Source organism: Variovorax sp. YR266, from assembly GCF_900107295.1.
In the GTDB taxonomy this organism is placed as follows: domain Bacteria; phylum Pseudomonadota; class Gammaproteobacteria; order Burkholderiales; family Burkholderiaceae_C; genus Variovorax.
The window spans coordinates 226,917-283,681 of record NZ_FNPM01000006.1 but is presented as its reverse complement, the minus strand read 5'-3'; the positions used below and the strand labels follow the sequence as shown (position 1 = coordinate 283,681).

49 protein-coding genes and 1 tRNA gene (2 of these 50 cut by a window edge) are annotated in these 56,765 nt (G+C 65.7%); 11 read left to right on the top strand and 39 right to left on the bottom strand.

The annotated features are described in order from the left end of the window. From hflK to BLW48_RS17780, 15 genes are all read right to left on the bottom strand, one after another. Window positions 1–1,206: the 5' portion of an FtsH protease activity modulator HflK gene (gene hflK, locus BLW48_RS17850; RefSeq protein ID WP_093052194.1), read on the bottom strand. It extends 174 nt beyond the left edge of the window; 1,206 of the gene's 1,380 nt are visible here — the first part of the coding sequence; its start codon is at window positions 1,204–1,206; its stop codon lies beyond the left edge, outside the window. A 74-nt stretch (window positions 1,207–1,280) separates the two neighbouring features. After that, on the bottom strand, window positions 1,281–2,462 hold the full coding sequence (gene hflX / locus BLW48_RS17845; protein ID WP_093078099.1) for a GTPase HflX: 1,182 nt from the start codon (window positions 2,460–2,462) through the stop codon (window positions 1,281–1,283). A 55-nt stretch (window positions 2,463–2,517) separates the two neighbouring features. Next, on the bottom strand, window positions 2,518–2,763 hold the full coding sequence (gene hfq / locus BLW48_RS17840; protein ID WP_012747311.1) for an RNA chaperone Hfq: 246 nt from the start codon (window positions 2,761–2,763) through the stop codon (window positions 2,518–2,520). A 164-nt stretch (window positions 2,764–2,927) separates the two neighbouring features. Next, window positions 2,928–4,271, bottom strand: coding sequence for a ribosome biogenesis GTPase Der (der, locus tag BLW48_RS17835; RefSeq protein WP_056598124.1), 1,344 nt, complete (start codon window positions 4,269–4,271; stop codon window positions 2,928–2,930). A gap of 57 nt (window positions 4,272–4,328) precedes the next feature. After that, complete coding sequence (bamB, locus tag BLW48_RS17830) at window positions 4,329–5,471, bottom strand: outer membrane protein assembly factor BamB (protein ID WP_093052200.1); 1,143 nt, start codon at window positions 5,469–5,471, stop codon at window positions 4,329–4,331. A gap of 7 nt (window positions 5,472–5,478) precedes the next feature. Beyond that, a complete protein-coding gene (locus BLW48_RS17825) occupies window positions 5,479–6,171 on the bottom strand; it encodes a YfgM family protein (RefSeq protein ID WP_093176657.1) in 693 nt (230 codons plus the stop codon). 6 nt (window positions 6,172–6,177) lie between these two features. Beyond that, window positions 6,178–7,488: a histidine--tRNA ligase gene (gene hisS, locus BLW48_RS17820; RefSeq protein ID WP_093052206.1), complete on the bottom strand. Its 1,311-nt coding sequence runs from the start codon at window positions 7,486–7,488 to the stop codon at window positions 6,178–6,180. Between the two features lie 15 nt (window positions 7,489–7,503). Next, window positions 7,504–8,781, bottom strand: a complete 1,278-nt coding sequence (ispG, locus tag BLW48_RS17815) for a flavodoxin-dependent (E)-4-hydroxy-3-methylbut-2-enyl-diphosphate synthase (protein WP_093176655.1) — start codon at window positions 8,779–8,781, stop codon at window positions 7,504–7,506. After that, entirely contained in the window at window positions 8,778–9,737 is a 960-nt protein-coding gene (locus BLW48_RS17810) for a helix-turn-helix domain-containing protein (protein WP_093176654.1), read from the bottom strand. Before BLW48_RS17810 ends, ispG begins: the two co-directional genes overlap by 4 nt. After that, window positions 9,730–10,584, bottom strand: coding sequence for a type IV pilus biogenesis/stability protein PilW (pilW, locus tag BLW48_RS17805; RefSeq protein WP_093052215.1), 855 nt, complete (start codon window positions 10,582–10,584; stop codon window positions 9,730–9,732). The genes BLW48_RS17810 and pilW overlap by 8 nt, the downstream gene beginning before the upstream one ends. Window positions 10,585–10,588: 4 nt before the next feature. Beyond that, complete coding sequence (rlmN, locus tag BLW48_RS17800; RefSeq protein ID WP_093052217.1) at window positions 10,589–11,737, bottom strand: dual-specificity RNA methyltransferase RlmN; 1,149 nt, start codon at window positions 11,735–11,737, stop codon at window positions 10,589–10,591. A 21-nt stretch (window positions 11,738–11,758) separates the two neighbouring features. Beyond that, complete coding sequence (ndk, locus tag BLW48_RS17795; protein ID WP_093052220.1) at window positions 11,759–12,184, bottom strand: nucleoside-diphosphate kinase; 426 nt, start codon at window positions 12,182–12,184, stop codon at window positions 11,759–11,761. 153 nt (window positions 12,185–12,337) lie between these two features. Continuing rightward, window positions 12,338–14,191 carry a pseudouridine synthase gene (locus BLW48_RS17790; protein WP_093176652.1) on the bottom strand — a complete coding sequence of 618 codons (1,854 nt, stop codon included), beginning with the start codon at window positions 14,189–14,191 and terminating at the stop codon, window positions 12,338–12,340. Then, the gene (gene scpB / locus BLW48_RS17785) at window positions 14,188–15,105 is read right to left on the bottom strand and encodes an SMC-Scp complex subunit ScpB (RefSeq protein ID WP_093176650.1); all 918 of its coding nucleotides are present in this window, start codon (window positions 15,103–15,105) and stop codon (window positions 14,188–14,190) included. The genes BLW48_RS17790 and scpB overlap by 4 nt, the downstream gene beginning before the upstream one ends. Before the next feature lie 129 nt (window positions 15,106–15,234). Beyond that, complete coding sequence (locus BLW48_RS17780) at window positions 15,235–16,260, bottom strand: RluA family pseudouridine synthase (protein ID WP_371127556.1); 1,026 nt, start codon at window positions 16,258–16,260, stop codon at window positions 15,235–15,237. Between the two features lie 23 nt (window positions 16,261–16,283). Here BLW48_RS17780 and BLW48_RS17775 point away from each other — a divergent pair, with 23 nt between their 5' ends. Further along, the gene (locus tag BLW48_RS17775) at window positions 16,284–17,090 is read left to right on the top strand and encodes an outer membrane protein assembly factor BamD (RefSeq protein WP_093052233.1); all 807 of its coding nucleotides are present in this window, start codon (window positions 16,284–16,286) and stop codon (window positions 17,088–17,090) included. 33 nt (window positions 17,091–17,123) lie between these two features. On the opposite strand, the gene BLW48_RS17770 is transcribed toward BLW48_RS17775, so the two are convergent. Beyond that, window positions 17,124–19,211, bottom strand: coding sequence for an ATP-dependent DNA helicase (locus tag BLW48_RS17770; protein WP_093176646.1), 2,088 nt, complete (start codon window positions 19,209–19,211; stop codon window positions 17,124–17,126). Further along, window positions 19,208–19,411 carry a YdcH family protein gene (locus tag BLW48_RS17765; protein ID WP_093052238.1) on the bottom strand — a complete coding sequence of 68 codons (204 nt, stop codon included), beginning with the start codon at window positions 19,409–19,411 and terminating at the stop codon, window positions 19,208–19,210. Before BLW48_RS17765 ends, BLW48_RS17770 begins: the two co-directional genes overlap by 4 nt. 107 nt (window positions 19,412–19,518) lie before the next feature. Between BLW48_RS17765 and BLW48_RS17760 the strand changes: the two genes are divergently transcribed. Beyond that, window positions 19,519–20,289, top strand: a complete 771-nt coding sequence (locus BLW48_RS17760; protein WP_093052241.1) for a PP2C family protein-serine/threonine phosphatase — start codon at window positions 19,519–19,521, stop codon at window positions 20,287–20,289. Window positions 20,290–20,300: 11 nt separating this feature from the next. On the opposite strand, the gene BLW48_RS17755 is transcribed toward BLW48_RS17760, so the two are convergent. From BLW48_RS17755 to BLW48_RS17720, 8 genes are all read right to left on the bottom strand, one after another. Then, window positions 20,301–20,963 carry a hypothetical protein gene (locus BLW48_RS17755; protein ID WP_093176644.1) on the bottom strand — a complete coding sequence of 221 codons (663 nt, stop codon included), beginning with the start codon at window positions 20,961–20,963 and terminating at the stop codon, window positions 20,301–20,303. After that, the gene (gene zapE / locus BLW48_RS17750; RefSeq protein ID WP_093078086.1) at window positions 20,960–22,060 is read right to left on the bottom strand and encodes a cell division protein ZapE; all 1,101 of its coding nucleotides are present in this window, start codon (window positions 22,058–22,060) and stop codon (window positions 20,960–20,962) included. The genes BLW48_RS17755 and zapE overlap by 4 nt, the downstream gene beginning before the upstream one ends. A 16-nt stretch (window positions 22,061–22,076) precedes the next feature. Next, on the bottom strand, window positions 22,077–23,507 hold the full coding sequence (lpdA, locus tag BLW48_RS17745) for a dihydrolipoyl dehydrogenase (RefSeq protein WP_093052249.1): 1,431 nt from the start codon (window positions 23,505–23,507) through the stop codon (window positions 22,077–22,079). A gap of 14 nt (window positions 23,508–23,521) precedes the next feature. Next, window positions 23,522–24,793, bottom strand: coding sequence for a 2-oxoglutarate dehydrogenase complex dihydrolipoyllysine-residue succinyltransferase (gene odhB / locus BLW48_RS17740; protein ID WP_093176643.1), 1,272 nt, complete (start codon window positions 24,791–24,793; stop codon window positions 23,522–23,524). Window positions 24,794–24,847: 54 nt separating this feature from the next. Further along, complete coding sequence (locus BLW48_RS17735; RefSeq protein WP_093052255.1) at window positions 24,848–27,724, bottom strand: 2-oxoglutarate dehydrogenase E1 component; 2,877 nt, start codon at window positions 27,722–27,724, stop codon at window positions 24,848–24,850. Window positions 27,725–27,903: 179 nt separating this feature from the next. Further along, on the bottom strand, window positions 27,904–29,871 hold the full coding sequence (locus BLW48_RS17730) for a propionate--CoA ligase (protein WP_256330820.1): 1,968 nt from the start codon (window positions 29,869–29,871) through the stop codon (window positions 27,904–27,906). A gap of 91 nt (window positions 29,872–29,962) precedes the next feature. Beyond that, window positions 29,963–30,565 (bottom strand): isochorismatase family protein, encoded by a 603-nt coding sequence (locus BLW48_RS17725; RefSeq protein ID WP_093176640.1) that lies wholly within the window; start codon window positions 30,563–30,565, stop codon window positions 29,963–29,965. A gap of 12 nt (window positions 30,566–30,577) precedes the next feature. Continuing rightward, window positions 30,578–31,249 carry a TetR/AcrR family transcriptional regulator gene (locus BLW48_RS17720; RefSeq protein WP_093176638.1) on the bottom strand — a complete coding sequence of 224 codons (672 nt, stop codon included), beginning with the start codon at window positions 31,247–31,249 and terminating at the stop codon, window positions 30,578–30,580. A 106-nt stretch (window positions 31,250–31,355) separates the two neighbouring features. On the opposite strand from BLW48_RS17720, the gene BLW48_RS17715 reads away from it, so the two are divergent. Together BLW48_RS17715 and BLW48_RS17710 are read left to right on the top strand one after the other, a co-directional pair. Beyond that, window positions 31,356–32,978, top strand: coding sequence for a 4-hydroxyphenylacetate 3-hydroxylase family protein (locus tag BLW48_RS17715; RefSeq protein ID WP_093176637.1), 1,623 nt, complete (start codon window positions 31,356–31,358; stop codon window positions 32,976–32,978). 10 nt (window positions 32,979–32,988) lie between these two features. Next, window positions 32,989–33,786: an alpha/beta fold hydrolase gene (locus BLW48_RS17710; RefSeq protein WP_093176635.1), complete on the top strand. Its 798-nt coding sequence runs from the start codon at window positions 32,989–32,991 to the stop codon at window positions 33,784–33,786. A 12-nt stretch (window positions 33,787–33,798) separates the two neighbouring features. Here the strand turns inward: BLW48_RS17710 and BLW48_RS17705 are convergent, their stop codons facing one another. Then, window positions 33,799–34,929, bottom strand: a complete 1,131-nt coding sequence (locus tag BLW48_RS17705; RefSeq protein ID WP_093176633.1) for a PQQ-dependent sugar dehydrogenase — start codon at window positions 34,927–34,929, stop codon at window positions 33,799–33,801. Between the two features lie 241 nt (window positions 34,930–35,170). On the opposite strand from BLW48_RS17705, the gene BLW48_RS17700 reads away from it, so the two are divergent. Continuing rightward, window positions 35,171–35,746: a C40 family peptidase gene (locus BLW48_RS17700; protein WP_093052277.1), complete on the top strand. Its 576-nt coding sequence runs from the start codon at window positions 35,171–35,173 to the stop codon at window positions 35,744–35,746. Window positions 35,747–35,831: 85 nt separating this feature from the next. On the opposite strand, the gene lpdA (BLW48_RS17695) is transcribed toward BLW48_RS17700, so the two are convergent. Genes lpdA (BLW48_RS17695) through aceE form a run of 4 tightly spaced genes read right to left on the bottom strand, consistent with a single transcriptional unit; the run spans window position 35,832 to window position 42,664 of the window. Next, window positions 35,832–37,649 (bottom strand): dihydrolipoyl dehydrogenase, encoded by a 1,818-nt coding sequence (lpdA, locus tag BLW48_RS17695; RefSeq protein ID WP_093176632.1) that lies wholly within the window; start codon window positions 37,647–37,649, stop codon window positions 35,832–35,834. Then, a complete protein-coding gene (locus BLW48_RS17690) occupies window positions 37,646–38,239 on the bottom strand; it encodes an Ntn hydrolase family protein (RefSeq protein WP_093176630.1) in 594 nt (197 codons plus the stop codon). Before BLW48_RS17690 ends, lpdA (BLW48_RS17695) begins: the two co-directional genes overlap by 4 nt. Beyond that, window positions 38,236–39,900 carry a dihydrolipoyllysine-residue acetyltransferase gene (gene aceF, locus BLW48_RS17685; RefSeq protein WP_093176629.1) on the bottom strand — a complete coding sequence of 555 codons (1,665 nt, stop codon included), beginning with the start codon at window positions 39,898–39,900 and terminating at the stop codon, window positions 38,236–38,238. The genes BLW48_RS17690 and aceF overlap by 4 nt, the downstream gene beginning before the upstream one ends. 49 nt (window positions 39,901–39,949) lie before the next feature. Continuing rightward, entirely contained in the window at window positions 39,950–42,664 is a 2,715-nt protein-coding gene (gene aceE, locus BLW48_RS17680) for a pyruvate dehydrogenase (acetyl-transferring), homodimeric type (protein ID WP_093052289.1), read from the bottom strand. A 227-nt stretch (window positions 42,665–42,891) separates the two neighbouring features. On the opposite strand from aceE, the gene BLW48_RS17675 reads away from it, so the two are divergent. From BLW48_RS17675 to BLW48_RS17655, 5 genes are all read left to right on the top strand, one after another. After that, entirely contained in the window at window positions 42,892–45,423 is a 2,532-nt protein-coding gene (locus BLW48_RS17675) for a PAS domain-containing sensor histidine kinase (RefSeq protein WP_093052292.1), read from the top strand. Continuing rightward, window positions 45,420–46,052 (top strand): response regulator transcription factor, encoded by a 633-nt coding sequence (locus tag BLW48_RS17670; RefSeq protein WP_012747279.1) that lies wholly within the window; start codon window positions 45,420–45,422, stop codon window positions 46,050–46,052. The genes BLW48_RS17675 and BLW48_RS17670 overlap by 4 nt, the downstream gene beginning before the upstream one ends. Window positions 46,053–46,128: 76 nt before the next feature. Beyond that, on the top strand, window positions 46,129–46,980 hold the full coding sequence (gene folD / locus BLW48_RS17665; RefSeq protein WP_093176627.1) for a bifunctional methylenetetrahydrofolate dehydrogenase/methenyltetrahydrofolate cyclohydrolase FolD: 852 nt from the start codon (window positions 46,129–46,131) through the stop codon (window positions 46,978–46,980). Between the two features lie 5 nt (window positions 46,981–46,985). Then, window positions 46,986–49,043 (top strand): M3 family metallopeptidase, encoded by a 2,058-nt coding sequence (locus tag BLW48_RS17660; protein ID WP_093176626.1) that lies wholly within the window; start codon window positions 46,986–46,988, stop codon window positions 49,041–49,043. Between the two features lie 30 nt (window positions 49,044–49,073). Then, window positions 49,074–49,715, top strand: a complete 642-nt coding sequence (locus tag BLW48_RS17655; RefSeq protein WP_093176624.1) for a glutaredoxin family protein — start codon at window positions 49,074–49,076, stop codon at window positions 49,713–49,715. A gap of 28 nt (window positions 49,716–49,743) precedes the next feature. Here the strand turns inward: BLW48_RS17655 and rpiA are convergent, their stop codons facing one another. Beyond that, on the bottom strand, window positions 49,744–50,448 hold the full coding sequence (rpiA, locus tag BLW48_RS17650) for a ribose-5-phosphate isomerase RpiA (protein WP_093176623.1): 705 nt from the start codon (window positions 50,446–50,448) through the stop codon (window positions 49,744–49,746). Window positions 50,449–50,488: 40 nt separating this feature from the next. Here rpiA and BLW48_RS17645 point away from each other — a divergent pair, with 40 nt between their 5' ends. Beyond that, the gene (locus BLW48_RS17645; RefSeq protein WP_093176621.1) at window positions 50,489–51,568 is read left to right on the top strand and encodes a quinone-dependent dihydroorotate dehydrogenase; all 1,080 of its coding nucleotides are present in this window, start codon (window positions 50,489–50,491) and stop codon (window positions 51,566–51,568) included. 22 nt (window positions 51,569–51,590) lie between these two features. Here BLW48_RS17645 and BLW48_RS17640 read toward each other — a convergent pair whose 3' ends face one another. The 8 genes from BLW48_RS17640 to hscA all read right to left on the bottom strand — a co-directional run. Further along, window positions 51,591–52,310 carry a phage holin family protein gene (locus BLW48_RS17640; RefSeq protein ID WP_093176620.1) on the bottom strand — a complete coding sequence of 240 codons (720 nt, stop codon included), beginning with the start codon at window positions 52,308–52,310 and terminating at the stop codon, window positions 51,591–51,593. A gap of 54 nt (window positions 52,311–52,364) precedes the next feature. Further along, window positions 52,365–52,661, bottom strand: a complete 297-nt coding sequence (locus BLW48_RS17635) for a glycine zipper domain-containing protein (RefSeq protein WP_093052316.1) — start codon at window positions 52,659–52,661, stop codon at window positions 52,365–52,367. Between the two features lie 154 nt (window positions 52,662–52,815). Further along, the gene (locus tag BLW48_RS17630; RefSeq protein WP_093176618.1) at window positions 52,816–53,919 is read right to left on the bottom strand and encodes an NAD(P)/FAD-dependent oxidoreductase; all 1,104 of its coding nucleotides are present in this window, start codon (window positions 53,917–53,919) and stop codon (window positions 52,816–52,818) included. Window positions 53,920–53,954: 35 nt separating this feature from the next. After that, on the bottom strand, window positions 53,955–54,077 hold the full coding sequence (locus tag BLW48_RS17625; protein ID WP_093052323.1) for a stereocilin: 123 nt from the start codon (window positions 54,075–54,077) through the stop codon (window positions 53,955–53,957). A 161-nt stretch (window positions 54,078–54,238) separates the two neighbouring features. Continuing rightward, window positions 54,239–54,313, bottom strand: a tRNA-Val gene (locus BLW48_RS17620). Window positions 54,314–54,388: 75 nt separating this feature from the next. After that, window positions 54,389–55,096, bottom strand: a complete 708-nt coding sequence (dnaQ, locus tag BLW48_RS17615) for a DNA polymerase III subunit epsilon (protein WP_093052326.1) — start codon at window positions 55,094–55,096, stop codon at window positions 54,389–54,391. Then, on the bottom strand, window positions 55,096–55,434 hold the full coding sequence (gene fdx, locus BLW48_RS17610; protein ID WP_093176617.1) for an ISC system 2Fe-2S type ferredoxin: 339 nt from the start codon (window positions 55,432–55,434) through the stop codon (window positions 55,096–55,098). Before fdx ends, dnaQ begins: the two co-directional genes overlap by 1 nt. Before the next feature lie 9 nt (window positions 55,435–55,443). Next, window positions 55,444–56,765, bottom strand: partial view of a Fe-S protein assembly chaperone HscA gene (gene hscA, locus BLW48_RS17605; protein ID WP_093176615.1) — the 3' portion only. The gene runs 541 nt beyond the window's last position; only the last 1,322 of its 1,863 coding nucleotides appear in the window; the start codon falls outside the window, past its right edge; it ends in the stop codon at window positions 55,444–55,446.

Here is a 56,765-nt window from a genome sequence, read left to right as displayed (position 1 = left end):
GTCGAGCGGCAGGTACAGCAGGTTCGAGCCCTGCTTGCTGTCGACCAGCACCTTGGTCGTGCTGGCGTAGATCTGCTGCATGGCGTCGGTGTACATGCGGTCGCGCGTCACCTGCGGGGCTTTCTGGTATTCAGCCAGCACCGCGCTGAAGCGGCCTGCATCACCCTGGGCCTGCGCCACGATCCGCGCCTTGTAGGCTTCGGACTCTTCCTTCAGGCGCGAAGCCGTACCAGTGGCGAGCGGTACCACGTTGTTGGCATAGGCCTGCGCATCGTTCTTGGTGCGCTCGCGCTCCTGGCCGGCCTTGAGCACGTCGTCGAACGCGGCCTGCACCTGCTCGGGCGGACGCACGCCGCCCTGCTGCAGGTTGATGCCGACGACTTCGACGCCGATCTTGTAGCGGTCGAGGATGGTCTGCATCAGCGCACGCACGCGCGGTGCGATCTGGTCGCGCTCTTCGGCCAGCGCGGCGTCCATCTTCATCTTGCCTACCACCTCGCGCACGGAGGTTTCGGCCACCTGCACGACGGTGTCGGCGGGCGACTTGCTCTCGTAGAGCCATGCGCGCGGGTCGCTCAGGCGGTACTGCACGGCGAACTTGATTTCGACGATGTTCTCGTCTTCGGTCAGCATGGCCGATTCGCGCAGGCCGGTGGAGCGCACGATGGCATCGCGGCCCACGTCGGCGGAGCGGATCTGCGTGGTCACCACCACTTCGTGGCGCTGAATGGGGTACGGCAGGCGCCAGTTGAAGCCTGCACCCACGGTGCTCTTGTAGCTGCCGAACTGCGTGACGACGGCCTGCTGGCCTTCGTTCACGATGAAGAAGCCGGTGCCGAGCCAGATCAGGACGGCCACTGCGGCCACGAGGCCGAGGCCGAATCCTGCGTTTTTCATGTCGGGCCTGTAGCCGTTGCCACCACCGCCGCTGCTGCCGCCGTTGGGACGGTTGCCGCCACCCTTGCCGCCGAAGAAGCCACCGAGCTTGCGATTGAGGTCGCGCCAGAGTTCGTCGAGGTCAGGCGGGCCCTGGTTGGGGCCTTGTCCGCGGGGACGGTTGTCGTTGCTGTTGTTGTTGCCCGGAGGCGGGGGCGTCGGTGCGCCGGGGGGATTGGCATCGGGGGGGCGGTTGCCGGCCGGGCGGTCGCCGTTGGAGGACGACGGCTCGTCGCCGCGCCCCCATCGGCCATCGTTCAGGTTGAACATGCCCAGAAACCCTCTCCGCGCTGGCTTTGAATTCATTCGCTTCGTTCTCTTGTCAGTGGCGGGATTGTGCCCAATCAATCGGCTGCATCGTGCAATTCAGCGTTTGCCCCAGGGGTCATCGTATCGGCTACGGAACCCGACTGCCGGGCGAGCTCGGCGCGCAGCAGCGGCACGCCCTCGCCGCTCTTGGCGCTGAGGAAGATGCGGGGGACCTGCACGCCGTCGATTTCCATCTCGTCCTGCAGATGCAGCGGATGTTGCGCGCTTTCAAGGGCGTCGAGCTTGTTGAATACCAAAAGCTGCGGAACGGTGTCGGCACCGATCTCGCGCAGCACCGCCTGCACCTCGGCCATCTGCTCGGGGTAATGCGGGTTGGAGGCGTCGATCACGTGCAGCAGCAGGTCGGCGTCGACCGCCTCCTGCAGCGTGGCCTTGAAGGCATCGACCAGGCCGTGCGGCAGGTCGCGGATGAAGCCCACGGTGTCGGAGATCGATACCTGCCGCCTCCGTCCATCTTCGGTATTGCCCAGGTAGAGGTTGCGCGTGGTGGTATCGAGCGTGGCGAACAGCTGGTCGGCCGCATAGGCGCGGGCCTTGACCAGCGCATTGAACAGCGACGACTTGCCCGCGTTGGTGTAGCCCACCAGGGAGATGTTGAAGGTCTCGCGGCGCTCGCGCTGGCGGCGCTGCGTGCCGCGCTGCTTCTGCACCTTGGCGAGACGCTCGCGTGTGCGCTTGATCGACTCGCTGATCATCCGGCGGTCGAGCTCGATCTGCTTTTCACCCGGGCCGCCGCGCACCCCGGCGCCGCCGGTCTGGCGCTCCAGGTGGGACCAGCGGCGGACCAACCGCGTGCTCAGGTACTGCAGGCGAGCCAGCTCGACCTGCAGCTTGCCTTCGTGCGAACGCGCGCGCTGGGCGAAGATCTCGAGGATGAGGAAGGTCCGGTCGTAGACGGCAACGTCGAGCTGGCGCTCGAGGTTGCGCTGCTGCGCGGGGCTCAGGGCCTGGTCGAAGATGACCTCGCTCGCCCTGTACAGGGCAGCCAGCTCCTTGATTTCTTCGGCCTTGCCGCTGCCAACGAACAATGCCGCATCGGGCGCCTTGCGCTTGCACGCAAGACGGGCGACGGGCGTCAGGCCCGCGGTCTGCGCAAGCAGGCCGAGTTCCTCGAGTTCGCTGTCGAAATGGGGCAGCCCGAAATCGACGCCGACGAGAACGGCGGCGCCTTCCTGGCGGGGGATCAGTTCAGACAAGCGGGATCAGAAATTGGGAAAAAGCGCGGCAGCAGAGCTGCCGCGCTCCGCGCGATCAGGCTGCGGCGTCGTCGTTCTCGGCAGCCGAGAAGTTGACGGCACGACCCGGCACGATGGTGGAAATGGCGTGCTTGTAGACCATTTGCGTCACCGTATTGCGAAGCAACACGACGTACTGGTCAAAAGACTCGATCTGGCCCTGCAGCTTGATACCGTTCACCAAATAAATGGAAACCGGCACGTGCTCACGACGCAGGGTGTTCAGAAACGGGTCTTGCAGAAGTTGCCCTTTATTGCTCACGATATTCTCCGTGTTCAAGAGTAGTTGTTGGAGAGATGACCTTAACACAGGGTTTCTGCGCTGCAGCAATCGGGGTCAAAAGCCTTGAGAAAATAACGGTTCTCAAAAGGCGGAACTTCCACTCCTGCTGCAACTCATTGGCCGCCATCGGCGGCCAAGCTCCCTCAATCGTCCTTGTCGGCAAATGGATTGTGCGAGCTCTTGAACTCGATGCGCAAGGGGGTACCCACAAGGTCGAATTCCTTGCGGAAGCGCCCCTCGAGGAAGCGCTTGTAAGCGTCGGTGACATGCTCCAGCGAATTCCCGTGGATCACGATCACCGGCGGGTTCATACCCCCCTGATGCGCATAGCGCAGCTTGGGGCGGTACATGCCGCCACGCTTGGGCGCCTGGAACTGCACCGCCTCCAGCAGCAGGCGTGTCAGCACCGGGGTCGACATCTTGCGCGTGGCCGACTTGTGGGCCTGCGCAATCGCCTGCCACACCGGGCCCAGGCCCTGGCGCTTGATGGCCGAGATGAAATGCAGCGCCGCGAACTTCAGGAACGGCAGCCGGGTCTCGATCTGCCGCTGGATCTGCTCGCGCTGGTAGCTGTCGACCGCGTCCCACTTGTTGATGGCGATCACCACCGCGCGGCCACTCTCGAGGATGTAGCCGGCAATGTGCGCATCCTGGTCGGTCACGCCCTGCGTGGCGTCGAGCAGCAGCAGCACGACATTGGCCGACTCGATGGCCTGCAGCGTCTTGACCACCGAGAACTTCTCGATCGCCTCGAACACCCTGCCCTTGCGGCGCAGGCCGGCCGTGTCGATCAGCTCGAAGCGCTGGCCGTTTCGCTCAAAAGGCACGGAGATGGCGTCGCGCGTGGTGCCCGGCATGTCGAAGGCCACCAGGCGCTCTTCACCCAGCCAGGTGTTGATCAGCGTGGACTTGCCCACATTGGGCCGGCCGGCCACGGCCAGCTTGATCGGCTTGTTGACCTCGTCCTCGTCCGTCTCGTCGTCGGGATCAGGCAGGTTCAGCGGCTCCAGCGCAAGCTCGACAAGGTCGCGCATGCCCTGCCCGTGCGCAGCCGACACGCCATGCACGTCGCCGAAGCCGAGTTCGTAGAAGTCGACCAGCTTGGTGCCGTCGTGCATGCCCTCGGCCTTGTTGGCCGCCAGCACACAGGGCTTGCCAAGGCGGCGCAGTTCGTTGGCAATGTCGTGGTCTTGAGCCGAGAGGCCCTCACGAGCGTCGACCACGAAGATCACCACGTCGGCCTCGGCCACGGCCTGCCGAGTCTGCTTGGCCATTTCCTTGTAGATACCGCTGCCCGCGTCAGGCTCGAAGCCGCCGGTGTCAATCACGATGAACTCGTGCTTGCCCAAGCGGCCGTTGCCGTAGTGACGGTCGCGCGTGAGTCCGGCGAAGTCGGCGACGATGGCGTCGCGCGTCTGGGTCAGGCGGTTGAAGAGGGTCGATTTGCCAACGTTGGGCCGCCCGACCAGGGCCACGACCGGCTTCATGGCCGGCCTTTCGATGGCTCGGTATTCATGGTCGGGCCTTGGAAAAAGAAAGAAAAGTTATTCAGGGCGATAGCCAAAAACGCCACCCTTGGCAGTCACCACCACGACCGTGTTGCCGGCCAGTACCGGCGTGACGGTGATGGCCGAGCCATCGGGCGTGATGCGATTGAGCAGCGCACCGTCTTCGCGCGAGACGAAATGCAGCGTGCCGGTGTCTTCGCCGACGATCAGCGAACGGCCCACGGCCAGCGGTGCGGTGAGGTTGCGACTCTTGAAGCGGCTCATCTGCCAGGCGCGTTCACCATCGGCACGACGCCAGGCCACGACGCTGCCGTCGGACTCTGTGCCATAGACAAAACCACTGTCGCCGCTGACGCCGTCCGCGCCCGAAGCCGGCTTGCTCCAGACCAGCGAACCGCGTACGGTTTCAACACAGCCGACGCTGGCGTAATAAGCGCGGGCGCAAACCGTGTCGCCAAAGCGGCTCACGCTGCCGGTCAGGTCGACCAGGCGCTCCACGTCATTGGTGCCGCGCGGAGCCGCAATGGGCGACTCCCAGCGCGAGGTGCCGTTGGCGGGGTTGATGCCGACCAGACGGCCGCCGATGCCGGCCACCAGCGTGTCGCCCACGGCGATGAGCACGCCCGACTTGCGCAGCACCAGGTTTTCTCCGGCGCGCTGCTGGATCCAGAGGCGACGGCCGCTCTGGCCGTCCCAAGCGCTGATGCTGCGGTCGGCGGTCTGCACGAACACGCGGCGGCCTGCCACCAGCGGTGCGGTGAAAGCCTGGGCCGAGAGCTTCTGCTTCCACAGGACCTTGCCGTTCTCGATGGCGACCAGCTCGTTGCTGGTGGTGACGACCGCGGCCATCGACCCGTCGCTGCCAACACCTGCAGCCAGCGGAGCACCGGCGCTGACGCGCCAGGTTTCGCGGCCAGCACGGGCGTCGATGGCGACCACCGTGCCGTCGCTGCCAGCCACGGTAACCGTGTCGCCGCTGACGTCGGTGCTGAGCGGGAACTGGACATCGGGGATGCGCACAGTCCAGGCCTGGCGCACGCCCATCAGGGCCGGGTTGGCAGGCAGCTCGGCCGGCTTCGGCTTGCTGGTGCCAGAACAGGCGGCGAGAAACGCGACCAAAACAAGAGCTGATCCCGCACGCAGGGCGGTCGATTCAGGCATGAAACGCTTGAAATTCATGATGCGGTCAGGGAGTTTTGGGGGCTGCGGGGGTAACGGTGACGACGGGCGCCAGGCTCTTGGGATCGACACCGACCGCGTTGAGCTTGATTTCAACCAGACGGCGATAGTCCGAGGTGGCGCCAAGGCCGGTCCACGCCTTGCGGTATTCGGTCTGTGCTTCAGCGCGCTTGCCTTGAGCCAGGTAGATGTCGCCCTTGCGGTCGGCTACCAGCGGTTCGAATTCCTTGGGCACGCTGCCGTCGAGCTGCTTGAGAGCATCGTCGTAAGACTTGCTGTCGAGCAGTTCAGCTGCCAGCCGCAGCCGGGCGATGGCCTTGTAGCCGGGGTCGATGGCATTCTGCGCGACCCATTCGAGCTCGGCGCTCGAGCCTGCGGCATTGCCCTTCTCGTACAGCGTCTTGGCGACCAGCAGGCCGGCCTGTTGCGCGTAGGCGGTGCCGGCGAAGCGCTTCTTCATGTCGTCGAGCACGAGAGCGATGCGTGCCGGGTCGCCCGCCTGCGCCGTCTTCTCGATCTCGTCGTAGAGCGACGAGGCCTGCGCCGCCTTGTTGCGGCCATACCATTGCCAGCCGTTCCAGGCCACGAAGGCGCCAGCGACGAGCAGCACGACCGAAGTGATCAGGGTGCCGTATGTATTCCAGAAATGCTTGAGCTGGTCGAGCTGTTCCTGTTCTTCGAGATCGAGATGGGTTGCCATGCGCTGTCAGTTGTTGGGAGCCGGCGATTGTAGGGTGGCGGCCCAGGCGGCCACTTCAGCAAGTGGCCGGGAGGTTTGCGCGCCGCTTCCGTCGCGCAGCGCCTTGAGAGTCACTTCGCCGCGTGCAAGTTCATCGGCGCCGAAGATCAGGGCGTAGGTGGCGCCGCTGTTGTCGGCCCGCTTGAACTGCGACTTGAAGCTGCCGAGGCCATCCGCCGTGGCGGCGTGCATCTGCACACGCACGCCGGCGTCACGCAACTGCTGCAGCGTGCGCAGCGCCACCGGCATGGCGGAAGCATCGGGCACGACGGCATAGACATCGGGGGCCCGTACCGGGATCTGGGTGCCCTGCTCCTTCATGAGGTCGAGCACGCGCTCCACGCCGATCGCCCATCCCACTGCAGGCGCAGGCTTGCCGCCGAGTTGCTCGAACAGGCCGTCATAGCGGCCGCCGGCGCACACCGTGCCCTGCGAGCCGAGCCGGTCGGTCACGAACTCGAACACGCTGAGGTTGTAGTAGTCGAGGCCGCGCACGAGGCGCGGGTTGATGGTGTAGGCAACGCCGTTGGCATCGAGGATGGCCTTCAACCCCTCGAAGTGCGCCAGCGATTCGGCACCGAGGAAATCCATCAGTCTCGGCGCCGACTCGACCACGTCCTTCATCGCCGGATTCTTGGTGTCGAGGATGCGCAGCGGGTTGCTGTGCAGGCGGCGCTTGCCGTCCTCGTCTAGCTTGTCGGCATGTGCCTCGAAGTGCGCGATGAGCTGGGCACGGTGCTGCGCCCGCTCTGCCGGTTGGCCAAGGCTGTTGAGTTCCAGCCGCACGTCGGTCAGGCCGATCGCCTTCCAGAGCGCGCTCGCGAGCAGGATCAATTCAGCGTCGACGTCGGGACCGGCAAAGCCCAGCGCCTCGACGTCGATCTGGTGAAACTGCCGGAAACGCCCGCGCTGCGGCTTCTCGCGCCGGAACATCGGCCCGATGGCCCACAGGCGCTTGCCGCCGTCGTAGAGCATGTTGTGCTCGATCGCGGCCCGCACGATGCCGGCGGTGTTCTCGGGGCGCAGCGTCAGGTGGTCGTTGTCGCCGTATTTGTCCGAACGGTCGTGGAAGGAGTACATCTCCTTCTCGACGATGTCCGTCACTTCGCCGATGCCGCGCACGAACAGCGCCGTGTGCTCGAGGATCGGCGTGCGGACGTTACGGTACGCATAGCGCCCCATCAGATCGCGCACGGTGGCCTCGAGCCATTCCCAGCGCGCCGATTCGGGCGGCAATATGTCGTTCATGCCTTTGACGGCATTCAATTTTTCAGCCATGAGTCTGCGGAGGTGTCAGGCCGCGACAGCGTGTTCGCCGCCGAAGCGCTTTTCGATGTAGGTTTCGACGAGCTGGTGAAACTCGTTGGCGATATTGTCGCCGCGCAGCGTGAGTGCCTTTTCGCCGTCGATGAAGACCGGCGCGGCGGGCGCCTCGCCGGTGCCGGGCAGGCTGATGCCGATGTCGGCATGCTTGCTCTCGCCAGGGCCGTTGACGATGCAGCCCATGACGGCCACCTTCATCGTCTCGACGCCCGGATATTTCTTGCGCCAGACCGGCATCTGCATGCGCAGATAGTCGTCGATCTGCTTGGCCAACTCTTGGAAAGTAGTGCTGGTGGTGCGGCCGCAGCCCGGGCAGGCCGTAACGCTGGGCACGAACACGCGCAGCCCCAATGCCTGGAGGATTTCGGAGGCGATCACCACCTCCTGCGTACGCGACTCGCCCGGCTGCGGCGTGAGCGACACGCGAATGGTGTCGCCGATGCCCTCCTGCAGCAGGATCGACAGCGCCGTGGCCGATGCCACCGTGCCCTTGGTGCCCATGCCGGCCTCGGTGAGGCCCAGGTGCAGCGCATAGTCGCAGCGGCGGGCCAGCTCGCGGTAAACCGAGATCAGGTCCTGCACACCGCTCACCTTGCACGACAGGATGACCTGGTTGCCGGCCATGCCCATCGATTCGGCGAGCTTCGCGGACTCGATGGCCGAGGTGATCAGCGCCTCGTACATCACCTGCTTGGCGTCCCACGGCTCAGCGCGCTGGCTGTTGGTGTCCATCAGGCTGGCGAGCAGTTCCTGGTCGAGGCTGCCCCAGTTGACGCCGATGCGCACCGGCTTGTTCCAGCGCATGGCCGCGTCGATCATCTGGCCGAACTGGCGGTCGCGCTTGTCGCCCTTGCCCACGTTGCCGGGGTTGATGCGGTACTTGCTCAGCGCTTCGGCGCAGGCCGGATAGTCGGTGAGCAGACGGTGGCCGTTGTAGTGGAAGTCGCCGATCAGCGGCACGTCGATGCCCATGCGATCGAGCTGATCGCGGATGTAGGGCACCTGCGCCGCGGCTTCGGGCGTGTTGACTGTGATACGGACCATTTCCGAGCCGGCGATGGCCAGCTCCTTCACCTGGATCGCGGTGCCGATGGCATCCACGGTGTCGGTGTTGGTCATGGACTGCACGCGCACGGGGGCGTCGCCGCCCACCGTGACCACACGCGAGCCCCAGGTCACGCTGGACTGGCGCGAGCGGCGCGCCTTGGGCGCCGCCGATGGAATGGGATCGGGATAGCAGTCGGTCACGATTTCACCTCGAAGCGCGCCACGCCACCGCCGCGCGTGACAGGCGTCAGATCGTAAGGCTTGCCGCTTACCTGCACATCGACCGCCGACGCACGGCCCACCACCACCGACAGTGGCAGCGCGCCCGACAGGCCGACCGTTTCGCCGGCCTGCAGGCTGCGACGCAGCAACTGCTTGCCGCCGGCTTCGGTTACGGTGATCCAGCACTCTTCACGTGCCACGAAAACGAGTTGCTGGCTGCTTGCGCTTGCGGCAGTCGCCATGGGAGCGGCGGGGGCAACCGCAACCGCCGCGGGGGCAGATGGCGCATTGGCAGCGACTGCGGCGGGCGCTTGGCCCACCGGAGCGCTCGGTGCCACAGCCTGCGAGGGCACCGTTTCGGCCACGGCGCCAGTTGCGCTGGCCGAAGCCGGTCCGTTCGCGGGCGCCGATTCCGCATCGGCCTCGCTGCGCGCCGTCAGGCGCGACACGGAAGCACTGATCTGGTCGAACACCGATTGCGGCAACCAGAACAACGCAGCCGCGCCAACCAGCAGCACCAGCACCACGATCAGCAACCCGCGCGAAGGCAGTCCGCTGGAGCGTCCGCTGCTGTTCCAGCGCGGCGTGCCCGAGGTGATGTTCGTCCGAAGGGTCCGGTCGGCCTCGGCCAGCGACACCCTTTGCGTGCTGGGCAGCTTCGCAAGCACGGGCGCCGGGTCGATGCGCAAAGCACGGCAGACACTGCTCGCCAGGGCGCGAGCGAAGACCGGGTCCGGCAGCGAGGCAATGTCGTCTGCTTCAAGCGCCATGAGCTTCTGCGGCGGCACCTTGAGGGCGGCCGCCACCATCTCGATGTGCAGGCCATGGGCCTCGCGCGCTTCGCGCAGCAGGTCGCCGGCGGTCTTGTGCGTGATGTCGCCTTCTTCCAGCGGCAGCGCTGCGGAAGTGCCGAACTCCGAAACCCGATCAGTCATTGAAATTCCCGCGCTCGTACGCTGTTGCCTCCCGCGACTGGGGGAAGCGTCGTTGCAGTTGGCCTCCCAACTGCGCGACTGCCTCGCGGTTGTTCAGCTTTCGTTCGATCTTGATGCCGAGCCAGAGCGTCTCGGCGCTGGCCGAGGCACTGTTGTTGACGCGGCGAATGTAGAACTGCGCGCGCGACCATTCTTCGCGCTGCGCCAGCACCGAAGCAAGGTTGAAGCCAACAACCGGATTGCCGGCGTCGATCTCGTAGGCCTGCATGAGGCTGCGCTCGGCTTGCACGCGCTGCCCGGCCTTGAGCTCGCACACGCCCTGCGTCATGAGCGTCTTGGCGCGGTCGGCATAGCTCGGCACTGCCAGTGCCTCGGTGAACTGCGCAGCCGCATCGCCATAGCGGTTCTGCTGGCACAGCAGCCAGCCGTAGTTGTGGCGTGCGTTGGGGTCGCGCGGATTGATGGCGATGGCACGGCGGAAGCTGTCTTCGGCCATGCCGGCGTCGTCGAGCCGCATGTAGACCAGGCCGCGCAGGTTGTAGGCGTCGGCGTTATTGGGGTCGGCGACCAGCGCCTGCTTGATCTCGTCGAGCGCGACGGTGGTCTGGCCATGCTCGAAATAGCCGGCGGCCAGTTCCATGCGCAGGCGCGCGCGGCGCTGCCGGCTGGACTCGTCGGATTCGGTGACCACCTCGGTCCCCTTGCCCGAACTGGTGTCGGCCAGGCTGGTGGTGGTGGTGCGCGTGTTCACGCAGCCCGCAAGCAGCAATGCCACGGCGACACCCGCGAAACCTGTAGTCAGCATCCGCTGCACATTCGCGGTCGTCGTCGGAATGACCATGCTCATCAGTTCAATGCTCCTGGGGGGCGGCCTTGCGGACCGGATGCAAAACAACGGGGCGCTCGGTTGCACGGCGCTGGGCCATGCGCTCGGCCGCGCGGGTGCGGTCCTTGACGTCGCCGGCGAGCTGGCCGCAGGCGGCGTCGATGTCGTCGCCGCGCGTCTTGCGCACGGTGGTCACGAGACCAGCTTCGCTCAGCGTCCTGGCGAATGCCAGCACGCGCGGCTGCGGCGAACGCAGCAGACCCGAGGCCGGAAACGGGTTGAAAGGAATCAGGTTGAACTTGCACGAGATGCCGTGCGTGCGCACCAGTTCGACGAGCTGCCGCGCATGCTCGGGCTGGTCGTTCACGCCATCCAGCATGCAGTATTCGAAGGTAATGAAATCGCGCGGCGCATGCGCCAGATAGCGCTTGCAGGCCTCGATCAGTTCGGCGATCGGGTATTTGCGATTGAGCGGCACGAGGTCGTCGCGCAGCGCGTCGTTCGGCGCATGCAGCGAAACGGCCATGGCCACCGGGCAATCGGCGCCCAGGCGGTCGATCATCGGCACCACGCCGGAGGTCGACACCGTCACGCGGCGGCGCGACAGCCCGTAGGCGTTGTCGTCGAGCATGGTGCGCAGCGCGGGCACCAGCGCGGAATAGTTCTGCAGCGGCTCGCCCATGCCCATCATCACCACGTTGGAGATGACCCGCTCGTCGCGCTTCAGGTGCTTGCGCAGGAAGTGTTCGGCAAACCAGAGCTGGGCGACGATTTCGCCCGTGCTCAGGTTGCGGCTGAAGCCCTGATGCCCGGTCGAGCAAAAGCGGCAACCGACCGCACAGCCGGCCTGGGACGACACGCACAAGGTGCCACGGTCGTCCTCGGGAATGAATACGGCTTCGACGGCATTGCCGTCACCGACATCGAACAGCCACTTGATCGTGCCGTCCTTGGATTCGTGCTGCGTGATGACCGGCAGGGCCTCCACGCGCGCAGTGGTCGCGAGTTTCTCGCGCAGCGACTTCGCCAGATCGGTCATCTGGGTGAAGTCGCTGGCGCCACGCTGGTGAATCCAGCGGAACAGCTGCGTGGCGCGGAATTTTTTCTCGCCGAGTTTTTCGCAGAACGCAGCCAACCCCTCGAGATCGAAGTCGAGCAGATTGGCCGTGGTCATGGAATCGGTCGAGATGCGGCTTCAGCGTGCGTAGACGTTGAGGCCGGCGAAGAAGAAAGCGACTTCGTTCGCTGCGGTTTCGGCAGCGTCCGAACCGTGCACGGCGTTGGCGTCGATGCTGTCAGCGAAGTCGGCGCGGATGGTGCCGGCGGCTGCCTTCTTGGGGTCGGTGGCGCCCATCAGATCACGGTTCTTGGCGATGGCGTTTTCGCCTTCGAGCACTTGCACGAACACGGGGCCCGAGATCATGAACTCGACGAGGTCCTTGAAGAAAGGACGCTCCTTGTGCACGGCGTAGAACTGTTCGGCTTCGTTGCGCGACAGGTGCACCAGCTTGGCGGCAACGATCTTGAGGCCAGCAGCTTCAAAACGGGAAACGATCTTGCCGATGACGTTCTTGGCAACTGCGTCGGGCTTGATGATGGAGAGGGTACGTTCGATAGCCATTGAAATGCTTCCTGGAGCTTTGATTTTGAAGTGTTTTGTCACAACTGCAACGAATTTGTTGCGTCACATGTCGACAAAGCCTCTGATTTTAACCGGCGCAGCCTTGCGGATTGGTGAAAACCCCGCGAAAGGCCGCGCTCCGACGGCTGGCTTTCAGCGCCCGCGACGGCGTCCGCCGCCGCCTTGGCCGCCCTGACCGCCGAAGCCGCCACCACCGCCCCCGCCTCCACCACGACGCGGGCCTCCGCGCTGCTCCTTGCGCTGGCGCGAGAAGCTGTCGGCACCGATGTACCCCAACGAGGTCTTCATCGGATCGGGCTGATTGGCGCCGCTCGGTTGACGGTCGTCGCCCTGCTGGCGATTGCCGCCGCCCTGGCGGTTGCCGCTGTTGCCACGGCGTCCTTGCCCCTGGGGCGGGCCGCCATTGCCACCGCCACGATTGGGGCGGGCACCCCGGTCGCCGCGCGGCGGACGGCCATCGCCCAACGGATTCGGAATCGGCGCTTCGCGTCCGCCCTCGTCGCGTGCATCGCGCATGTCGCGCGGCGGCTGGCCACCACCGCCACCATTGCGGTTGCCCCGGCGCTTCTTGTTGCGCCCGTTGCGGCCATTGCCGCCACCGCCCTCTTGCCCGGGGCCGCGCTGCTGCTGCGGACCGGGCCGGGCAGCCGCGCCACCGGAGGCCTGGAACAGCGCTCGGATGTCGCGCTCGTCGAGCTCCATCCAGGCACCGCGCTTCAGGCCGCGCGGCAGCACCATGGCACCGTAGCGGATGCGGATCAGCCGGCTGACCGCATGGCCCACCGACTCGAACAGGCGGCGCACTTCGCGGTTGCGGCCTTCGGAAATGGTCACGCGGTACCAGCAATTCGAGCCCTCGCCGCCACCGTCTTCGATGGTGCCGAACTGCGCCATACCGTCGTCGAGGCGCACGCCGTCGAGCAGCTTCTGCTTTTCTTCGCTGGTGAGCGCACCCAGCACACGCACCGCGTACTCGCGCTCCAGGCCAAAGCGCGGGTGCATGAGCTGATTGGCCAAGTCGCCGGAACTGCTGAACAGCAGCAGGCCTTCAGTGTTCAGGTCGAGACGGCCGACCGACTGCCACTTGCCCTGCTGCAGGCGTGGCAGCTTGCGGAACACGGTCGGGCGGTTCTGCGGATCGTCATGCGTGACCACTTCGCCCACGGGCTTGTGGTACGCGATCACGCGGGGCGGCGGAGGCGCGATGCGGTAGCGGATCGGCTTGCCGTTGATCTTGACCTGGTCGCCGAACTGGATGCGCTGGCCGATGTGGGCCGGCTCGTTGTTGACGGAAATGCGGCCCTGGAGAATCAGCTGCTCCATTTCGAGCCGCGAGCCGAGGCCGGCCTGCGCCAGCACCTTGTGCAGTTTGGGCGAATCGGCCTCGGGCAGCAGCACGCGCTTGAGCGGCGGGACTTCGGGGCTTTCTTCGTCGGCATCGAACTGGCCGGAGATGACGTCCGCGAAGCGGATCGGCTCGGGCGGCAACGCATTGCGCTGCTCGCGCTCGGCGGCGCGGCGGGCACGGTCGAGGTCGTCTTCTTCCTCGTCGGGCTCTTCTTCGTCTTCGTCCCGCTCTTCGTCGTCCTGGTCGTGGATGCGATCGACTTGTTCGGGCTGAGTTGCCTGGGAGGCGGCCTCTACCGGCGCAGGCTCACGAACTTCTTCTGCGGCAGCGGCGACGGCAATCGGGGCTTCCTCGGCGGCGACAGCAGCAGCGGCTTTTGGCTCAGCCACTTCGGGCGGCTCCGCACCAGGCGACACCAAAGCCTCGTCCTGCTCCACTGGCTTCTTCTTGCGGGGCGCGCGTGGCTTCTTGGGTGCTTCAGCCTCTGCCGGTGCGGCGACTTCCTGCGCCATGACCTCTGGCGCTACCGATTCAATAGCATCAACCGCAGCCTTCTTGGGCGTGGTCGCCCTCTTCTTCTTTTTGACTTCGGGCTCGGCCGGCAGCATCGCCGCGTCTTCGGTGTCGGTTGTGCTCATGAGGTTTTTCCGGGAGAGGGAGCGTGAGGGTCGGCCTCGTCCTGGGACGGGGCATCGGGTTCTGGCGACGGCGCCTGGGCGGGCTCGGCGGGGGATTCGGTGTCTGCCGCGTTCTCGGCAAACTGCGCTTCGGCGGCTTCGACCGCTTCTTCGGCGACTTCTGGCGCCATGTCGACGACGGCGGGCTCTTCTGCCGGCACTTCTTCGTCTTGCTGCGAGGCAGCGACTTCCTGCTCCGCTTCAGTCACTTCGGCTTCGGCTGCGGCGGGCTCCAGCTCTGCCATCGCCGATGCATCCGCATCGCCCTCGGCCAGTGCTTGAGCCTCCGGCACGGCATCGATAGGCAGCCCCTGCTGCTCACCCGACGCCCGTTCGAGCGCATCGACCAGCGCGGCCTGCTGCGCGGGCGTCTCGATCAGCGGGAGCTGATCGAGCGAGGCAAGGCCCAGGTCGTCAAGAAACTGGCGCGTGGTTGCATACAGCGCCGGTCGGCCGACCGTTTCGCGGTGGCCGATGACCTCGACCCAGCCGCGATCTTCCAACTGCTTGAGGATCAACGAGTTGATCGTGACGCCGCGGATGTCTTCCATGTCGCCGCGCGTGGCCGGCTGCCGATAGGCAATGATGGCCAGCGTCTCGAGTGCGGCGCGCGTGTAGCGCGGCGGCTTCTCGGGGTGCAGGCGGTCGAGGTGGTCGCGCATCTCCGGCCGGCTCTGGAAGCGCCAGCCACTGCCGACGCTCACAAGCTCCAGGCCGCGTTGCGCCCAGTCTTCCTGCAGTTCAAGCAACAGCACCTTGATGGTGTCCACACCCAGTTCGTCGTCGAACAGCACGCGCATATCGCGCACCGGCAACGGCTGGCTCGAACAGATCAAGGCGGTTTCGAGAATGCGCTTGGCATCCGCCGTATTCATGGTTCGCGTTATCCGGGAAAAGGCGCCTCAGGGACGCTTGTTCAGAAGGATGAAAGGAGTAGGCGCTGCAGGCACGCGGCAAATGCAACGCAAGGCCGGCCTTGGGTGACCGGCGCGGCCCTCGGGCCGTCAGGCGCGATTGTAATCCAGCCCCCAGGACTGCAAAGCCTGGACGAGATCTGGCGGTGGCGGCGAACGGAACTCCATCGCCTCTTGCGTGACGGGATGCACGAAGGCCAGCCTGAATGCATGCAGCGCCTGGCGAGACAGCCCGGCAGCCGGCGCGCCGCCATAAAGCGCGTCTCCCACCAGCGGATGACCGATCGACGCCATGTGCACGCGGATCTGGTGGGTGCGCCCGGTTTCGAGCGTGCAGCGCACAGCGCAGCCTTCGGCGTTGCTGTCGAGCCGCTCGATCAGCGTGCGTGCCGTCTTGCCCGCATGCCGCTCGAGATCGACCACGGCCATGCGCAGCCGGTTGCGCGGGTCGCGGCCGATGGGGGCGTCGACCTGGCGGGCCGCCGCGCCCTCCCACGGCTTGTGGCCGATGGCCAGGTACTGCCGCTTGACCTCGCGGGCGGCGATCAGCGCCACCATCGCGTCCATGGTGGCGCGGGTGCGCGCCACCACCATCAGGCCGCTGGTGTCGCGGTCGAGCCGGTGCACGATGCCAGCGCGCGGCAGCAGCACCGCCTTCGGGTCCAGCGCCAGCAGGCCATTCAGGAGCGTGCCGCTCCAGTGCCCGGGTGCCGGATGCACCACGAGGCCGGCCGGCTTGTCGACGATGCGCAGGTGCTCGTCCTCGTACACGGTGACGATGTCCATCGCCTCGGGCCGGAAGGCCTGGCTCTGGGGCGTGGGGCGCAATTCGATGCGACCGGCCTGCCCCGCCTTCACTGTGGCCGAGACCTTGGTGAGTGTGCGGCCCTGCAGCTCCACCGCGCCAGCCTCGATCAATTGCTGCAGATAGCTGCGGGAAAACTCGGGTACCAGCGCGGCAAGCGCGCGGTCCAGCCGCTGGCCGTGCTGGGCCGGATCGATGACGAAAGGCCGCTGCTCGCTGGGCTCGATCGGATCGGCGCCCTCTTCGAGCTCGGCCACCTCGGCGGTCTCGGGGATATTGCCCAAAGGGTCGGTCGATATAATTGAGGGCAACTGTTTCACGAAAGCCGTATGTGATGTTTCGCGCCAAATTATCGGTCCCCAGCTGGATCGCGCTCAGCGCGGCGGCTCTGCTGGCAGCTGGCTGCTCGTCGACCTCCGTCGACAAGACTGCCAACTGGAGCCCCAACCGCATCTACTCTGAAGCCAAGGAAGAGGCCGGATCGGGCGCCTACGACAAGGCCGTTCCGCTCTACGAGAAGCTCGAAGGCCGCGCCGCCGGCACACCGCTCGCGCAGCAGGCGCAGCTGGAAAAGGCCTACGCCCAGTACAAGTCGGGCGAAAAGGCCAGCGCCATCGCCACCATCGACCGCTTCATGAAGCTGCATCCGGCGAGCACGGCTCTCGACTACGCGCTGTACCTCAAGGGCGTGATCAACTTCAACGACGACCTCGGCATGTTCGCGTTCATGACGCGCCAGGACCTGTCCGAGCGCGACCAGAAGGCCGCCAAGGAATCGTTCGAATCGTTCAAGGACCTCGTCACGCGCTTCCCCGATTCGCGCTACGCCCCTGACGCGCGCCAGCGCATGAACTACATCGTGAACTCGCTCGCGCAGTACGAAGTTCACGTGGCACGCTACTACTACTCGCGCGGCGCCTACCTGGCAGCCATCAACCGGGCCCAGATCGCACTGGCCGACTACCGCGAAGTGCCGGCGCTCGAAGAAGCCCTGTTCATCATGGTGAAGTCGTACGACGCCCTCGGCATGAAGGACCTGCGCGACGACGCCCAGCGCGTGCTGACCACCAACTATCCGCAGAGCACCTACCTCGCTAACGGTTTCAAGGGCAAGGACGACCCTTGGTGGAAGCTCTGGTAAGCCACCAGAGCACGCGCTCTTCCTGGCCAGAAGCTAGGTCTTGAGCGCGTCCAGCGCGGCCTCGAAATCCGATTCGTTTTCGAGCCGCCGCATCGGCGGCAGCGCCGACAGCAACCGGCGGCCATAGCCCATGGCAACCAGCCGCGTGTCGCAGATCGCCAGCACACCGCTGTCGGTTTCCCGCCGAATCAACCGCCCTGCTCCCTGCTTGAGCGCCACGGCCGCCTCGGGCAGCGAATAGTCGGCAAACGAACTGCGCCCCTGTGATTCCAGGCGCTGCGAGCGCGCCTCGACCAGCGGATCGTTCGGCGGCGGGAACGGCAGCTTGTCGATCACCACCAGCTGCAGCGCGTCGCCCGGCGCGTCGAAGCCCTCCCAGAATGAGGCCGATGCCACCAGCACGCAGCCAGCGCGCCCGGCGCTCGCGCCTTCGCGAAAGCGGTCCATCAGCACGCGCTTGGGCAACTCGCCCTGCACCAGCACTTCGGGCCGCACCTGTGCGTCGAGCAGTTCGAACTGCTGCTTCATCGCATCGCCGATGGTGCGCAATGCGCGCAGCGTGGTCGTCAGCACCAGCGTGCGACCGCCGAGCTCCGTCGCGCCGCGCGCAGCCAATTCCGCGACGCGCTGGCTGTGCGACGGATCGTTGGGCTTGGGAAACGCGCGCGGCACATAGAGCGCGGCCTGCGAGGCATAGTCGAACGGGCTCTGCACGCGCAGCACTTCCGCGTCCTGCAGTCCGCAGGGCTCGGTGAACCAGCGCAGCGTGGGCTCGTCGCCCAGCGTGGCGGAGGTGAAGACCCAGGCGCGGCCGCTGTCTTCCTGCGCCGCCGCTGCTGCCTCGCGCGCCGGCCGCTCGCCATAGCCATCGAGATCATCGTCGTCGCCATCGTCGCCAACATCAGCGTCTGCCTCGACGATCTTGAGCACCCGCTTGCGCATGGCATCGGCGATGTCCAGCGGCGATTCGATGAGCCGCAACTGCGTGCCCACGTCGACCCAGCGCACCGAATCGACCTCGCACGGCAAGGCAAAGCGCGCCGTGCGTTTCGCGAGTTGGCGGGCCCGCTCGTGCAGCCGCACGAAGTCGGGCGAGATTTCGCTGACGGTGGCAAGCCCCTCTGCCGCCAACTCGAACGCGTGCAGCAGATCATCAAGCGCGCGCTGCCATGCATCGGAATCGATGCCCTCAGGCGACGCACCCAGCCAGCGCAGCTTGGCGCCCGGCCATTGCTTGCCGACCACCAGCCGCAGTTCGCGCGCGGCCCGTTCGAGCGCGCCGACCAATTGCTGCCAATCGACAAGGCCGCGCGCATGCTGCAAGCCGGCCGCCAGCATGTCGCGCGCGAAGTCGAGCGCCTGGCCGCTGCCGAGCTGCGCGCCGAGAAACTGCACGCCGGTTTCGTTGAGCTGGTGGGCTTCGTCGAACACCACCACGCTCACTGTCGGCAGCAGCTCGGCCATGCCGGTCTCGCGCACTGCGAGGTCGGCAAAGAAAAGGTGATGGTTGATGACCACGATGTCGGCCGCCAGCGCCTCGCGCCGCGCCAGGTTGACATGGCAGGGCTTGAACTGCGGGCATTGCGCGCCCAGGCAGTTCTCTCGCGTGGAGGTGATCAGCGGAATCAGCGGCGAGCGCTCGTCGAGCCCCGGCAACTCGGCCAGGTCGCCCGTGCGCGTGGCCTTCGACCACTGCTCGATCTTGGCGAGCGTGCGCAGGCTGCCGCGCTCCGGCAATGAAGCGTCATGGCGCGCCTGGTCGAGCCGGTGCAGGCACAGGTAGCTGGCGCGCCCCTTCAGCAGCGCCGTGCGCACCGGCAGGCCGAAAGCTTCGACAAGACGCGGCAGGTCACGGCCGAACAGCTGGTCCTGCAGCGTCTTGGTGGCGGTCGACAGCAGCACGCGCTCGCCGCTCAGCAGGGCCGGCACGAGGTACGAAAAGGTCTTGCCCACCCCGGTGCCAGCCTCGACCACCAGCACGCCGCCCTGGTCGATGGTGCGGGCGACGGCCATTGCCATTTCGGTCTGCCCCGAGCGTTCGCGGAACTGGTCGGCGGCACGCGACAGCGCGCCGTCCTGCGCGAAGGCGTCGCGCACCTTGTCTTCGAGCGCACCTGTCACGCCGGCTCTTTCGGATCGAGGTCGTTTTCGAGGCGCGTGATCTGGTCACGCAGCGCGAGGCGGCGCTTTTTCAGGCGCCGCAGCAGCAACTCGTCTTGCGGCGAGCCCTCGGCCAGCCGGTCGATGGTGGCGTCGAGATCGGCGTGCTCGATACGCAGTTCGATCAGCTGACGGGAAAGGGAGTGAAGATTGGAGTCCAACGGTGGGGAGCGCGCGCGAGGTTTTTGCGGCACATGTTCATTCGATAATACGTCCTGACACGAATCTCCGAGCAGACAGAAACACGCGCTTCAGGCGCATATGCCTCATGACCCAAGGCTTTCGACTCGCCGCGGCCACCGGACTCCACAAGGGAGACCGCCCGTACCAACAAGACCAGGTGCTGCTGATGAGCCATCCGCGCGTGCCTGGCTGCGTGCTGGGCATCGTGGCCGACGGCATGGGCGGCCGCAGCGGCGGGCGCAAGGCCTCCGACCAGGTGCTGATGACGGCACGCCAGCTCTTCACCCGCTACCAGCCCGGCCGCGACGACCCGGAAGCCGTGCTGAAGCAGATCCTCGAAGATTCGCACACGGTCATCAAGCTCACCGCCGTCTCCAGCGAGCAGGAGCCGCACAGCACGCTGGCGGCCTTCCTCATGACCCCCAAGGGCGACTGCGCCTGGATCCACGCCGGCGACTCGCGCATCTATCACTTCCACGACGGCCAGCTCATCAGGCGCACGCGCGACCATTCGTACGTGCAGGTGCTGATTGACCGCGGCCAGATCACCGAGGCCGAGGCCAACATCCATCCGCAGGGCAACATCCTGCTCGGCTGCCTGGGCATGACGACCACGCCGCCGCCCATCGACCCCTACTACATCCCGAAGCTGGCGCCGGGCGACCTGTTGATGGCTTGCAGCGACGGGCTCTGGCACTACTTCAGCCCGGAAGAACTGGCGAGCGTGCTGTATGCACAGCCGCCGCGCGATGCGGTCGAAATCCTGGTGGGTGAAGCGCGCCGCCGGGCCCGGGGCACGGGCGACAACATCTCGATTGCCGTTCTGAAGCTCGATCCGCTGCCGGTCGCCGCCTGAGCGGTGCCCGGTCAGGGCGTGGGCGACGAAGCTGCCGGCGCCGGCAGTGGTGCCCCGCGCGGCTTGCTGCGGTTGGCGTTCTGCCGCTCGCGGCTGGCCCTGTGCTCTTCGGCGCGTTTCTGCTTGTCCTCGAAACGCTTGGCGGCCGTGGGCGCCTCGGCCTGACGCTGGGCCGCCTTGGCCTGCTCGTCGGCATGCGCCTGCTGCTTGGACTGGAATTGGCGCTCGCGCTCGGCCGCCTCGGCCGCTGTAGCCGCGCGGCTGGTCGCGTGGTCGGCAGCGCGCTGCTCGCGCTCCTTCTGGCCCTGGATCGACTGTTCCTGCTTCTCGCGAGAGTCCTGCGGGCGCTGGGTGCCAGCCTTCTGGTCGAGCTTCTGCAACTCGGCCGCTCCGCTGCGCTGGCGCAGGATGTCGTTGATCGCGGTTTCCTGCCGCTTGATGTTGTCGGTTTCCGTGCGGCGACGGCTGCGGCTCTCGCGCAGGCAGTCTTCCACCGCGAACTTCTTGTAGCAGGCAGCCCGCTCTTCGACGAAGCGCTTCTCGATGGCCTCGCGCTCGGTGGAAAGCCGGCGCTTTTCGCCCTCGAGGTCGGCATTGCCCGCGGCGGCGTTGGACTGCGCCCACAGCGGCAGGCTGGCCAACGTCATGAGCAGGGCAAAAGCGAATTTTTTCATGTGAGTCGGGTGTCGACGATGCGGCGTTCCAGGGCGAGAAACTCGCTCGATTGCATTTCGGTGAGCCGGGAAACCGTGCGCGGAAACTCGTGCGACAGCGGCCCCTCGGTGTACAACGCCTCGGGCGGAACCTCAGCCGACATGATGAGCTTGCAGCGCCGGTCGTACAAGACGTCGACCAGCCAGGTGAAACGACGTGCTTCCGAAGCCATGCGCACCGGCATGTGCGGCACATCGGACAGCAGCACCGTGTGGAACTGGCTCGCGATTTCGAGATAGTCGTTCTGCGAACGCGGACCACCGCACAGCGTCTTGAAATCGAACCAGACCACGCCGCCGGCCTTGCGCCGAGCGCGGATCTCGCGTTGCTCGATGTGCAGCACCGGGTTTTCGTCGGCCGTCTCGGCCAGCTTGTCGAAGGCCTTGCGCATTTCCTTCTCGGCCACCGCGTCATTCGGCGTGAGGTACATGCGCAGTTGCTCGAGCGTGCGGCGCCGGTAGTCGGTACCGTTGTCAACGCTCAGCACTTCGAGCTTTTCGTTCAGCAGTGCAATGGCCGGCAGGATGCGGTCGCGGTGCAAGCCACCGGGATACAGATCGTCCGGCTTGAAATTCGAGGTGGTGACGAAACCCACGCCGTTCTCGAACAGCGACACCAGCAGCCGATGAAGAATCATCGCGTCAGTGATGTCCGCCACATGGAACTCGTCGAAGCAGATCAGCTTGTAGCGCTTGGAAATGCGCAGCCCAAGCTCGTCGAGCGGATTGACCGTGCCCTGCAGCTCGCGCAACTCGCGGTGCACTTCGCGCATGAATTCGTGAAAGTGCAGCCGCGTCTTGCGCCGCAGCGGTACGGCGTTGAAGAACAGGTCCATCAGGAAGCTCTTGCCCCGCCCGACGCCACCGTACATGTAGACGCCGCGCGGAAGCTCCGGCCGGTTGATGAACTTCTTCAGCGCATTCGAGCGCTGGGCCTTGTACTCGGCCCATTCGTTGGCGCAGCGATCCAGCGCCTCCACGGCGTGCAGTTGCGCTGGATCGCTGTGGAACCCGCGCGCTGCGAGTTCCGCCTCATAGGCCTGTTTGACGCTGGTCAAAAGAAAGATCGCGAGATCAGAAGTTCAGCGTGCGCTTGTCCACGGCGAGTGCCGCTTCCTTCGTTGCTTCCGACAGCGACGGGTGAGCGTGGCAGATGCGCGCGATGTCTTCGGCGCTGGCCTTGAACTCCATCGCCACGACGGCTTCGGAGATCAGCTCGCTGGCCTGCGGGCCCACGATGTGCACGCCCAGGATCTCGTCGGTGGCAGCATCGGCCAGGAACTTGACCATGCCGGTCGTGTCACCCAGCGCGCGCGCGCGGCCGTTCGCGAGGAACGGGAAGGTGCCGGCCTTGTAGGCGCGGCCCGCGGCCTTGAGCTGCTGCTCGGTCTGGCCGACCCACGCGATCTCGGGGTTGGTGTAGATCACCCACGGGATCGTGTTGAAGTTGACGTGACCGTGCTGGCCCGCAATGCGCTCCGCCACGGCAACGCCCTCTTCCTCGGCCTTGTGCGCCAGCATCGGGCCGCGCACCACGTCGCCGATGGCCCAGACGTTGGGCAGGCTCGTCTTGCACTCGTCGTCCACGGCAATGGCGCCGCGCTCGTCGAGCTTCAGGCCCACGGCTTCGGCGTTCAGGCCGATGGTGTTGGGCACGCGGCCGATCGACACGATCAGCTTGTCGACTTCCAGCGTCTGGGCTTCGCCCTTGGCATTGGTCCACGCAACGCTCACGCCCTTCTTCGACGACTTGATCTCGCCGACCTTCACGCCGAGTTCGATCTTGAGCTTCTGCTTGTCGAAGGCCTTCTTGGCTTCCTTGGCGATCTGTTCGTCCACCGCGCCGAGGAAGGTCGGCAGTGCTTCGAGCACCGTGACTTCCGCGCCGAGGCGACGCCACACCGAACCCATTTCGAGGCCGATGACGCCCGAGCCGATCAGGCCCAGCTTCTTCGGCACCGCGCCGATGCGCAGCGCGCCGTCGTTCGAGAGGATGTTCTCCTCGTCGAACGGCGCACCGGGCAGTGCGCGGGCGTTGGAGCCCGTGGCCACGATGATGTGCTTGCCGCTGATCGACTCTTCGGCGGCGCCCGCCACCTTGATCTCATAGCCGGCTTCGTCGGTCTTCACGAACGAGCCGCGGCCATGGAAGAAGGTGATCTTGTTCTTCTTGAACAGGTACAGGATGCCGTCGTTGTTCTGCTTCACGACCTGGTCCTTGCGGGCCAGCATCTTGTCGAGGTCGAGGCCCAGGCCTTCGACCTTGATACCGTGGTCGGCAAAGTGATGGCCGGCCTGGTCGAAATGCTCCGACGATTGCAGCAGCGCCTTCGACGGGATGCAGCCGACGTTGGTGCAGGTGCCGCCCGGTGCGGGGCCGCCCTTGCCGTTCTTCCACTCGTCGATGCAGGCGACGTTGAAGCCGAGTTGCGCGGCGCGAATGGCCGCGATGTAGCCGCCGGGGCCGCCGCCGATGACGACGACGTCGAATTGCTTGTTTGCCATCTGGTTCTTTCTCCTCAGATGTCGAACAGCAGGCGCGACGGGTCTTCCAGCGCTTCCTTCATGGCAACCAGGCCCAGCACGGCTTCGCGGCCGTCGATGATGCGGTGGTCATAGCTCATGGCGAGGTAGTTCATCGGACGGATCACGATCTGGCCGTTTTCAACCACGGCGCGGTCCTTGGTGGCGTGCACGCCGAGGATGGCCGACTGGGGCGGGTTGATGATCGGGGTCGAGAGCATCGAGCCGAAGGTGCCGCCGTTCGAGATGGAGAACGTGCCGCCGGTCATGTCTTCGATGCCCAGCTTGCCGTCTTGCGCCTTCTTGCCGAACTCGGCGATCTTCTTCTCGATGTCGGCAAAGCTCATCTGGTCGGCGTTGCGCAGGATCGGCACCACCAGGCCGCGCGGCGAACCGACGGCAATGCCGATGTCGAAGTAGCCGTGGTACAGGATGTCGTTGCCGTCGACCGAGGCGTTGATCACCGGGTACTTCTTCAGCGCATGCACAGCGGCCTTCACGAAGAAGCTCATGAAGCCGAGCTTCACGCCGTGTTCCTTGGTGAAGTTGTCCTGGAAGCGCTTGCGCAGTTCCATGACGGGCGCCATGTTGACTTCGTTGAACGTGGTCAGGATGGCGTTGGTCGACTGCGATTGCAGCAGGCGCTCGGCGATGCGGGCGCGCAGGCGGCTCATCGGCACGCGCTGTTCCGGACGCTCGCCCAGGTCGGGCGCGCCGGCCGGTGCAGCGACTTGCGGCAGAGCAGGCTTGGCGGCCGGTGCCGCGATGGTGGCGGCAGCCGCGGCAGGCTTGGCACCCGAGGCAACCGCGCCGAGCACGTCGCCCTTGGTGACGCGGCCGTCCTTGCCGGTGCCGGCAACGTCGCTGGTCTTCAGGTTGTTGTCCGCCAGCAGCTTGGCCGCGGCGGGCATGGCCACGTCGGACTTCGAACCGCCGGTGGCGGCTGCAGCTGCTGCCGGGGCAGGCGCTGCGGCAGCCGGAGCTGCTGCTGCGGGCGCTGCCGCCGGGGCGCCAGCCGAAGCCTTGCCTTCGGTGTCGATCTTGGCGATCAGCTGATCGGCCACCACGGTGGCGCCATCGGGCTGCACGATTTCGGCCAGCACGCCAGCCGAAGGCGCGGGCACTTCGAGCACGACCTTGTCGGTCTCGATCTCGATCAGGATTTCATCGACGGCGACGGCTTCGCCGGCCTTCTTCTTCCACGTGAGCATGGTGGCTTCGGCCACGGATTCGGAAAGCTGGGGGACTTTGACTTCTACGATAGACATTTGGAGTGAGCTCCGTTTTGTTCTTCAGGGTATTCGTGTGAAAAGAAACTGGTTTTACTTGGTCAGCACGAAGCCCTTGAGCTTGCCAAACGCGCCATCGACGAGCGCCTTCTGCTGTTCCTGGTGCAGGTGCGAGTAGCCCACCGCCGGCGATGCCGAGGCGGCACGGCCGGAGTAGCCGAGCTTCTGGCCGTCCTGCATGTTTTCGTGGATGTAGTGCTGCACGAAGAACCAGGCGCCCTGGTTCTGCGGCTCGTCCTGGCACCAGACCACGTCGACGAGGTTGGGGTACTTCTTGATCTCGGCGGCGAAAGCCTTGTGCGGGAACGGATAGAGCTGCTCGACGCGGATGATCGCCACGTCTTCGTCGCCACGTTCTTCGCGCTTCTTGGCCAGGTCGTAGTACACCTTGCCCGAGCAGGCGATCAGGCGCTTGACCTTCTCGGCCTTCAGGCCCTTGCTGTCGGGAATGACGGTCTGGAAGCTGCCCTTGGTGAACTCGGACAGCGGCGAGGTCGCGTCCTTGTTACGCAACAGCGACTTCGGCGTCATGATGATCAGCGGCTTGCGCAGGTTGCGCACCATCTGGCGGCGCAGCACGTGGAAGATCTGGCTGGCCGTGGTCGGCTGCACCACCTGCATGTTGGTGTCGGCGCTCAGCTGCATGAAGCGCTCCAGGCGTGCCGAGCTGTGCTCGGGGCCCTGGCCTTCGTAGCCGTGCGGCAGCATCATCGTGATGCCGTTGACGCGGCCCCACTTCACTTCGCCCGAGGCGATGAACTGGTCGATCACCACTTGCGCGCCGTTCACGAAGTCGCCGAACTGGGCTTCCCAGATGACGAGCGTGTTCGGGTCGTTCGAGGCGTAGCCGTATTCGAACGCGAGCACGGCTTCTTCCGACAGGATCGAGTCGATCACGACGAACGGAGCCTGGTTGTCGGCCACGTTCTGCAGCGGCGTGTAGGTGCCGGTGTCGAACTTCTCGCGGTTCTGGTCGTGCAGCACGGCGTGGCGGTGCGTGAACGTGCCGCGGCCCGAGTCTTCACCCGACAGGCGCACCGGGTAGCCGCTGGCCACCAGCGAGGCGAAGGCCATGTGCTCGCCCATGCCCCAGTCGACGTTGACGTCGCCGCGGCCCATGGCTGCGCGGTCGTCCAGCACCTTCTTCACGAGCGGATGCACCGTGAAGCCTTGCGGCACGGTGGTGATCTTCTCGGCCAGGCGCTTCCATTCGGTGGACGGGATGGCGGTGTCGCCGGCGTCGGTCCACTTCTTGTTGAGGTATGGGCTCCAGTCGACGGCGTACTTGCTCTTGAAGTTGGTGAGCACGGGGTCGACGGTGTTCTTGCCTTCGTCGAAGGCGGCGCGCTGCGCCTTGACCATGTCGTCGCCGAGCGTGTCGCCCAGGCCTTGAGCGGCCAGCTTGTCGGCGTACAGCTTGCGCGTGCCGGGGTGCTGGGCGATCTTCTTGTACATCAGCGGCTGCGTGAGCGAGGGGGTGTCCTGCTCGTTGTGGCCCAGCTTGCGGAAGCAGATGATGTCGACGACCACGTCCTTCTGGAACTCCATGCGGAAGTCCAGCGCGATCTGGGTGGCGAGCACCACGGCTTCGGGATCGTCGCCGTTCACGTGCAGCACCGGCGCTTCGATCATCTTGACGATGTCCGAGCAGTACAGCGTCGAGCGGCTGTCGCGCGGGTCGCTGGTGGTGAAGCCGATCTGGTTGTTGATGACGATGTGCACCGTGCCGCCGGTGGAGTAGCCACGGGTTTCGGCCAGCGCCAGCGTTTCCATCACGACGCCCTGGCCTGCGAAGGCGGCGTCGCCGTGCACGATCACGGGCAGCACCTGCTTGCCCAGCGGGTCGCCGCGGCGGTCCATGCGGGCGCGCACCGAGCCTTCGACCACGGGGTTCACGATTTCAAGGTGCGAGGGGTTGAACGCGAGGCTCAGGTGCACCGGGCCGCCGGGGGTGGTCACGTCCGAGCTGAAGCCCTGGTGGTACTTGACGTCGCCGCTGGGCAGGTCTTCGGGGGCGGTGTGGTCGAACTCGGCGAACAGGTCGGCCGGCATCTTGCCGAGCGAGTTGACCAGCACGTTCAGGCGGCCGCGGTGGGCCATGCCGATCACGATTTCCTGCACGCCCTTGACGCCGGCCTGGTTGATCAGCTCGTCCATCGCGACGATGAAGCTCTCGCCGCCTTCGAGCGAGAAGCGCTTCTGGCCAACGTACTTGGTGTGCAGGAAGCGCTCGAGGCCTTCTGCCGCGGTCAGGCGGTTGAGCACGTGCTTCTTCTGCTCGGCGCTCAGCTTGGGGTTGGTGCGGGCGCTTTCGAGCCGCTGCTGCCACCAGCGCTTGTGGTTCTGGTCGGTGGTGTACATGTACTCGGCACCCATCGTGCCGCAGTACGTTTCGCGCAAGGCGTTGAGCAGGTCGCGCAGCGACATGGTCTCCTTGCCGAAGAAGGTGTTGCTGGTGTTGAACACCGTCTCGAGGTCGGCGTCGGTGAAGCCGTAGAACGAGGGCTCGAGTTCCGGAATGGCGGGACGCTCGGCGCGCTTGAGCGGGTCGAGGTCGGCCCAGCGGGCGCCGACGTTGCGGTAGGCGGCAATCAGCTGCTGGACGGAAGTGCGCTTGCGGCCGAGTTCGGAATCGGCGCCGCTGGCCTGCACGACCTTGGTCGTGCCCTGCTTCGCGCGTTCGGCGAAAGCGTTGATGACCGGCAGGTGCGGGACGTCGCGGGTGTTGGTGCCGTCGGCGGCGGGAACGTTCTGCAACGCGTCGAAATACGAACGCCAGTTGTCAGGCACGCTGCCGGGGTTGGAGAGGTAGTTCTCGTACATCTCCTCGACATAGGGCGCATTGCCGCCGAAGAGGTACGTGTTGCCTTGATAGGCGGTATACGCCGATGGCGTCGATGAATCGCTCATGATCCGCTGACCTTCGCTTCCCTGAAGGAAGCACTAGCTGGTTAAGAAACCTTCCGCGACACGGCTGAACCGATTGGCGGATGCGACTGTGGCTGGGGAAGGGCCTGAGTACCTTGGCATTGTGCCACGTCAACCATATGACGGTTCGACGGGGCTTCGCAACCCCCTGCCCTGCTCACTCAGCCCGAAGAAAGTAACTGTTTGATCTGCTGCAGCGTGGCGGGGTCGTCGATGGTGGTGAGGTCGCCGGGGTCGCGCTGCTCGCACACGGCCTGGATGGCGCGGCGCAACAGCTTGCCGCTGCGGGTCTTGGGCAGGCCGCTGACGAAGCGCACGCGGGCCGGCCGCGCCAGGGCGCCGAGCTGGTCGGCGACTACTTTCATGATCTCGCCTTCGAGCTTGAGTGCCACGTCGGCGTCAATCACGGCCTTGCCGTCCCTGGGGACCACGAAGGCCATCGCGACCTGCCCCTTCAGGGCATCGGCCACGCCGACCACCGCCACTTCGGCCACGTTGGAATGGCCCGAAATGCTTTCCTCAATCTCGCGCGTGCCAAGGCGATGGCCCGCCACGTTGATCACGTCGTCGGTGCGCCCGAGGATGTAGAAATAGCCATCCTCGTCGCGAATGCCCCAGTCGAAGGTCGAATAAACCATCTTGCCGGGCACGCTTTTCCAGTACGTATTGACGAAGCGCGCGTCGTCCTTCCACACGGTCTGCATGAAGCCCGGCGGGGTCGGCCCCTCGACCACGACCACGCCCTTCTCGTTCGCGCCGGTCAGCTCTTCGCCCGTCGACTCGTGCAGGATCTTGATGCTGTAGCCGTACATCGGCACGCCCGGGCTGCCGAACTTGCTGGCCTTGGCCTCCACCCCGTTGGCGATCGTGATCATCGGCCAGCCCGATTCGGTCTGCCAGTAGTTGTCGATGATCGGCACGCCCAGGCCTTCGCTGATCCAGCGGGCGGTCGGCTCGTCGAGCGGCTCGCCGGCCAGGAACAGCGCGCGCAGTGTCGACAGGTCGTATTTTTTCAGCAGCGCCGGATCCTGCTTCTTGAGCACGCGCACGGCCGTGGGCGCGCTGAACATCACCGTGACCTTGTACTTCTCGACAAGGCGCCACCAGATGCCGCCATCGGGCTGCCGGTCGATGCCCTGCGTAGGCAGGCCTTCGTACATGATGGTCGCCATGCCGGCGATCAGCGGGCCGTAGACGATATAGCTATGGCCCACCACCCAGCCGATGTCGCTGGTGGAGAAGTAGGTTTCCCCGGGCCGGCCATCGAAGATGTGCTTCATGCTCGCAGCCAGCGCGACCGCATAGCCGCCCACGTCGCGCTGCACGCCCTTGGGCTTGCCGGTCGTGCCGCTCGTGTAGATGGTGTAGCTGATGTCGGTCGAGGCGAGCCACGTGCAAGGCACCTTGGCATCGATGTGCTTCTGCCGCAGTTCGGCGGCGAGATGGTCACGACCCGCCGTCAGTTCCATCGGCGCGAGACCGCGGTCGGTCAGCAGCACCGCCGAAGGCTTGTGCTTCGACAGCCGGATCGCCTCGTCGAGCAACGGCTTGTATGCGATGACCTTGCCGCCGCGCGAGCCGGCATCGGCACTCACGATCACCTTGGGCTCGGCGTCCTCGATGCGCGTGGCCAGCGAGCCGCTCGCGAAGCCGCCGAACACCACGCAGTGGATCGCACCGATGCGCGCGCAGGCCAGCATGGCGAAGGCTGCCTCCGGAATCATCGGCATGTAGATGAGCACGCGGTCGCCCTTGCCCACACCCAGCTCGACAAGGCTGGCGGCAGTGCGCTGCACCTCGGCGTGCAGCTCAGTAAAGCTGTAGCTTTTCTCGACGCTGGTTTCGGTGGAAACGAAGATCAGCGCGGGCTGGTCGCCCCGTGCCGCCAGATGACGGTCGATGGCGTTGTGGCAAAGATTGGTCGTGCCGCCCACGAACCAGCGCGCGAACGGCGGCTGGCTGGCGTCGAGGATCTGTTGCGCGGGCGCCTGCCAGTCGATCAGCTTCGCCTGCTCGGCCCAGAAGGCCTCGGGCGCATCGACGGATTGGCGATAGAACTCTTCGTAGCGGCTCATCTTGATTTGTCTCCTGTTATTCGTTCCGTTCCGGCGGCAGCGCCAAAACTGAATTCATAATTATGGAGACCGATCTTGCAGCAAGCTGACGGCCGGAACAATCCGGCCGAGCCCTGCCGCGCAGGCTGCAGGGCCTGCGGTGCGATTACCGGACGAGAGAAAGCAATTCAGGAAATGCGGGGTGCTCCGCCGTACGCAGCCACTCGAAGCCGACCATCTCGGTCGTCACGAGCTCGGCGCCGGCGCCGGCCAGCCGGTCGAAGGCGGCGTCACGGTTGCGCTCGGTGCGCGAACTGCAGGCATCAGTAACGACCCAGACTTCGAATTCGTCTTCCAGCAGGTCGAGCGCGGTCTGCAGCAGGCAGACATGGGCTTCGCAGCCGGCGATCACGATGCTGTTGCGCTCCTCGGCCGCGGCAGCGGGCTTCTGCAGATGCTTGGGCAGGCTGCGTGCGTTGCCCTGCGGCGCCTTGGCCGGCACGCGCAGCCACTCGCCCAGGCCCTCTTCCACGCCGCTGAAGTGCATCTTCGACAGGGTGCGCTGGCACAGCGCACGGATGTCGGGCAGGTTTTCACCCAGGCTGGAGGGGTTGTGCTCGGTGCCGAACACCGGCATCTGGAACAGCCGCGCCATCTTGCCGAGCCGCACTGCGTTCTGCGCGACCGCCTCCCCCTCGAAGATCGCCGGCATCAGCCGCGCCTGGTAGTCGACCAGAACGAGTTGGGATTGCGAGGCGTCGAGCAGCATGAACAGTTTCTTTCAGGTATCGGTTGAATTGGGCTGAACCGTACCACCGAAAAGACCGGCTTGGCGCGGGCCGCCATCGACGCGTTGCACGAGTTGCGCCACGTAGGCTTTGAACAGCGCATCGGCCGACTGCCTGAACATGCGGATGCGCCCGGTGTGCTGCATCAGCAGCAGGCCGACGCCGTGTGCAAACAGCGAAGTGTTTTCCTGCAGGGCATTGTCCGCATCGAGCCCCATCGCCTGCAGCGCTTCTTCGCACGGGCGCAAGGCCTGGTAGAGATGGTCATTCAGTTCGTGATCGAGCTCGCTGGTCAGGCCGCGCGGGCGCATGCCCTGCACCAGATAGAAGCCCAGGTCGAGCTCGCGCGGGTTCGCGGCATAGAAGTCGAACCACGCCTGGGCCTTGGCGGCGAGCGTCTGGGCGGGGCTGTCCGGCGCCACGGGGGCATCGGCCACGGCCGCTTGCAAACGCTGTATCGACTCGCCGAGCAAGGCCGCGTAGATCGCCTCCTTGCTCTCGAAGTACGAATAGATCGCGCCCGGCGTGTAGCCGGCCTTGCGGGCAATTTCGCGAATGCTCGCACCTTCGATGCCGGCCTCCAGGAAGACCGCGCGAGCGGCGTCGAGCACGAGCGTGCGGCGGGCGTCGGTGAGCGCCTGGCGGCGTTGGAGCTTGGCGTGCATGGGCGGGACTATAGCCCTTGGATTGATCACAGCTCCAATTTTTTAATCGTTGATTGAAAAATTGAACGATGTTTAAATTTGAGCCAAAACCCAGGAGACAAGCACGATGAACGCCCCGCTCCCCAGCGCCACCCTCATGTCCGGCACCGACTACCGCGAGTCGCTGCGCCGCTACACCCCCAACGTCTTCGTCGACGGCCGCCGCGTCGACAGCGTGGCCGACGAACCGGCCTTCCAGCCCGGCATCAATGCCATCGCCCTCACCTACGACTACGCCCTGAAGAAGGAATACGAGCCGCTGATGACCGCCGTGCAGCACACCAGCGGCAAGCGGGTCAACCGGCTGTCCCACATCAACACGGGCTCCGGTGACCTGCTCAACAAGCTCGAGGCCGTGCGGCTGGTCTGCCAGGAAACAGGCTGCGCCCAGCGCTATCTGACGCACGATGCGCTCAACGCCATCGCCCAGGTGTCGGCACGCATCGACGACGCCCGCGGCAGCACCGAGCACACCGCCCGCTTCCACGACTACCTGCACCGCGTGCAGGACCAGGACCTGACGCTGGGCGTTGCCATGACCGACGCCAAGGGCGACCGCAGCCGCCGGCCGCACGAGCAGGCCAACGTCGACAGCTACCTGCACGTGGTGGAGCGCAACGCACGCGGCATCGTCATCTCGGGCACCAAGGCCATCGTGACTGGCGCGCCCTATGTGCACGAACTGTTGGTCATGCCCTGCCGCAACATGGGCAGGGAGGATGCCGATTTCGCCGCCTGCTGCGCCGTGCCGCTGGACGCGCCCGGCCTCACCATCGTCGCCCGGCCAGCCGGCCGGCCCGGTGAAAAGCTCGAGCACGGCGATGCGCTTTTCAGCCGCAAGTACGGTCAGAGCACCGGCGTGTGCATGTTCGACAGGGTCTTCGTGCCGTGGGAGCGCGTGTTCTACGCCGGCGAATGGGAGCACTCCGGCCACCTGACCTACAGCTACGCCACGCACCACCGCCACAGCTGCATCGGCGCGCGCGCCGGCTTCGGCGACCTGCTGATCGGCGCCGGCGCACTGATGTGCGAAGCCAACGGCTTCGACCCCGGCAAGGAGAGCCACCTGCGCGAACAGATGGTCGAGCTCATCACCATCACCGAGAGTTTCTTCGCCTGCGGCGTGGCAGCCAGCGTCTACGGCAAGGCCGACGAGCACTGCGACGTCTTCATGCCCGACCCGGTATTCAGCAACATCGGCAAGCTGCTGCTGGCCACGAAGATCTACGACATGCACCGCATCGCGCACTACGTGAGCGGCGGCCTGATCGTCACCCTCCCCGGCCCCGACGAAGACCACAACCCCGAGACCGCCGCCCGCCTGTCAGACGTGCTGCGGGCCAACCCGGCCATTCCCTACGAACAGCGCATCGAAACGGCCCGCTTCATCGAAGACCTGACGGCTGGCTACCAGGGCGGCTGGTACAGCGTGATCAGCCTGCACGGCGGCGGTTCGCCCGCAGCGATGAAGCAGGAAATCTGGCGCAACTACCCTGTCGGCTCCAAGGTCGAGTTGGTCGAACGCATCCTCGAACGCGGCATCGCGGCCGACGGCTCGCCCGCCGCCGCGCCGCACGACCCGGGCCGTGCCATCACCAGCAACCGCCAGCCCGGCAAATGCTGCGACACCGGCTGCACCACGCCCGGGCAAGCCGTGATGGTCGATCTGCCGGCATCGCGGCGCGCCTAGACTCAGACGGATGAAGATCTTCTCGAAGCGGCTGTGCCTCGCAGCGCTGGGCGTGGGTGCTGCGCTGCTCGTCGTGGCCTGCGGCGGCGTGCGCAAGGCCACGGTGCCGATGGCGACCTCGCTCGAAAAAAGCAGCTGTGCGCGCAGCGATGTCGACACGCTGCTGGTGATGCTTCCCGGCGCGTACTCGACGCCTGACGAGTTCGAGCGCGAAGGCTTCGTCCGCGCCGTCCGCGACAACCGCATCGCGGCGGACGTGATGCTGGTCGACGCGCATCTCGGCTACTACAACAACAAGACCATCCTCGATCGCTTGAGCGCCGACGTGATGGAGCCGGCGCGCAACCAGGGCTACAAGCACATCTGGTTCGTCGGAATTTCCCTCGGCGGCTTCGGCGGAATGCTCTATGCGCAGACGCACCCGGGCGAGCTTGCGGGGCTGGTGACGCTCGCGCCCTACCTCGGCGAGCGCACGCTTGGCACCGATATCGCCAATGCCGGCGGCCTTGCCAAGTGGAACGGACCGCTTGTCGATCCGGCCGAGAGCCCTCCACGCACGCCCAACGAAACACAGCTCTGGCAATGGCTGCGCGGCTATACGGGATTCACGAACACGGCGGGCGCCCGGCCGCCGCTCTATCTCGGCTATGGCGTCGACGACCGCTTTGCCTTCAGCAACCGCTTGCTTGCGGAAGTGCTGCCGGCCGAACGCGCATTCACGACCGAGGGCGGCCACGACTGGCCCGAATGGACTCGCCTCTGGCGCCGCATGCTGCCGACCCTGCCGCTGCCCGGTTGCCCCAGCTGACGGCGCCGCGCTTCAATTCGGCCGCAGGCGCAGCAGCTTGCCATCCGCCTCGTCGGTCAGCACGTAGAGCAATCCGTCGGGCCCCTGCTTCACGTCGCGGATGCGGGCACGGCCCTCGGCCAGCAGCTTGTGCTCGGCCACTACCTTGCCGCCCTTCAATTCGATGCGGTCGAGGTAGCCGAACTTGAGCGAACCCACGAACAGATTGCCCTTCCAGCCCGCGCCATAGCGGTCGCTGGTCAGAAACGCCATGCCGGACGGTGCGATCGACGGCACCCAGTAGTGCAGCGGCTGCTCCATGCCGTCTTTGGCGGTGATGCCGTCGCCGATCTTGCCGCCGCCGTAGTTCTCGCCGTAGGTGATCACGGGCCAGCCGTAGTTGCGGCCGGCCTGCGGGATATTGATTTCGTCGCCGCCTTGCGGGCCGTGCTCGGTCATCCAGAGGCGGCCGTCGGGCGCGAGCGTGGCGCCCTGCCCATTGCGGTGGCCGTAGCTCCAGATCTCTGGCAATGCACCCGCCTTGCCGACGAAGGGGTTGTCCTTGGGCACCGCGCCGTCCTTGCCGATGCGCACGATCTTGCCAAGGTGGTTGTCGAGCTTCTGCGCATCTTCCTTGCGGCTGAAACGGTCGCCGAGCGTGAGGAACAGCGTGTCGTCGCGCGCCTCGACGATGCGGCAGCCGAAATGATTGCGGCTCGCCACCTTGGGCTGCTGGCTGAAGATGATCTTCAGGTCTTCGAGCTTCGTGCCGTCGGCGGACAGATTGGCGCGGGCCAGCGCCGTGCTGTTGGCTGAGCCGCCCGCGTCGGGTTCGGAAAAGCAAAAGTACAGCGTGCGGTTTTTCTCGAAGCCCGAGTCAGCCAGCACGTCGAGCAAGCCACCTTGGCCGCCCGCCGCGATAGGAGGCAAACCTGCGATGGGTGCGCCGATTTTTCCGTCGGCACCGATCAGTCGCAGACGGCCGGGCCGCTCCGTCACAACGAATCGACCGCCCGGCAGAAAGGCGACGCCCCAAGGGTTTTCCAGGCCCGTAGCCACCGTTTCGGGGCGCATCTGCGCCTTCGCATTGACACAAAAACCCAGCGCGGCAACCGCCGCAAAGCGGCAAACAAGAGAAAAGGACGGCTGAATCTGCAAGTTCATGACTTTTCCGGGTAGTTGCGGCGATCTTGGCGAGAAATAGCGACCGAATCCAGCCTGACCGCCTGTTCACCCGAAGTCCGAGGGCCCATTCACGGTCAACCACTTATGGGCAATAAACGTTCACCGTTACATTTTTTCTTCGGCCGGATCAAAATTTTTCATGTAAATCAATGACTTACAGATGCATTCGCTAATTCTGATTAAATTGACATAACCGCGCGTCATCAATATCCTACGCGCCATGCGTTTTTTCGTCCTACCCGCGTCCCTCCTATTTGCCGTCGCTGTTCATGCGGCCCCCCAACAGGAAAAAACCGATGACGAGTTGGCACGAATGCTCGCCGACAAAGGCATCATCGGACAGCTCAAGCAGGTTCGCCAAACCGTCACGGAGCGCACCTCCGACCTGGTGGTGACCGCCATCGGTTTCTTGGGCGTCCCCTATCGCCGCGGCGGCAACACCGCCGAATCGGGTTTCGATTGCAGCGGCTTCGTCCGTGCCATGTACAACCAGACGGTCGGCCACATGCTCCCGCGCCGCGCCGAAGAGCAAGCCGCCGCCACCGAGAAGATCGACGCCAGCCAGCTCAAGCCCGGCGACCTCGTGTTCTTCAACACCATGCGCCGCGCCTTCAGCCATGTCGGCATCTATGTCGGTGAAGGCAAGTTCATCCACTCGCCCCGCTCCGGCGCCCAGGTTCGCGTGGAAGACATGAACGGCAGCTACTGGCAACGCCGCTTCGACGGCGCCCGCCGCGTGCTCGGCGGCCCGACGGATGAAGTGAAGGCTGCGGCCGTCGCCAATACCGGCAACTGAGCCTTCCTCCCGAATTCAGAACGAAAAAATCCCGCCTCGGCGGGATTTTTCATGGGCGCTCGATCAGCAGCGCCCTTCTGTCTTGTCAGCTCTTCTTCGCAGGCGGCAGATCGGTACAGGTACCGTGCGCCACTTCCGCCGCCATGCCAATGCTTTCGCCCAGCGTCGGATGCGGGTGGATGGTCTTGCCGATGTCGATCTCGTCCGCACCCATCTCGATGGCCAGCGCGATCTCTCCGATCATGTCGCCGGCATGCGTGCCGACGATGCCGCCGCCAAGGATGCGATGCGTCTCGGCATCGAACAGCAGCTTGGTGAAGCCTTCGTCACGGCCGTTGGCGATGGCGCGGCCCGAAGCAGTCCACGGGAAGTGGCCCTTCTTGACCTTGATGCCTTCGGCCTTCGCCTGGTCTTCGGTGAGGCCCACCCACGCCACCTCGGGGTCGGTGTAGGCCACGCTCGGGATCACGCGGGCGTTGAAGGCGGCGCTGGAAAGCTCCTTGTCGCCCTTCTGCTCGCCAGCGATGACTTCGGCCGCCACATGCGCCTCATGCACCGCCTTGTGCGCCAGCATGGGCTGGCCCACGATGTCACCGATGGCGAAGATGTGGGGCACGTTGGTACGCATCTGGATGTCGACCGGAATGAAGCCGCGGTCGCTCACGGCCACGCCGGCCTTCTCGGCACCGATCTTCTTGCCGTTGGGGCTGCGGCCCACGGCCTGCAGCACCAGGTCGTACACCTGCGGCTCCTTCGGCGCCTGCTCGCCCTCGAAGGTGACCTTGATGCCCTCCTTCGTGGCCTCGGCGCCGACCGTCTTGGTCTTGAGCATGATGTTGTCGAAGCGCGGCGCGTTCATCTTCTGCCAGACCTTCACGAGGTCGCGGTCGGCGCCCTGCATGAGGCCGTCGAGCATTTCGACCACGTCCAGGCGCGCGCCCAGCGTCGAATACACCGTGCCCATTTCGAGGCCGATGATGCCGCCGCCCAGCACCAGCATGCGCTTGGGGTCGGTGCCCATCTCGAGCGCGCCGGTCGAATCGACCACGCGCGGGTCCTTCGGCATGAAGGGCAGGCTCACCGACTGCGAACCGGCCGCGATGATCGCGTTGCGGAACTTGACGGTCTGCTTGCTGCCCGTGGTGTCCCAGCTGGTGCCGGAGGTTTCCTCGACCTCGATGTGGTACGGGTCGATGAAGTTGCCGACGCCGCGCAGCACCGTCACCTTGCGCATCTTGGCCATGGCCGTAAGGCCGCCGGTGAGCTTGCCCACCACCTTGTTCTTGTGGCCGAGCAGCTTGGCGCGGTCGACCGTGGGCGCGGCAAAGCTGACGCCGAGGTCGGCGAAGTGCTTGACCTCGTCCATGACGGAAGCCACGTGCAGCAGCGCCTTCGACGGGATGCAGCCAACGTTCAGGCACACGCCGCCGAGGGTGGCGTAGCGCTCGATCAGCACGACCTTCAGGCCGAGGTCGGCTGCGCGGAAAGCGGCCGAATAGCCACCAGGGCCTGCGCCGAGCACGATCACGTCGCACTCGACGTCGACCTTGCCTCCGTAGGTGGATGCCACGGGTGCCGATACCGGAGCCGGCGCAGCCGCCTTCGGTGCCGGGACCGCAGCCGCTGGCGCAGGCGCCGCCGCTGCGGGCGCGGACGCCGCGGCGCCACTCACCTCCAGCGTCAGCACGACCGAGCCTTCCTTGACCTTGTCGCCCACCTTCACGGCCAGCGCCTTCACCACGCCGGCAGCGGACGACGGAATCTCCATCGAGGCCTTGTCCGATTCGACCGTGATCAGCGACTGCTCGGCCTTGACCGTGTCTCCGACATTGACCAGCACCTCGATCACCGCGACTTCGTCGAAGTCGCCGATATCGGGCACCTTGATTTGTTGTTCGCTCATTTGGACACTTTCAGTTTGAGTGTGAGAACGTCGACCGGTGGGGCCGAATTGCGATCGAATTCGCAGGCGGCGGCAATGCCTGCCTCCGCCACGTCGCGCGACGTGCGCGACTTGATGTCATAGGCCGCGTGCATGGCGCCGAGTGCGAAGCTGCGTCCCGAGCCTATGGCCCAGAACTCCTTGAACTCGAACACCTCGCGGTAGCTGTAGATGCCGTAGATGCCGCTCTGGTTGGCCATCAGCATCGTGAACTGGCTCGACTCGTAGGGCTCGTGCTCGTCTTCCTTGGTCTGCATGAAGAACGTGTCCTTCAGCACCGGATGCAACATCGTGAAGGTGCGGAAGATCTCGTGCTTGCTGCCGAACAGCAGTTTCTCGCGCTCCTGCGCGGCCAGCGCATGCTGCAGCACCAGGAAGTGCGCGGCGGCGCCGGCCACGGCGAACAGGCTCTGCCCCGCCGCGTCCTCGACGGTGAAGATCTTCTGGTTGGCTTCGGCGCGGTGCGAAAGCCGCGTGTCGCCGAAGGTCACCAGAGAATCGGCTGCCATCGTGACCTGGCCGCCTTTGCGGACGGCCACTACGGTGGTCATAGCAGGATTCGACGGTAGTCCGCGAGCACCTGGCCCAGGTAGGCGTTGAAACGCGCAGCCAGGGCGCCGTCGATCACGCGGTGGTCGTACGACAGCGACAGCGGCAGCGTGAGACGCGGCACGAACTGCTTGCCGTCCCACACCGGCTTCATCTGGCCCTTGGAGAGGCCGAGGATGGCCACTTCAGGAGCGTTGATGATGGGCGTGAAGTGCGTGCCGCCGATGCCGCCGAGCGAGCTGATCGAGAAGCAGCCGCCCTGCATGTCGGCCGAGCCGAGCTTGCCGTCGCGCGCCTTCTTGGCGAGTTCGCCCATCTCGGCGCTGATCTGCAGGATGCCCTTCTTGTCGGCATCTTTCAGCACCGGCACCACGAGCCCGTTGGGCGTGTCGGCCGCGAAGCCGATGTGGAAGTACTGCTTGTAGACCAGCTGGTCGCCGTCGAGGCTGGCGTTGAAGTCGGGGAACTTCTTCAGCGCCGAAACCACCGCCTTGATCACGAAGGCCAGCATCGTGACCTTGACGCCCGACTTCTCGTTCTCCTTGTTGGTGGAAACGCGGAAGGCTTCGAGCTCGGTGATGTCGGCTTCGTCGTTGTTGGTGACGTGCGGAATCATCACCCAGTTGCGGTGCAGGTTCGCGCCGCTGAGCTTCTTGATGCGCGACAGATCCTTGCGCTCGACCGCGCCGAACTTGGTGAAGTCGACCTTGGGCCAGGGAATGAGGCCCAGCGCCGCGCCGTCGGCACCGCCACCTGCCGGCGCCTTGGCCGCCGAGGCCTTGGTGCTGGCCTGGCCGCTCATCACGGCCTTGGTGAAGCTCTGGACGTCTTCCTGCGTGATGCGGCCCTTGGGACCGGAGCCCTTGACCTCTTCGAGCGGCACGCCGAGTTCGCGGGAGAACTTGCGCACCGAGGGCGAGGCGTGCGGCAGGCTGGCGCTGGGCGCGACCGTCGGCTGGTGGGCCGGTGCGGCTGCAGCAGGCGCCGATGCGGCGGCCGCCGGTGCAGGCGCACTGGCAGTTGCGGTTGCCGGTGCGGCAGCCGCAGCCTGCGCAGGCGCCGGGGCTGCAGCACCCGCAGCACCTTCGAGCACCGCGATCAGGTCACCGATGTTGACCGTGTCGCCCACCTTGACCTTGAGTTCCTTGAGCACGCCGGCAGCCGATGACGGAATCTCCATCGAGGCCTTGTCCGACTCCACCGTGATCAGCGACTGCTCGACCTTGATCGCGTCGCCCTGCTTCACGAGCACTTCAATGACGGCGACGTCCTTGAAATCGCCGATGTCCGGCACCTTGATCTCGACCGGGCCCGAGGCTGCCGGAACGGCAGCAGGAGCCGGCGCGGGCGCCGCAGCGGCCGGCGCGGCGGCTGCGGGAGCCGCTGCAGGCGCAGGGGCCGGCGCTGCTGCTGCAGCACCCGCTCCCTCGGCCTCGAGCACGAGCACCACCGAGCCCTCTTTCACCTTGCTGCCGACTTCGACCTTCAGTTCCTTGACCACACCGGCCGTGGACGACGGGATTTCCATCGACGCCTTGTCCGATTCGACCGTGATGAGCGACTGTTCGGCCTTGACCGTGTCGCCCACCTTCACGAGCACCTCGATCACCGCGACTTCATCGAAATCGCCGATGTCCGGCACCTTCACTTCCACTGCTGCCATATCGTTGTCTCCCGCCGTAAGGCGCCGTTCGTTCGTTGGTTGTTGATGTTCAAGCGTAAAGCGGGTTGACCTTGTCGACATTGATGCCGTACTTCTTGATCGCTTCCACCACCTTGGCAACCGGCACGGTGCCATCTTCGCTCAGCGCCTTGAGCGCGGCCACCACGATGTAGTGGCGGTTGATCTCGAAGTGCTCGCGCAGCTTGTTGCGGAAGTCGCTTCGGCCGAAGCCGTCGGTGCCGAGCACCTTGTAGGTGCGGCCCTTCGGGATGAAGGGGCGGATCTGCTCGGCATAAGCCTTCATGTAGTCGGTCGATGCGACCACCGGGCCGGTCGAGGCCCCGAGCTGCTCGGCCACGAAGGGCACGCGCGGCGTCTGGTCCGGGTGCAGCAGGTTCCAGCGGTCGGCATCCTGGCCGTCGCGGGTGAGCTCGTTGAAGCTCGGGCAGCTCCACACGGAAGCCGACACGCCCCAGTCCTTTTCGAGCAGCTCTTGCGCAGCGAAGCTTTCGCGCAGGATGGTGCCGCTGCCCAGCAGTTGCACCGTGGGGGCTTTGGCCTTGAGCGCTGGGCCCTGCTTCGACAGGTACATGCCCTTGATGATCTGCTCTTCGGTACCGGGCTGCAGGCCGGGCATCGCGTAGTTCTCGTTGAGCAGCGTCAGGTAGTAATAGACGTTGTCCTGCTTCTCGACCATGCGCTTGAGGCCGTGGTGCAGGATGACGCCGACTTCGTGCGCGAAGGTCGGGTCGTAGCTCACGCAGTTCGGGATGGTGTTGGCCAGGATGTGGCTGTGACCGTCTTCGTGCTGCAGGCCTTCGCCGTTCAGCGTGGTGCGCCCCGAGGTGCCGCCGAGCAGGAAGCCGCGCGCCTGCATGTCGCCGGCCGCCCAGGCCAGGTCGCCGATGCGCTGGAAGCCGAACATCGAGTAGTACACGTAGAACGGCACCATGATGCGGTTGTTCGTGCTGTACGACGTGGCCGCAGCGATCCAGCTCGACATGCCGCCGGCTTCGTTGATGCCTTCCTGCAGGATCTGCCCGCCCTTGTCTTCCTTGTAGTACATGACCTGGTCTTTATCGACCGGGGTGTACTGCTGACCGTGCGGGTTGTAGATGCCGATCTGGCGGAACAGGCCTTCCATGCCGAAGGTGCGCGCCTCGTCCACGAGGATCGGCACCACGCGCGGGCCGAGCGCCTTGTCGCGCAGCAGTTGCGTGAGGAAGCGCACGTAGGCCTGCGTGGTCGAGATCTCGCGGCCCTCGGCCGTGGGCTCCATCACTGCCTTGAAGGTGTCGAGCGACGGCACCGTGAAGCTCTCGTCGGCCTTGACACGGCGGTGCGGCAGGTAGCCGCCCAGGGCCTTGCGGCGCTCGTGCAGGTAACGCATTTCCGGCGTGTCGTCAGCCGGCTTGTAGAACGGCAGCTCGGCGATCTGGCTGTCCGGAATCGGGATGTTGAAGCGGTCGCGGAAGGCCTTGATGTCCTCGTCGCTGAGCTTCTTGGTCTGGTGGACCGTGTTCTTGCCCTCGCCGATCTTGCCCATGCCGAAGCCCTTGACGGTCTTGACGAGCAGCACCGTGGGCTGGCCTGTGTGGTTCTGGGCGGCGTGGAAGGCGGCAAACACCTTCTGCGAGTCGTGGCCGCCGCGCTGGAGGTTCCAGACCTCGTCGTCGGTCAGGTGCTCGACCATCTTCAGCGTGCGAGGGTCTCGGCCGAAGAAGTTCTTGCGGACGTAGGCGCCGTCGTTGGCCTTGAACGACTGGTAGTCGCCGTCGTTGCACTCCATCATGATCTTGCGCAGCGCGCCGTCATGGTCCTTCTCGAGCAGGGCGTCCCAGCCCTTGCCCCAGATCAGCTTGACGACGTTCCAGTTGGCGCCACGGAACTCGCCTTCGAGCTCCTGGATGATCTTGCCGTTGCCGCGCACCGGGCCGTCCAGGCGCTGCAGGTTGCAGTTGATGACGAAGATCAGGTTGTCGAGGTTCTCGCGTGCCGCGAGGCCGATGGCGCCCAGCGATTCGACCTCGTCCATTTCACCGTCGCCGCAGAAAACCCAGACCTTGCGGTTCTCGGTGTTGGCGATGCCGCGTGCATGCAGGTACTTGAGGAAGCGCGCCTGGTAGATCGCCATCAGCGGGCCCAGGCCCATCGACACGGTGGGGAACTGCCAGAACTCCGGCATCAGCTTGGGGTGCGGGTAGCTCGACAAGCCCTTGCCGTCCACTTCCTGGCGGAAGTTGAGCAGTTGCTCTTCGGAGAGGCGGCCTTCGAGGTAGGCGCGGGCATAGATGCCGGGCGAAACGTGGCCCTGGATGTAGAGCAGGTCGCCGCCGTGGTTTTCGCTCTCGGCGTGCCAGAAGTGGTTGAAACCGGCGCCGAACATGCTCGCCAGCGAGGCGAAGGAGCCGATGTGGCCGCCCAGGTCGCCGCCTTCGGCCGGATGGTGGCGGTTGGCCTTGACCACCATGGCCATGGCGTTCCAGCGCATGTAGGCGCGCAGGCGCTGTTCGATCTCGAGATTGCCGGGGCTGCGAGCCTCCTGCGAGGGCTCGATGGTGTTGACATAGCCGGTGTTGGCCGAGAACGGCATGTCGACCGTGTTCTGGCGGGCATGCTCGAGCAGCTGCTCGAGAAGGAAGTGGGCCCGTTCCGGACCCTCGCTCTGGATGACGGAGGACAGTGCATCCATCCATTCACGGGTTTCCTGGGCGTCCGCATCGTTTGCGGCCGAGCCGAACAGGTTCTCGGGATTTGCCGACATGCTTGTCTCTCCTTTTAGGGCTGTGGCGGTAATTTAGTGCGCTATGGGATCAGCGCGGCGGAGTTTCTCATAGAAACATTGGGATTTCAAATAGTGCGTGACGATTTCTTAATGTGATATTTATGACAATGCACCGATCGGGACGGCAACCATCCCGCAACCGCTACCGAGCTCATCCCACGGCAGCCCACATCGCTTCCGAGAGGGGCTTCACCTAAACTCGGGTGATGCCTCTTTCCTCCCCGCTGGCCGTTGCCCGCAGTGCCTCACCCCTGTCCTGGTGGCGCAGGTGGTGGCGCCGGCAGACGCCGGTGCTGCAGGACGCGGTCGCCATGCTCGCGCCGATGGCGGCCGTGCTGTTGTTTCTTGCCGCCATCGTTTCCGCCTTCTGGTACCTGCGCACTGAAGAGGTCGAGCGCGAGCAGGAGTCGGTGCGCCGCGACGTCGAATACGCCCAGCAGCGCATGCGGCTGCGGCTGCTGGAGCGGCAAGAGCAGTTGATGCGCATCGCGCGCGATGCCTCTAACCGCGAGATCGACCCGGTCGAATTCACCAGCCGCGCCGAGTCCCTGGTGAGCCAGTTTCCTGAACTGCAGACCATCACCTGGATCGACGACCGCCGCCGCTTCAAGGCCGGCTATGCGGCGCCCAGCGTGCACCCGGCGCAGCAGCACCTGATCGGCGATGTGCTGCGTCCCGGCGACATCGAGAGCAACTACGCGCTGGCGCGTGAACTGCGCCAGCCGGTGTATTCGCAGCCCGTGGCCGGAGGCGATCCAGCGGCGATGCTGCAGTTGCACATTCCCCTTTTCGACCAGGGCCTGTTCGCAGGCGTGGTGCTGGGTGAGTTCTCGGTCGACGGGCTGCTGCGCTATGGCATGCCGTCCGAGGTCCAGGCGCGCTACGCGGTGTCGCTGCTCGACGCCAAGGGCCATGTAATTGCCGGCAACACCACCAACCTGAAAGACAGCGGCACGCGCCTGCTGCCCTGGAGCGAGCGAACCAACGAGTACGAAGTGCCGGTGTCGCCCGTGGGCAATGCGCTGGTGCTGCGGGCGCAGGCCTACCGCACCTCGCAGGGCGTGGTCGGCAACGGCCTGTTCTGGCTGGTCTGCGCTCTCAGCGTGCTCACGAGCTGGATGCTGATCGGCACCTGGCGCCACACGCGGCGACGGCTCCAGGCTCAGCAACGGCTGGTCGCCGAGACCAATTTCCGCCGGGCAATGGAAAACTCCATGCTCACGGGCATGCGCGTGCTCGATCTGCAAGGGCGCATCACCTACGTGAACGCCGCCTTCTGCGCCATGACGGGCTGGAGCGAGGAAGAACTGGTCGGCCAGACGCCGCCCTTTCCCTACTGGCTCGAATCCGACCGCGAGGTCATGAACGAGCGGCTGGAAGAAGAGTTGCACGGCCGCGCCCTCCCCGGCGGCTTCCAGGTGCGCGTAAAGCGCAAGAACGGCAGCGTGTTCAACGCGCGGCTGTACGTGTCGCCACTGATCGACGCGCGCGGCCACCAGACCGGCTGGATGACGTCGATGACCGACATCACCGAGCCCACGCGCATCCGCGAGCAGTTGTCGGCCTCCTACGAGCGCTTCACCACCGTGCTGGAAGCGCTCGACGCAGCGGTGTCGGTCGCCCCCATCGGCAGCGAGGAACTGCTGTTCGCCAACAAGCTGTATCGCCTGTGGTTCGGCTCGGACACCGTGGGGCACCTGGGCATGGTGGCGCAAGCAGGCGTGCCCGCATCCAATGCACACGACGAAGGCCTCGACGACGTGGACCCGTATGCCGGCCTGCCCATCGACACGCTCACCGCCGCCCAGACCGCCAACAACGAAATCTTCGTGCCCCACCTCGGCAAGTGGCTCGAAGTGCGTTCGCGCTACCTGACCTGGGTCGACGGCCGCCTGGCTCAGCTCGTCATCGCCACCGACATCACGCCGCGCCGCGACGCCGAAGAGCAGGCCGCCGCGCAGGCCGACAAGGCCCAGGCCGCAAGCCGCCTCATCACGATGGGCGAAATGGCGTCGAGCGTGGCGCACGAGCTCAACCAGCCGCTGACCGCCATCACCAACTACTGCAACGGGATGATGTCGCGCATCAAGGGCCAGTCGATCGACACCGAGGCCCTGCTCGCCGCGCTCGAAAAGACCTCGAAGCAGGCGCAGCGCGCGGGCCAGATCATCCAGCGCATCCGCTCCTTCGTGAAGCGCAGCGAACCCAACCGCACGCCGGCCGACGTGGCCACCATGGTGAGCGAGGCGGTCGAACTCGCCGGCATCGAGCTGCGTCGGCGCAACGTGCGCCTGAATCACTACGTGGCCGCGCGGCTGCCGGTGGTGCGCGTCGACCCGATTCTCATCGAGCAGGTGATGGTCAACCTGCTGAAGAACGCCGCCGAATCCATCGACATCGCCGACCGCCCGCTGGCACGCCGCAGCGTCGAGCTGCGCGTGCTGCCCAAGGTGATCGAGGGCCACAACGCCATCGAGTTCTCGGTGCAGGACACGGGCAAGGGCCTGGCTCCCGAAGTGATGGACCGGCTCTACGAAGCCTTCTTCTCGACCAAGCCCGAAGGCATGGGCATCGGGCTGAATCTGTGCCGCACCATCGTCGAGTCGCACCGCGGCCGGATGCAGGCGGAGAACATCTACAATGGCCCGGATGTGATCGGATGCCGCTTTTCCTTCTGGATTCCGGTGTTGGACGCTATCAGTTCCGTAGCTAGCGACGAGGCAAAGGTACCTGCATGAGTTTGATTCCGAAGAAGGGCACGGTCTATGTCGTCGACGACGACGAAGCCGTACGCGATTCGCTGCAATGGCTGCTCGAAGGCAAGGACTACAGAGTCCGCTGTTTCGATTCCGCCGAATCCTTTCTCTCCCGATACGACCCGCGCGAAGTCGCCTGTTTGATCGTCGACATCCGCATGGCCGGCATGACCGGCCTCGAATTGCAGGATCGGCTGATCGAACGGCGCTCCCCGCTGCCGATCGTGGTCATCACCGGCCACGGCGACGTGCCGATGGCGGTCGACAGCATGAAAAAGGGCGCGATGGATTTCATCCAGAAGCCCTTCAACGACGAAGAGCTGGTCACGCTGGTCGAGCGCATGCTCGAACATGCGCGCGGCGCCTTCACACAGCACCAGCAGTCGGCCAGCCGCGACGCGCTGCTGTCCAAGCTCACGGGCCGCGAGGCGCAGGTGCTCGAACGCATCGTCGCCGGCCGCCTGAACAAGCAGATCGCCGACGACCTGGGCATCAGCATCAAGACGGTCGAGGCGCACCGCGCCAACATCATGGAAAAGCTCAACGCCAACACCGTGGCCGATCTGCTCAAGATCGCCCTGGGACAGGCGGCGCCCGCTGCCAAGGCCTAGAAGCTATCCGGCAGATAGCGACGAATGAATCCCACGCCTGCGCAAGCGGGCGTTTTTACTTGGAAAATCGAAACCGATGACCGCCCAACTGATCGACGGCAACGCCCTCGCCAAAACCATTCGCGCCGAAGTTGCCGGCCGCACTGCCGCACTCAAGGCCCGTGGCGTGAACCCGGCCCTTTCCATCATCCTCGTGGGCGAAGACCCGGCCAGCCAGGTCTATACGAAGCACAAGGTCAACGACAGCGCCCAGACCGGCCTGGAAGCCACGCTCGAAACCTACCCCGCCGACATGAGCGAGGCCGACCTGCTGGCCCGCATCCGCACCCTCAACGACGACCCGAAGGTACACGGCATCCTGGTCCAGCTGCCGCTGCCCAGGCACATGGACAGCCAGAAGGTCATCGAGACGATCTCGCCCGCCAAGGACGTCGACGGCTTTCACGTCGCCAGCGCCGGCGCGCTGATGACCGGCGCCCCCGGCTTCTGGCCCTGCACGCCGCACGGCTGCATGAAGATGCTCGAATCCATCGGCTACGACCTGCGCGGCAAGCACGCCGTGGTCATCGGCCGCAGCAACATCGTCGGCAAGCCGATGGCCATGATGCTGCTCGCCAAGAGCGCCACCGTGACCATCTGCCACAGCGCCACGCAAGACCTGGGCGCCATCACGCGCCAGGCCGACGTGATCGTCGCGGCGGTGGGCAAGCTCAATCTCCTGACCGCAGACATGGTGAAGCCGGGCGCGGTCGTCATCGACGTGGGCATGAACCGCAAGGAAGACGGCAAGCTGGCCGGCGACGTCGATTTCGACGGCGTGAAGGAAGTGGCCGGCTGGATCACGCCCGTGCCCGGTGGCGTCGGCCCCATGACGCGGGCCATGCTTCTGGCAAACACCCTTGAAGCGGCCGAACGCGCCGCCAAGTAACTTTCATGGCCATGACGAACAATCCCCTCCTCGATTTCAACGATCTCCCGCTGTTCGATCGCATCAAGCCCGAGCACGTCGCGCCCGCCGTCGACGCGCTGCTGGCCGATGCCGAGACCGCGCTGCAGACCGTGACGGCGCCCGGCTTTCCCGCTGACTGGAATGCGATCTCGAAGGTGCTCGACGTGGCCTCCGAACGTTTCAGCCGCGCCTGGAGCGCCGTCGGCCACCTCAACGCAGTGGCCGACACGCCCGAGTTGCGCGCCGCCTACAACGAGGCCATGCCGCGCGTGACCGCCTTCTGGACCCGGCTGGGCTCCGACGAGCAGCTGTACGCCAAGTACAAGGCCATCGACGTCGCCACGCTCAACGCAGAGCAGCGCCAGGCGCATCGCAATGCCGTGCGCAACTTTGTGCTGGGCGGTGCCGAGCTGCAGGGCGACTCCAAGAAGCGCTTCGCCGAGATCCAGGAGCGCCAGGCCGAGCTGAGCCAGAAGTTCAGCGAAAACGCACTCGACGCAACCGATGCCTTCGCCTACTACGCCGCGCTCGGCGAACTCGAAGGCGTGCCCGAAGACGTGGTGAGCGCCGCGCGCGCCGCCGCAGAGGCCGATGGCAAGGAAGGCTACAAGCTCACGCTGAAGATGCCGTGCTACCTGCCGGTGATGCAGTTCGCCAAGAGCAGCGCGCTGCGCGAGAAGCTCTACCGCGCCTACGTCACCCGCGCCAGCGAGTTCGGCGACGCCGCCTTCGACAACACCGCGCTCATCACCGAAATCCTCGCGCTGCGCGAGGAAGAAGCAAAGCTGCTGGGCTACAGGAACTACGGCGAACTCTCGGTCGTGCCGAAGATGGCCGAGTCGCCCGAGCAGGTCGTCAAGTTCCTGCGCGATCTCGCAATCAAGGCCAAGCCCTATGGCGAGCGCGACCTGGCCGACCTGCGGGTCTTCGCCTCGGAGCAGTTGAGCATCACCGACCCGCAGCCCTGGGACTGGAGCTACATCGGCGAGAAGCTCAAGGAAGCGCGCTACGCCTTCAGCGAGCAGGAGGTGAAGCAGTACTTTCCCGCGCCGAAGGTCATGGCCGGGCTGTTCAAGATCGTCGAGACGCTGTTCGAGGTGTCGATCCGTCGCGACTCGGCGCCTACTTGGCACCCGAGCGTCGAGTTCTACCGCATCGAACGCGCCGGTCAGAAGGTCGGCCAGTTCTATCTCGACCCTTCTGCCCGCGCCGCCAAGCGCGGTGGTGCCTGGATGGACGACGTGCGCGCCCGCTGGCTGCGCCCCGACAACGGTGCGCTGCAAACCCCCATCGCGCAACTGGTGTGCAACTTTGCCAGCGGCGTCGACGGCAAGCCGCCGCTGCTCACGCATGACGACGTGACCACCCTCTTCCACGAGTTCGGCCACGGCCTGCACCACATGCTCACCCAGGTGAACGAGCGCGACGTCTCGGGCATCAGCGGCGTCGAGTGGGATGCAGTCGAGCTGCCGAGCCAGTTCATGGAAAACTTCTGCTGGGAGTGGGATGTGCTCAAGCACATGACCGCCCACGTCGACACCGGCGAACCGCTGCCCCGCGCGCTGTTCGACAAGATGACCGCTGCCAAGAACTTCCAGAGCGGCCTGCAGACGCTGCGCCAGATCGAGTTCTCGCTGTTCGACATGCTGCTGCACACCGAGTACCACGCGGCCGCCGCCAAGACCGGCGACGTGATGGCGCTGCTCGGCAAGGTGCGCGCCGAGGTGGCTGTGATGCCCTCGCCGCCGTTCAGCCGCACGCCGAATACTTTCAGCCACATTTTCTCGGGCGGCTACGCGGCCGGCTACTACAGCTACAAGTGGGCCGAGGTGCTGAGCGCCGACGCCTACGCGGCCTTCGAGGAAACCGTGGGCGCCGACGGCGAGCCGAACATCGAAACCGGCCGCAAGTACCGCCAGGCCATCCTGGAGGCCGGCGGCAGCCGCAGCGCCATGGATTCGTTCAAGGCTTTCCGTGGTCGCGAGCCCCAGCTTGATGCGCTGCTGCGACACCAGGGCATGGCGGAGCCTCAGCCTGCTTGATGCGGCGCTGAAGCTTGCGATACTCGGGCGATGCATCCGATTTACAAATTCTCACTGCATCGCCTGACCGGCCTGGCCCTGGTGCTCGTCGCCACGGGCGCCATGGCGCAACAGGTCTATCGCCAGGTCGACAAGAATGGCAAGGTAACGTTCTCGGACCGCGCCCCCACGGCCAGCACCGAGCCGGCCTCGGCCTCGCAAGGCGGCTCCACCACGCCGGCGAATGCGGGCCTGCCCTACGAGCTGAGGCAAGTGGCTCAGCGCTACCCCGTCACGCTGTACAGCAGCGACGAATGCGGGCCGTGCAGCACGGCTCGCTCGCTGCTCATTACGCGGGGCATTCCGTTCGAGGAACGCACCGTCAAGAGCAACGAGGAAATCGAGGCGCTGCAGCGCCTGAGCAGCCAGAGCTCGCTGCCATTGCTGACCATCGGGTCGCAGCAGCTCAAGGGCTTCTCGGATGTCGAGTGGTCGCAGTACCTCGACGCGGCCGGCTACCCCAAGAGCAACAGCCTGCCCGCCGGTTACCGCAACGGCCCCGCGCGACCGCTGATCGCGCAGCAGGCAGCACCCGCACCCCGTGCCGCCGCAGCACCGGCCGCACAGCCGGCGCCGCCGCCCCCCGCATCGAGCGAGCCGAGCCCGAGCAACCCCGCCGGCATCAAGTTCTGAGCCAGGCCGCTCGCGCGGCCTTTCATTCCTAGGCGCCGAACTGCAGCGTCTTCACGCCAGTCGAGGTGCCCAGCAGGCACACGTCGGCCTTCTGGTGCGCGAAGACGCCGACCGTCACCACGCCCGGCCACTGGCTCACTTCGGACTCGAAAGCCAGCGGATCGGTGATCCGAAGGCCCGTCACGTCGACGATGTGCTGGCCGTTGTCCGTGACCAGCGGCAGGCCGTCTTTCTCGCGCACCTGGGCGATGCCACCCATGCTGGCGAACTGGCGCATCACGCGGCGCGCGGCCATCGGAATCACTTCCACCGGCAGCGGAAAGGCGCCCAGCACCTCTACCAGCTTGGATGCGTCGGCAATGCAGACGAACTTGCGCGACTGGGCCGCGACGATCTTCTCGCGCGTGAGTGCAGCACCACCGCCCTTCACCATGAAACCGCGGTGGTCGATTTCGTCCGCACCGTCGATGTAGACCGCCAGTTCTTCCACCTCGTTGCTGTCGAATACCGGAATGCCGAGGGCGCGCAGTCGCTCGGTCGAGGCGACCGAGCTGGAGACGGCGCCCTTGATCTCGTCCTTGATGGTGGCCAGCGCATCGATGAACTTGTTCACCGTCGAGCCGGTGCCGACGCCGACGATCTCGCCCTTGACCACATAGGCCAGCGCGGCAAGGCCGACCTGGGCCTTGAGTTCGTCCTGAGAAAGAGGGGTTGGGGAGGCGGGTGCGGTCATCGCGGAGAATCCTTGGCTCATTGAAGCCCCGAATTATCCGATGCCCCTGCTGATGCCCTCCTCGCTCTACGGCCTGGCCCGCCCTTTCCTGTTCGGTTTCGACCCCGAGCATGCCCACGAAATCACGCTGGACGGGCTGGCGCGCACCCAGAACACGCCGCTGGCCTGTGCTTACTCGGCGCCCCGCGTCGACGACCCCGTCCAGCTCGGCGGGCTGACCTTTCCGAACCGCGTGGGCCTGGCGGCCGGGCTCGACAAGAACGCCCGTTGCATCGACGCCTTCGCCGCCATGGGCTTCGGCTTCGTCGAAGTCGGCACGGTGACGCCGAAGGCGCAGCCGGGCAATCCCAAGCCACGCATGTTCCGCCTGCCGCAGCGCGACGCGCTGATCAACCGGCTAGGCTTCAACAATGAAGGGCTCGACGCCTTCCTGGCCAACGTGCAGAAGGCGCGCTTTCGCAAGGGCAGCGGCGGTGCGAAGCAGCCGATGCTGCTGGGCCTCAACATCGGCAAGAACGCCGCCACGCCGATCGAGCGTGCGGTGGACGACTATCTGATCTGCCTCGACGGCGTGTACCCGCATGCCGACTACGTGACGATCAACATCTCGAGCCCCAACACGGCCAACCTGCGCACGCTGCAGAGCGACGAAGCTCTCGATGCGCTGCTCGGCGCGGTGGCCGAACGGCGCGAGGCTCTGGCAGCACGCCACAACAAGCGCTCGCCGCTGTTCGTGAAGATCGCGCCCGATCTCGACGAAGCCCAGGTGGCAGTCATCGCCGCCACGCTGAAGCGCCACGGCATGGACGGCGTGATCGCCACCAACACCACGCTCTCGCGCGATGCCGTCAAGGGCCTGCCGCATGCCGAAGAAGCGGGTGGACTGTCGGGTGCACCGGTGCGCGAGGCAAGCAACCGCGTGATCGCCCAATTGCGCGCGGCGCTGGGCTCGGGCTTTCCGATCATCGGGGTGGGCGGCATCCTCAGTGGCGCGGATGCCAAGGCCAAGATCGCCGCGGGTGCGGACGTAGTGCAGATCTACACTGGCCTGATCTATCGCGGACCGGCGCTGGTCCGCGAAGCAGCTCAGGCGCTGCTGCGCGATCGCAGCAAGGCCTGAGAGCTTTTTCTTTCTTTCCTCTTCAGCGCATGCGCCAGAGCACTGGCGCGATGACCGCAGCCCAGCGCAGCAGGCGCCTCGGCTTGATCACCACCACGGCCGCCGCGGCAACGACGCCGGTGGCCACGGGATGAGCACGGGCGATGCGCAACGCCGCAGCAGCAGCCGATTCATTGGGCGGAGGCGCTTCGCCTTCGCCCGAGCCGCCCGCAGGCTGTGCCTCGCGTCCACCCTGCAGCGTCGCGATGCGCTCGCGTTGACGCTCCATGCGCGCCAGCAACTCTTCGCGCGTGGCCGGCCGCGGGGGGCGCGGCGCTTCTTCGTCCTGCTCCGGATCCTTGCCTAGGCCGAAGCTGTCCTGGACCCAGGCCCAGTCGCGCTCGAACTCGTGGCGTGCCGGCACGAAGCTGTTGGACGCATTGCGCAGGGTCAGCAGCAAGCCGACGGCGGCTGCCAGCCAGAGCACGATCCATACGCCTGCCACCGACCACGCAGCGGTGATGCGGTACGGCGTTTCCCAGAAATGAACCACCACTGCCACGGACAGCAAGGCCACCGTGACCGTGGTGAGCCCCAACACGGCCAGACTGAAGACGAGCATCAGCTTGAGACGCTGCTTCTCGTCCTCCCAGGCCATGCGCAGCAATTGCACCCGGTCTTCGGCCGCCAAGGCACCTTCGGCCGCGGCAATGCGCAGCCGGCGAATCCGGGCGTTCAGCCCGAACAGGGACAGCAGCCTCATGGGCTGACTCCGGCCATGTCCGGATGAACGATATCGCTGCCGTGCGCGCTCAGGTCAGCGGCGGCCAAGCAGCAGGCCCACCAGCACGCCGACGGCCAGTGCAGCACCGGCGATCTGCCATGGTTCGTCGTGGGCGTAGGCGTTGGCGGAGGTGGCCGCTTCACGGGCCTTCTTGGCGGCGAGCTTGCTCTTCTCGGCCGCGAGTTCGCGTGCGATGGCCAGCTTGGTGTCGATGCGCTGGCGCAGCGCCTTGATGTGGGGAACCGAATCCAGGTCCTTGCTTGCCAGCACGCCGCGCACGTCGCTTGCAATGTCTTCAGCTGCTGCTTCAAGATTTTGGGATGCACTCATTGGAAACTTTCCTCCGTGATGACACCGGCACCGCGCCGGCGGCTTCGCGCCAGCAAATGGCGTGCTGTCATGTTACAGGCTCAAAAGACCCTCAGGCGCTACAGATGTGCAGACTTTGACGCGAGATGCCACTTCGCGACGTGCAAAGCGCGCTTCACGCGTCCGCCAGCAAGCCGGCCACATGGCGCCCGATGGCCAGGCTGCTCGTGAGGCCTGGCGACTCGATGCCGAAGAGATTGACCAGCCCCGGCACACCGTGCGATGCAGGTCCGTCGATCATGAAGTCGGCCGCCGGCTCGCCCGGGCCCGAGATCTTCGGCCGCATGCCCGCGTAGCCCGGGATCAGGGCGCCGTCGGGCAGCGCGGGCCAGTACTTGCGCACCTCGGCATAGAAGCCCTCGCCGCGGGCCGGGTCCACCACAAGTTCACCGGCCGAAGACACCCACTGCACATCGGGCCCGAACTTGGCCTGGCCGCCCAGGTCGATCGTGAGGTGCACGCCCAGCCCACCCGGCTCGGGCACGGGATAGATCAGACGCCCGAACGGCGCTCGCCCCGACAAGGTGAAGTAGTTGCCCTTGGCGAAGTATTCCCTGGGCACCGCCGAGGCCGGCAGGCCCTCGAAGCGCCGCGCCAGCGCAGGGGCACCGAGACCCGCTGCATTGACCACGCTGCGGCAACGCAGCGCAGTGCCATCCTCAGCCATCAGGACGATGGCGCCATCGCCGCATTCGGCACGCACGATGGGCGATTTCAGTGCCAACATGCCGCCCGCATTCTCGAGGTCGCCGAGCAGGCTCAGCATGAGCGAGTGGCTATCGACGATGCCTGTGCTCGGCGAATGCAGCGCCGCCACGCAATGCAGCTGCGGCTCCATCGCCACAGCCTGCTGCGCGGTGATCAACGTCAGATCACCGACGCCGTTCGCAGCCGCCTTCGTCCGGATGACATCGAGCTGGTCCGCCTGCTCGGGCAAGGTCGCCACGATCAGCTTGCCGCAGCGCTGATGCGGCACACCACGCTCCGCCGCGTAGGCGTACAGCATTTCCTTGCCCTCGACGCACAGCCTCGCCTTGAGCGAGCCCTGCGGGTAGTAGATGCCGGCGTGAATGACTTCGCTGTTGCGCGAACTCGTACCCGTGCCAATGGCACCTTCGGATTCGAGCACCAGCACTTCCCGGCCCGCGAGCGCCAAGGCGCGCGCCACTGCCAGCCCCACCACACCAGCGCCGATGACAGCGCAATCTATTTCGTCCATCGCGCGAGCTTAGCGCGGCTCGCTCGCGGATTTCCTCATTGCACGGAGGGCGGCGGCTCCGGATCGGTGGGTTCGTCGGGTGGCGTCTCAGCCCCTTCGTCGGGCTCGACGGGCAGGTTCGGCGTGACGGGGGTCGGAAGATCTGGATGAGTGGCCATGGCGGTGCTCCTTGCCCCTCAGTTCTAGGCCGCCACTACGGGAAGTTCAACAGCCCTTGGCTGCACTTGCCGTCGGTGCAGGCCGACAGTTCAGTCGATGAATGAAGTCGGCGCGACAAACGAAAACGGCACCCGAAGGTGCCGTAAGTCGTTGCTTTGAATGGTGGGCGGTGGAGGTTTCGAACCTCCGACCCCAGCAGTGTGAATGCTGTGCTCTACCCCTGAGCTAACCGCCCGAAACGCTGCTGTTTGACTGCAGCGTTCTGAAAACGTATCGCGTTGTGCGAAGCCTCAGATTATGCCATAGCTTTTCAGCCGTTTTCGCGAAACAGCGTGCGACCGCCGCTCGATTTGTCGAGTTGCCCCAACACCGCTTCGTGCGCTGTCAGTTCGTGCTCGGCGGCCAGGATCACCGGCAGCTCGAACTGGCTCAGGTCGATGGCCACCACGGTGGTGCCCAGCTGAGGCTCGTTCGAAGCCACGTCGATCAGCAGCGCATCCTGCCCTCGCGTGAGGTTGATGTAGACGTCGGCCAGTAGTTGCGCGTCGAGCTTGGCGCCGTGGAAGGTGCGGTTCGAGCGGTCCACGCCGAAGCGATCGCACAGCGCGTCCAGCGAATTGCGCTTGCCCGGGTACACCTGCTTGGCCATGGCCAGCGTGTCGGTCACTTCGCTGACGAAGGTGCGCAGCGGCGGCAAACCGGCACGCTCGAACTCCTTGTTGAGAAAGCCGACGTCGAAGGCCGCGTTGTGAATGATCAACTCGGCATCGCGCAGGTACTCGACGATATCGTTGGCCAGGGTGGCGAACTTCGGCTTGTCGCGCAGGAAGTCAGTCGTCAGGCCGTGAACCTTGAGCGCGTCCTCGTGGCTCTCGCGCTCAGGGTTGAAGTAGATGTGCAGGTCGTTGCCAGTGAGCTTGCGGGCGAACAGCTCCACGCAGCCGAGCTCGATGACCCGGTCGCCGTTCTCCGCAGAGAGGCCGGTGGTTTCGGTATCAAGAACGATCTGGCGCGACATCAGTGGTTTTCCTTGGCGTGATTGATCGAGTACTTCGGAATCTCGATGGTCACATTCTCCTGCGCCAGGATCGATTGGCAACTAAGGCGCGACTGGGGCTCCAGGCCCCAGGCACGGTCGAGCAAGTCTTCTTCGCCCTCTTCCGCCTCGTTCAGCGAGTTGAAGCCCTCACGCACGATAACGTGGCAGGTGGTGCAAGCGCAGCTCATCTCGCAGGCGTGCTCGATGTTGATGTTGTTGTCGAGCAGCGCCTCGCAGATCGAGGTGCCGGCGGGCGCGGTGATTTCGGCGCCCTGCGGGCAGTACTCGGGATGCGGGTAGATCTTGATCGTGGGCATGTTGTTGTTCTAGAGAGATTCGACCTTGCGGCCGGCAAGTGCGCGCGCAATGCCCGCGTTCATTCGCTGTGCAGCAAAGGCTTCGGTGTCGTCGGCCAGCTTCTTGGTGGCAGCCTCGATGGCGGCGGCCTCGTTGCTGCCCTTGGCGGTTTCACGCAACTGCGCCATCGATGCGTCTATGACGGCGCGCTCTCCGTCGCTCAGCAGGTCACCGTCAGCATCGAGCGCGCTCTGCGTGGCGAGCAACATGCGATCGGCATCGACGCGCGCCTCGACCAGCGCACGGGCCAGCATGTCCTGCTGCGCCGTGGAAAAGCTCTCCTGCAGCATGGTCGCGATCTGGTCGTCCGACAGACCGTATGACGGCTTGACCGCCACGCTGGCTTCGACGCCGCTGCCCTGCTCCTTGGCACTCACGCTCAGCAGACCGTCTGCGTCGACCGTGAAGGTCACGCGGATGCGTGCCGCGCCGGCCGCCATCGGCGGGATACCGCGCAGCGTGAAGCGCGCGAGGCTGCGGCAGTCGGCCACGAGATCGCGCTCGCCCTGCACCACGTGCAGTGCCAGCGCGGTCTGGCCGTCTTGATAGGTCGTGAAGTCCTGAGCCATCGCGGTGGGGATGGTCTGGTTGCGCGGCACGATGCGCTCGACCAGACCGCCCATGGTCTCGATGCCGAGTGAGAGCGGGATCACGTCGAGCAACAGCAGCTCGCCCGCGCCGTTGTTGCCGGCGAGCTGGTTGGCCTGGATGGCAGCACCGAGGGCCACGACTTCATCAGGGTTCAGGTTGACCAGCGGCTCGCGGCCGAAGAACTCGGCGACGGCGCTGCGGACCTGCGGCATGCGGGTGGAGCCGCCGACAAGCACGATGCCCTGCAGGTCGTCGGGCTTGAGCTTCGCGTCGCGCAGTGCCTTGCGGACGGCAGCAATGGTGCGATCGGTGAGCGGCCGCGTGGCGGTGTAGAACTGTTCGCGGGTCAGGTCGAACGAAGCGGTCTTGCCTGCCACGTCAGCCTTGAACAGGGCCGATTCCGAATCGGTCAGCACCTCTTTCGCGGCCCGTGCGGCGACCAGCAACGCGGCCTTGTCGGCATCGCTGCCGGCTTGCAGGCCCGTCTGCGCGAGCACGAAGCCGGCCAGCGCGTGGTCATAGTCGTCGCCGCCAAGGGCCGAGTCGCCACCCGTGGCAATCACTTCGAACACACCCTGCGTGAGCCGCAGGATCGAGATGTCGAAGGTGCCGCCGCCCAGGTCGTAGACCGCGTAGACACCTTCGCTCGCGTTGTCGAGGCCATACGCGATGGCGGCCGCCGTGGGCTCGCTGATAAGGC

What these genes read in the sequence shown, in the direction of transcription:
- der (WP_056598124.1), bottom strand. Translation starts at nt 4,271, where the DNA reads ATGAAGCCGGTCGTGGCCCTGGTCGGGCGGCCCAACGTTGGCAAATCG.
- bamB (WP_093052200.1), bottom strand. Translation starts at nt 5,471, where the DNA reads ATGAATTTCAAGCGTTTCATGCCTGAATCGACCGCCCTGCGTGCGGGA.
- BLW48_RS17825 (WP_093176657.1), bottom strand. Translation starts at nt 6,171, where the DNA reads ATGGCAACCCATCTCGATCTCGAAGAACAGGAACAGCTCGACCAGCTC.
- hisS (WP_093052206.1), bottom strand. Translation starts at nt 7,488, where the DNA reads ATGGCTGAAAAATTGAATGCCGTCAAAGGCATGAACGACATATTGCCG.
- BLW48_RS17810 (WP_093176654.1), bottom strand. Translation starts at nt 9,737, where the DNA reads ATGACTGATCGGGTTTCGGAGTTCGGCACTTCCGCAGCGCTGCCGCTG.
- pilW (WP_093052215.1), bottom strand. Translation starts at nt 10,584, where the DNA reads ATGAGCATGGTCATTCCGACGACGACCGCGAATGTGCAGCGGATGCTG.
- rlmN (WP_093052217.1), bottom strand. Translation starts at nt 11,737, where the DNA reads ATGACCACGGCCAATCTGCTCGACTTCGATCTCGAGGGGTTGGCTGCG.
- ndk (WP_093052220.1), bottom strand. Translation starts at nt 12,184, where the DNA reads ATGGCTATCGAACGTACCCTCTCCATCATCAAGCCCGACGCAGTTGCC.
- BLW48_RS17790 (WP_093176652.1), bottom strand. Translation starts at nt 14,191, where the DNA reads ATGAGCACAACCGACACCGAAGACGCGGCGATGCTGCCGGCCGAGCCC.
- scpB (WP_093176650.1), bottom strand. Translation starts at nt 15,105, where the DNA reads ATGAATACGGCGGATGCCAAGCGCATTCTCGAAACCGCCTTGATCTGT.
- BLW48_RS17775 (WP_093052233.1), top strand. Translation starts at nt 16,284, where the DNA reads ATGTTTCGCGCCAAATTATCGGTCCCCAGCTGGATCGCGCTCAGCGCG.
- BLW48_RS17760 (WP_093052241.1), top strand. Translation starts at nt 19,519, where the DNA reads ATGACCCAAGGCTTTCGACTCGCCGCGGCCACCGGACTCCACAAGGGA.
- BLW48_RS17755 (WP_093176644.1), bottom strand. Translation starts at nt 20,963, where the DNA reads ATGAAAAAATTCGCTTTTGCCCTGCTCATGACGTTGGCCAGCCTGCCG.
- lpdA (WP_093052249.1), bottom strand. Translation starts at nt 23,507, where the DNA reads ATGGCAAACAAGCAATTCGACGTCGTCGTCATCGGCGGCGGCCCCGGC.
- odhB (WP_093176643.1), bottom strand. Translation starts at nt 24,793, where the DNA reads ATGTCTATCGTAGAAGTCAAAGTCCCCCAGCTTTCCGAATCCGTGGCC.
- BLW48_RS17735 (WP_093052255.1), bottom strand. Translation starts at nt 27,724, where the DNA reads ATGAGCGATTCATCGACGCCATCGGCGTATACCGCCTATCAAGGCAAC.
- BLW48_RS17725 (WP_093176640.1), bottom strand. Translation starts at nt 30,565, where the DNA reads ATGCTGCTCGACGCCTCGCAATCCCAACTCGTTCTGGTCGACTACCAG.
- BLW48_RS17720 (WP_093176638.1), bottom strand. Translation starts at nt 31,249, where the DNA reads ATGCACGCCAAGCTCCAACGCCGCCAGGCGCTCACCGACGCCCGCCGC.
- BLW48_RS17715 (WP_093176637.1), top strand. Translation starts at nt 31,356, where the DNA reads ATGAACGCCCCGCTCCCCAGCGCCACCCTCATGTCCGGCACCGACTAC.
- BLW48_RS17710 (WP_093176635.1), top strand. Translation starts at nt 32,989, where the DNA reads ATGAAGATCTTCTCGAAGCGGCTGTGCCTCGCAGCGCTGGGCGTGGGT.
- BLW48_RS17705 (WP_093176633.1), bottom strand. Translation starts at nt 34,929, where the DNA reads ATGAACTTGCAGATTCAGCCGTCCTTTTCTCTTGTTTGCCGCTTTGCG.
- BLW48_RS17700 (WP_093052277.1), top strand. Translation starts at nt 35,171, where the DNA reads ATGCGTTTTTTCGTCCTACCCGCGTCCCTCCTATTTGCCGTCGCTGTT.
- lpdA (WP_093176632.1), bottom strand. Translation starts at nt 37,649, where the DNA reads ATGAGCGAACAACAAATCAAGGTGCCCGATATCGGCGACTTCGACGAA.
- BLW48_RS17690 (WP_093176630.1), bottom strand. Translation starts at nt 38,239, where the DNA reads ATGACCACCGTAGTGGCCGTCCGCAAAGGCGGCCAGGTCACGATGGCA.
- aceF (WP_093176629.1), bottom strand. Translation starts at nt 39,900, where the DNA reads ATGGCAGCAGTGGAAGTGAAGGTGCCGGACATCGGCGATTTCGATGAA.
- aceE (WP_093052289.1), bottom strand. Translation starts at nt 42,664, where the DNA reads ATGTCGGCAAATCCCGAGAACCTGTTCGGCTCGGCCGCAAACGATGCG.
- BLW48_RS17675 (WP_093052292.1), top strand. Translation starts at nt 42,892, where the DNA reads ATGCCTCTTTCCTCCCCGCTGGCCGTTGCCCGCAGTGCCTCACCCCTG.
- BLW48_RS17670 (WP_012747279.1), top strand. Translation starts at nt 45,420, where the DNA reads ATGAGTTTGATTCCGAAGAAGGGCACGGTCTATGTCGTCGACGACGAC.
- folD (WP_093176627.1), top strand. Translation starts at nt 46,129, where the DNA reads ATGACCGCCCAACTGATCGACGGCAACGCCCTCGCCAAAACCATTCGC.
- BLW48_RS17660 (WP_093176626.1), top strand. Translation starts at nt 46,986, where the DNA reads ATGGCCATGACGAACAATCCCCTCCTCGATTTCAACGATCTCCCGCTG.
- BLW48_RS17655 (WP_093176624.1), top strand. Translation starts at nt 49,074, where the DNA reads ATGCATCCGATTTACAAATTCTCACTGCATCGCCTGACCGGCCTGGCC.
- rpiA (WP_093176623.1), bottom strand. Translation starts at nt 50,448, where the DNA reads ATGACCGCACCCGCCTCCCCAACCCCTCTTTCTCAGGACGAACTCAAG.
- BLW48_RS17645 (WP_093176621.1), top strand. Translation starts at nt 50,489, where the DNA reads ATGCCCCTGCTGATGCCCTCCTCGCTCTACGGCCTGGCCCGCCCTTTC.
- BLW48_RS17640 (WP_093176620.1), bottom strand. Translation starts at nt 52,310, where the DNA reads ATGAGGCTGCTGTCCCTGTTCGGGCTGAACGCCCGGATTCGCCGGCTG.
- BLW48_RS17635 (WP_093052316.1), bottom strand. Translation starts at nt 52,661, where the DNA reads ATGAGTGCATCCCAAAATCTTGAAGCAGCAGCTGAAGACATTGCAAGC.
- BLW48_RS17630 (WP_093176618.1), bottom strand. Translation starts at nt 53,919, where the DNA reads ATGGACGAAATAGATTGCGCTGTCATCGGCGCTGGTGTGGTGGGGCTG.
- BLW48_RS17625 (WP_093052323.1), bottom strand. Translation starts at nt 54,077, where the DNA reads ATGGCCACTCATCCAGATCTTCCGACCCCCGTCACGCCGAACCTGCCC.
- dnaQ (WP_093052326.1), bottom strand. Translation starts at nt 55,096, where the DNA reads ATGTCGCGCCAGATCGTTCTTGATACCGAAACCACCGGCCTCTCTGCG.
- fdx (WP_093176617.1), bottom strand. Translation starts at nt 55,434, where the DNA reads ATGCCCACGATCAAGATCTACCCGCATCCCGAGTACTGCCCGCAGGGC.